The sequence below is a fragment of the Propionispira arboris genome (assembly GCF_900109225.1).
Taxonomy (GTDB): Bacteria; Bacillota; Negativicutes; order Selenomonadales; family Selenomonadaceae; genus Propionispira; species Propionispira arboris.
The window spans coordinates 57672-110221 of sequence record NZ_FNZK01000019.1 but is presented as its reverse complement, the minus strand read 5'-3'; the positions used below and the strand labels follow the sequence as shown (position 1 = coordinate 110221).

The window sequence follows — 52550 nt, the reverse complement described above, 5'->3', positions numbered from 1 at the left end:
CCGGACATGGAAGAAAATGCAAAACATATTTTTGATGCCTGTGAATTTTTAGAAGCACTCTACCAAAATGATCAATTAAATGAAAACTTTGGTGAAGTGAGTCATGAATTTATGTATCATGCACCCTGCCACTTGCGCGTACAGGGAATTGGACTTCCGGCCATGGAACTACTCAAACTCGTACCAGGTGTTAAAGTAACCGACGCCGATGCTGGCTGCTGTGGAATTTCAGGTAACTACGGTTATAAAGCGGAAAACTATAATCTTTCCATGAAAATAGGAAATACTCTCTTTGATACAGTAAAAGCGAGTGGTGTAGATACAGTTCTTACAGATTGTGGTACATGCCGGGCACAGATTGAGCATGGGGCAGAGGTTAAGACAATGCATCCAATTAGTATATTGGCGAAATCTTACCATAATACAGATTGAAGTGCATAAGAGCTATATCCAAACTATACTATATTTATAGTTATTAAGAAAAATTTTACAATTAAGTAGATTCATTTAAATAATATAAAAATAGCAGGTGCTTCAGAAAGTATACCTGCTATTTTTATATTATTTATTAAAAGTAGGAATCATAGATGTTGACTTTTTATCAATCAAAAACAATACAGTTTTTAATAACATTGCCGCTTTTATGTGACAATAAGGCATCCACAACTTTATCCAAGGGATATTCATTGCCAATAAATACATCAGCACTTATTACGCCGTTTTTAATCAGATCAAAAGCTTTGGCAACATATTTAGGCGTAGTGTGAAATACACCTTTTATTGTAATTTGTGAATAATGGAGCATCGTTGCATCTAACTGAATGGTGCTGCCGCCCTTCGTTCCGCCAAAAAGCAAAACCCGACCACCCTTTCTTGACATTGGGATGGTTGTTTCCCATGTTGCAGGCATGCCGACAGCTTCAATGGCTACATCTGCCCCACGACCTTCATCCGTGTATTCTTTAACGGTTTGTACAATATCTTCACATTTACTAACATTAATTGTAATAGCCGCACCTAATTGTTTAGCTGTTTTTAAGCGATTATCAGACAGATCTGTTGCAATGACTTTAGCACCTTTAAAGTAAGCCAGTCGAGTAAACATGAGACCGATTGGTCCGGCACCATTCACAACAACAGTATCTCCGGGTTCTATACCAATTTCGGCTATACCATATACTGCGCAAGCAAAAGGTTCAGTTAATGCTGCATCACGTAAGTTCATATGGGGAGGGATATGAAAAACATTTTGTGCAACTAAAGGTGCCGGTATTTTTTGGTATTGAGAAAAGGCTCCAAAATTTAAAATAAGATTTTCACACATAGAGTGCTGACCCTGTTTGCAGTAATAACAAGTGCCACACGGTGCTGAATCATGTGCCACAACACGATCGCCCACCTTGAATTTTGTTATGCCTGCACCGATAGCAGATATAATTCCAGCAGCTTCATGTCCAAAACCATGTGGAGGCGTCAGTAGAGGATATCCTCGCATATACATTTTTACATCGGTACCACAAGTCAAAGCTACCTTATTTTGAATAATAATTTCCCCAGCGTTGGGGGTGGGGATAGGAGCTTCTTCAATACGAACGTCTTCCGGTCCATAAAAATTAGCAATTTTCATCAAAAATCAACCTTTCTTTTGTCCATAAGTTTGGAATTTATCTAATACAAGATCCATTTCTTTTTTTGATAAAATAATGGGGTTGCCAGCAATTTTTGTTTTATAATAAATTTCGGCACAAAATTCTACTTCTTCAAGTGTATCAAAGGCTTTAGCAATATCTGCACCAACTGCTAAGAGACCATGGTTTCCTAAAATGACAGCATTACGATCTTTCATACCTTCGTAGGCACTTTTTGCCAGTTCCCATGTACCAAAAGTACAATACGGTGTACATCGGACATTTTCTCCTGCATAGCCAATCAAATAATGTACCGGTTCAAGATTCCAATTCAAACAAGCTAAAATAGCACCATATAAGGAATGGGCGTGAACCACGGCATTTACGGTGAGACGATTTATGAAAAAAATTCTGTGCATATCTATTTCACTGGACGGTTTACGATCCCCATCTACTACATTTCCATCGAAATCTATAACAACTACATCTTCTGGTTTTGTTTTAAAATAATCTAAACCACTGGGACTAATTGCTATTAAATTTTTTTCACGATTTACAATACTAATGTTTCCGCCTGTTCCTTTGGTTAAGCCATTTGTTACTAATTTTTGACAATATACTACAACAGATTCTCTTTCTTTTTGTAACAGCATATTTTTACACCTCATTTTGGTAATATTATGAATTTTTCTGTAGCGAATTAAAAAGGAGCTATCGCATTAGACATTCTTCGCAAATAAATATGCAAAACCATTCTCTGAAGCGCAAACTTTTGCATGTCAAAAAGATAGGGTTTGTATATTTATTAGGATTATGCGTTTAGTGCAACAGCCCCCTTTTAGTTTATTCTATTAAGAATCTTTTATTTCATAAATCGTCATGCCCATTATTTTTACTGCTTTTATTGGTTTGTTATTTTTATGATATTTGTTGCGATATATCAGCCATACAAGAGCACCACAGACTATAAGCGTGTTAAGAAGGTCTTGATGTTCAATATAAAGATCTGTGATACTGCATAAATAGGTACCTGCCATTGAACGCATCATTTCATAAATCATTTTTCCCTCACTTGCTTGTCTTTTTGATGATAATAATCAGAAAAGACAGAAAAATTTATTGATTTAGCACTGTTGAAAATTATGATTCTTAATAGAAAAGTTCAACAATCTTGTAGATAATATAAGGAACGATGTGAGAACCACCATCAAGTGATGAGATGGATAGTGTTCCTTCAGGGAAAGGAAAGTGGACTGCTTTTGCCATAGTGGTACTTACATTCGCAATATCTGTTGCGATATATAAGATACCTACCATTAAGATACAACTGATAATTAACCCTCTAAACACATTCCCTTTACTAGCACCAACTGCCCAGAGTAGGCAAAAAGGAAGCCCTGCTAAATCGGTAAATGGAAGAACTCTGTTTCCAGGCAATACTGCCGCAAGGAATAGGGTAATCGGAATCATAAGCAGGCAAACGGCCAAAACGGACGGATGACCAATTACGACAGCGGCATCCAAACCAATATATACTTCTTTACCAGGAAATTTTTTATTTAAAAAATCACGACCACTTTCGGAAAGGGGCATTAATCCTTCCATTAAAATACGAGACATTCTTGGCATTAAGAACATAACCGCTCCCATATTTACACCCAATTGAATAATGGCATTGAGCTTATAGCCGGCAAGTGCGCCAATGGCAGCCCCCAATACAACACCGATAAACATTGGTTCACCAATTACGCCAAATCTTTTTTGGATTTTTTCAGGATTGATATCAATTTTATTAATTATAGGAATATTATCAAGAATTTTATTTAAGAAGATACAAAGCGGTGCCCAGCCTACGGTTTCTGTATGGGGAAGTGAGATACCGGGCATTCCAAAAACTTTTTCCACATAGGGTTGCGTCCAGTCAGCTAGTTTAAGAACACAAATAATGGTAATACCAGAAGCAATAATTCCAAGCACTGCGCTTTGCGTCAAATACATAACAAGTGCACCGCCAAAAATGAAATGCCAATAGTTCCATAAATCTATATCCATTGTTTTTGTTAAATTAGTGGACAGCATAATAATGTTAATTACCAATCCTAAAAGGAATACTGCAGGGACAATCGGTGTACCGAAGCTGATTGCTGCATGGATTGGCCAGCCAACGTCCATTACATCCAAATGCAGTCCAAAATTTGTAACCATTGCTTTTGCAGCTGGTGAAAGGTTTGTTGTTAATAAGCCAATAACAAGAAATATACCGGCAAATCCCATGCCGACAGTCAAACCGGAACGTAAAGCTTTTGGAAAACTTTGTCCTAATATAACCCCAAGAATCAAAATAATAATTGGCATCATTACGGTGGGACCTAAATCTAATATAAATTGTATAATTTCCATAAATTTAAACCTCGCTTTTTTATTTTGTTATATTCAGTACTTTATTGTATATATTTATTCTTTAATAGATTTTAAATATTCAGCTATTTCATCAGCGGCTTTGTCCATGCCAATGCCTGTTATGAAAGGAAGACCAGGAAATTTTTTTATTCCACAAAGTTTATTATCAGATACTATTGTTGTAGGAACTATAACATGAGGCTGAAAAACCGAAATTTTCCCTTCGATTTCGGACACTTTACACTCTATAGCATTTATAGATAGACCTCTTTCTAATAATAATTGTTTACATTTTTCAGCGGCCACGGTGGATGTTGCAATTCCGGTTCCGCATACTGTTAATACTTTATATACCATAATTTTACATCCTCTCGATTGTGTTACATATTAAAATTTAATTTTACCATCGATTAATTTTATAACGGAATGAACATTTTTGGCTTCAGCTAAATTTTTAAGTAATTCTTGATCTTGTAAATTACCCATAAATGCAGATAAGAGCTTTACTTGATTTTCACTGTTATTCATTGCTAGCATAAAAATAATTTTTGTAGATACAGTATCTTCAATATTCCCCATATTTTTAAACTCTACAGGGTCTTTTAGAATACCAATTGCAATCATGGACGAGTTTACGTGACATATATCGGCATGGGGAATTGCTACACCATATTTACCGGTGGGAAGACCTGTTGGGAAAATTTTTTCTCTGGCGATAATGGCTTCTACATAACTTCTTTTTACATATCCTGCATTACAAAGCGTATTTGCCAACTGATCTAAGGCATCATAACAATCAACTGATTCAATTCCTACGCGTATGACGGTTTCGTCAAATTTAAAGATTTTTTCCATTGTTTTTCACCTACATATTTAGAATTAATGAGATTATATTTTTCATTGTGGTTTAATTTAGATTATTACACTCCTTAGATCGGATCTTTATTATGGTTTATATTGGATTATTACCTCCTTTTTTATTCTAAAGTAATTTTTAGAATTGCTATTGAATTCAAAACAGTATAATTTATATCTCGCTCAATTATATATAAGCAAGTTACATGCCAAATGCTGGGATGATATGTTTTCATAAGTATTGGAATCAATAAATTCAACTATTTTTGAAAAAAAAAGTATTTTTAGATATAGAGATGACAGACAAAGTTAACCAAAAAAAGAAGAATAACAACAAAAAGTACCATTTTTGTATAGTAAAAGATAACAAAAAATTATCCTTTACTATCTTTTGCTATTGAATTCGTTTTTATTTATGGTATAATGCAAATGAATTCAATAGAACAGTATCGTTTTTTATTTCGCCGTAAATATCTATAAATAAAATTTAAGGAGTGTATAGATTATGGCAAAGATCACTATTATTGGTGCAGGTGCAATGGGCAGTGCATTAGTTATGCCACTAACGAGAAATGGAAATGAAGTTAGACTATGGGGTTCTCCTTTGGACGATGAAATTATTGATGCTTTAAAAGCAGGGGAAAATCATCCTAAACATAAATTTCCTTTACTGAAAGATGTAAAAACTTTTTATAGTACTCAAATGAAAGAGGCTATTGATGGTGCTGATATTGTAATTATGGCGATCACGTCCGATGCGTTAGGTGATGTTTTTGAACAGGTTGTTTTATATCTGCAGCCAGGTATGATTGTCGGTAGTGTAACAAAGGGTTTTAATTCTGATCATAATGGCAATATTGTGCTTTTACCGGAAATCTTAAAGGAACGTGTACCCGAGGTTCTTAAGGATAAAATTCCTTTTGTGTTTGTTGCAGGTCCGTGCAAAGCAATTGAAGTATTATGGGAAGTACCAACGTCTGTCACCTATGCAAGTACCAATATTGAAGCGGCAAAAAGTATGCAAAAAGCAGCGATGACGAATGTATATAGAGTTGATGTGACAACTGATGTGATTAGTACAGAACTTTGTGCGGCCATGAAAAATGCTTATTGCGTTGGGTTGGGAATGGCAGAAGGCTTTTTTAAGAGAGAAAAAGGATATCTTCATAAAAATACAAAAGGTGCACTTTTTACTTTTGCATTATCTGAAATGGCAATATTGGCGACAGCATTAGGTGGAACTCTGGCTCCTGTTTATGGTCTGCCGGGCGCGGGAGATTTAGAGTTGACTGGTGAAGCTGGACGGAATCGTATGCTGGGGGAAGCCATTGGCAGCGGGTTGAGTGCCAGTCAGGCAATTGCAAAAATGAAAGATGAAGGTATCACAGTTGAAGGCTATCCAGCAATCAACTTTGGGTATTTAGTTGCAAAAGAATTAGCGAAGCAAGGTAAATTACAAATAGAACGCCTACCTTTACTGAAAGGATTATATGAAATTCTTTATGAAGATGCACCAGCATATAAAAGTGTTGAGTTGCTTCTGCAAGAATGTACGGGTGCATATAGTTGAGAATATAAAATTTATGAGCTTTTCCAATTTAGGAGCAGCCTTTTGGTGATGTTTCCATCATATTAGATTTATAAAAATAAGAAATCTGCATTGTTTTAATATAACAGAGCCGCCTGTTTTTGCAGGCGGTCTTGGTTTATTTTATGAGAAGATGGACTATACATAGTAGATTGGAAATGTTATATTACAGCTGTTATCTTTTGGCTATATTAAGATTCATTGGACGGTGAAATTAATGGAAGAGTTAATAAAAATAATTGCAAATGAAGATAAAAAAAATCCTTTTACGGATGAAGCACTTGCAAACATTTTACATGTTACACGTATAGATGTTATAAAAATTCGCAATTCGCTTGGTATTGAAAATTCTCGTAAAAGAATGCGCGATGAATTATTCATGACAATAGAAAAAATTTTACAAGAGACCCCCGAGTTATCAGAACGAGCATTGACAAAAAAAATAAATGACGAAGGATATAATATTTCTCGGCATGCAGTGGGTGAAATATTTAAGCAATTTAAAAATCAAATTATCAAAAAGCACGGGAAAGAGCCTGTTGTTTTAGAATCGGAAGTTATTCCTAAACAAAATGCATTCGAAGCTATTATTGGCAGTGATGGAAGTTTAAGGTCTCAGGTGGAACTGGCTAAGGCTTCCATTTTGTATCCTCCTAAAGGTTTGCATACATTAATTGTTGGAGCTACGGGTGTAGGAAAAAGCGAATTAGCACATTGCATGTATAAATTTGCGCTTGAATCTGGACACGATGAAAGAATCTTTCCGTTTGTTGTATTTAATTGTGCTGATTATGCTGAAACGCCACAACTTTTAATGTCACAGTTGTTTGGCTATGTAAAAGGGGCATTTACTGGTGCGGATACCGATCGGGCTGGTTTAGTTGAAAAAGCGAATAATGGAATACTTTTTTTGGATGAAATTCATCGTTTATCACCAGAAGGACAGGAAATGCTGTATTATTTAATTGATAAAGGAAAATTCAGAAGATTAGGTGAAAATGATAACTTTAGAAATATCTCGTTAATGTTAATTGCCGCAACAACAGAAAATGTGGAATCTTTTTTACTCTTACAGTTTCGACGTCGAATTCCTATGCTCATTGAGCTGCCATCTTTAGAACAGCGTCCAATGGAAGAACGTTTGCAAATCATTGGTGCATTTATGCGAGAAGAGGCTAATCGATTGCATTTGAAAGTGCAAGTGTCTTATAATGTTGTTGTTGCTCTGTTAATATATACTTGTCCGGGGAATATTGGTCAGCTGTATTCTGATATTCAAGTCGCCTGTGCACGGTCCTTCTTGCGGCATATGACAAAAAAAGAACCTGCTTTAAAAATAGAAATCAGTGATTTGCGTCAGCAGGTTGTTCGCGGGTTACTTAGTCTTGGCGAAAAAAGAACTTCAATAGAAAAAATTTTAATGTTGCAAGGAGATTTGGAATTTGCTCCAAATGATCAATCTAAATTAGATTTAATTCAGACTACCTATTTATATCCAACTGACATTTATCAAGAAATTGAAAATAGTTATATTAACATGGAAAATCAGGGCATAGAAAATGCGGTTATTAACCGTATTATAAGTGAAGAGTTAGAAGTGAAAATGCGGCAATTTATCAAACAAACACAACAACGAAAAAACAACTTAGCACGACAAGATTTAGAAAAAATTGTATCAGTAGAAATTATTTGTGTAGTTGAAAAAATGATTAATTTTGCAAAACGTAAAATGCCAGATATCGATGATAGTCTTTTATATTGTTTGGCAACGCATTTAGGTACGCTTTTTGAACGTCAAAGAATGCCAGCTTCTAACATTGTAAATTATCAGTTAACTACATTATGTGATGAAAACCCTATGGAATATGCACTTGCACAAGAAATGGTAAAAATAGCAAATTATAATTTAAAAATCTCTTTACCTGAGGATGAAACAATATTTATTGCAATGTATTTAAAAGCATATTCGAAAAAAGATTCGCTTGAAGAAGCTCATGTGGGTGTGCTTGTGCTGTCACATGGACATGTGGCAGAGGGAATGGTTCAGGTTGCCAATCGTTTATTGAATGTAGAATATGCGCGAGCTATGGAGATGCCTTTGGAAGAAAGTTGTGAAATGGCTTTACAACGGACGATCGACATAGTAAAACAAATTGATCGAGGTAAAGGTGTTTTATTGCTTGCCGATATGGGATCTTTGGTTGGATTTGGTAAATTAATTACCGATCAAACTGGAATTTTGGTGCGTACAGTAATAAAAGTACATACGCCAATGGTGATGGAAGCTATTCGTAAAGCACTTCTTCCTAATATGGATATTGACGAAATTGTAAATTCATTGAAATATGACTTCTCTAAAGTTGATGAAGAAATTTGTGGTACTGATAGGAAAATAGATGCTCCTTCTGCGATTGTAACAATGTGTCTTACTGGAATTGGAACTGCAAAATGGATCGAGGATAATATTCGCAAAGCAATCCCAGAAAAATTGGATGGTATAGATATTATTGCATTAGGAGTATTAGTCGAAGAGGATATTCAAGTTCGTTTGAGAAAATTACAAGAGATTTATCGAATTATTGCTATTGTTGGGACAATGGGACCGGTTATTTCAGGAATTCCATTTATATCTTCTACGGAAATGATACGTCATGATGGTATAGAAAAATTGAAAAAATTGATTGATTTTTCTTTGGTTTACAATAAACAGAATAAAATACAACAAATGACATTAGTGCGGCTCTTTTCATCTGATTTAATTTTTCTGCAACAGAAGTTTAATAATAAAAAAGACGTTTTAAATTTTTTAGGACAAGCCTTAGCCGCAAAAGGATATATCCGTGAACAATATATTTTATCGATTTATGAAAGAGAAAAACTGGCACAAAGTGTTTTTCAAAATGTTGGAATACCGCATGGCAATCCTGAATTTATAATTAAACCTGTTATTGCAGTGATGACCTTAAAAGACTCCATTGAATGGAACCCGGGATATAAGATAGATAGTGTTTTTATGCTTGCCTTAAATCAATACCAAAAAGAAGAATTTAAAACATTATATTTCTTGCTTAATAATGTGAATGTATTAAATGATATTAATAGTGCAAGAACTGTGGAGGAGTTTATGGCTAGTATTAAAAATAATTTAATTTGACGATTATATAATACGTAAACACAAAGTTTAGTGTAAGGAACGAACCAAGATTCTGGCAGAGACATATTTTAGGATGGTAACCGTCCGAATGTCATATATATAAGAGGAATTATTTTGAGAGAGAACAGAATATAAAAAGGAATGAATTTGCGCTGTCAATATAGAGAAATTTATCAAATTTGATTGGAATAATAGGTATATATTCTACTTTTTAGAAAAAATCATATATGGAGGAATTTCAGTTGAAACATAAATTTTTAAACTCAAGTGTGTTGCTTATTTGTCTGTTTTTTTTGTTGCAAAGTGCTGGCTGTGGTGCTGCTGGTTTTGAAAAAGTTGAAACAATAAGCATTGGATCAGGGGCATTTTCAATGTCGGAACCTACAGGTGCAACGAATGATGATCTGAGGGCTTTTTATTATCGCCCAGCCAATTGGACAGCAGATCGACCGATTGTTGTTGTAATGCATGGGTTTAAGCGTAATGCACAAGATTATCGTGATGATTGGATTCAGTATGCTGACCAATATAATCTATTGGTAGTATGCCCGGAGTTCTCTGAATCTAAGTATCCGGGTGTGCGTTACTATAATACAGGAAATGTTTCAGATACGGATGACGAAACAGGCAATTTGCAGCCGAAAGAAAATTGGATTTTTCCAGTGATTGACCGAATTTTTGACCAGGCAAAGATACGGTCAGGAGCTGCTGGTGAAAATTTTGCACTATATTCCCATTCGGCTGGATCGCAAATGGTTCATAGATATGTGCTTCTTAATAAAGAAACAAAAGCAAAAAAAATCATCGCTGCTAATTCTGGCTGGTATACAATGCCAGATTCCCAGGTCGCGTTCCCTTATGGAGTTAAAGGGCTGCCACTGAATGTAGCTGATTTGAAGGCAGCTTTTGCTAAGCCCGTTACAATTTTATTAGGTGAGGCTGATACGAAGTCAAATGCTAACCTTCGGCATACTCCGCTGGCAGATGCACAGGGGGCAAACCGCTTTGAACGTGGAAATGAATTTTTTGCACTAGCACAGAAAAAAGCAGCACAAATGGGTGTGCCGTTTCATTGGCAGCTAATTACGGTGCCTGGTGTTGGACACAATGAGGCTGAAATGGGTGCGGTAGCAGCAAAATTGATTGCTGAAGACCAATAATTAAAATACCTATTTTTGACTTATACTTAAAAGCTTCATGGGTTGTTATGTCATGCTTGATATAAGAAAACAGTAAGCGTCAAAAATGCCGTTACCAACTGACATGTTGTCAAGGTAACGGCATTTTTGACGTTTACGAAACAATAATAATTTTGAAGATGCATTTTTAGATTTTATAAGTTTGCCAGGAATTTAGTGAGTGAGGGATTGTTGTTGCTTTTGTCCCAGGCAGAAACTATTTCCACTCTTTCTTCATCTCCCAATATAGGAACCGAGATAATTCTTCCCGCAAAGTTCTGCAAGGGAAGGGCATATGAAGGTACTAAGGCAATTCCCATATTAGATGCTACCATAATTAGGATAGTTTCAACATCTTCTACATACTGTCTGTTGTTGGGGAGATAACCAGATTCAAGGAATCCCTTTAAGATACTATCTTTTTCTCCAAAATTGTTTTCTTCCGTACCTATCAATATAAATGCTTCTTCTTTTAAGTCACTTCTGGTGAGACTGATTTTATGTGCAAGAGGATGTGACGGTGGTAGAATCACAAGTAAAGGAGCTTTTTTTAATGTTCTGTATTGAATTTGTGAATATTTCTCTAAATTAAATTTAACATTGAATACAATATCCAAGTTGCCCTTTAAAAGACTATCATATAAATAGCCAACATTGTTTCGAACAAATGTAAATGCGATGTTAGGATATTCTTTGTAAAATAGTTTTATATAGTCAACAAGATCTACATCCATATAATCTTTGACAATTCCAATTTTAAGTGTACCAATGAATCCAGTAGAAACGGAGGTGGATTTTGCTATGGCAATAGTAATGTGTCTCACGACTTCCTTGGCATCCGTTAAAAATGCTTTCCCGGCGGGAGTTAATTCTACATGTCGTTTATTTCTAAGAAAAAGCATCACATTCATTTCTTTTTCCAATGCTTTAATTTGTTGCGTTACGGCTGTTTGTGAAATGAAAAAACGTTGTGATGCTTTTGTGAAATTAAGTGTTTCTGCTACTGCAATAAAATATTCTAACTGTCTAATATGCATGTTGTATGTATCCTCCCTCGCATTTATATTTTTAATTTATTATATAGGATTTGAGTTTGACATTCAAGACTAATAAATAAGTAATAGTTATTACTGAGGCTTAATTTAATATTAGACGTATCAAAAATACAGAAATATAATAAGTATAATCAATAATAACAGATAAAAGGAGTGTAAGTAATATGTCGAGCAGTAATTTTCAAAATTTATTTAAACCATTTCAGGTAAATAAAGTGATTTATAAAAATCGTATTGTTAGTGCACCCATGACATTTAGTTTATCTGCACTTGATCCGCAAGTAGCTGAAAAATCTTACAGAAAAGTTGAGTCGCGTGCAAAGGGCGGAGCAGCTGCTGTTATCGTTGGTGAAACAGATATTAATTTTACAGATGCGGACAGACTCCCATTTCCCAATGTTGATTTTACAGTTTGTGAAGGAAAAAGTTTTGACGCTTTTGCAGAATATGCTAATCGTATTCACAAATATGGTGCTGTAGCAATCTGTGAATTATCTCATGCAGGATCTGAAAAAATTCCGTTTAAAGGTCAAAAAAATCCTATTGGTCCAGTTGCGTTTACCACTAGCAAAGGAATTAGAGTTGAAGCAATGACACAAGACGATATGGATAGAGTAGCCAATGAATTTGCTATAGCCGCCAAATTTATGCAAAAAGCGGGATTTGATGGAATTTTGATTCATGGCGGGCATGGATTTCTGTTTACACAATTTTTATCACCAAGATTAAACACTAGAATAGATATGTATGGTGGTACCTTAGCGAATAGAGCGAAATTTCCGCTTGCAATCTTGAAGAAAATACGAGAAATAACAGGAAAAGGTTTTATTATTGATGTCAGACTAAGTGCAGCAGAAGGTGTTTCTGGAGGAGGTACGGTAGAAGAAACAGGAAAATTTTGTCATATGATGGAGGGGATTGTTGATTCTGTACACATTTCAACGGGATTGTATACGGATCCAATTGTAACACACCAATTTAGTTCTATGTTTGTTGAACACGGCTGTAATGCAGCTGATTCGGCAATTATTAAGCAATATACAAGCCTGCCAGTGGGCGTGGTCGGTGGAATTAATTCACCAGAAATGGCAGAAAAAATTATCGCTGAAGGGAAAGCAGATTATGTAATTTTAGGGCGTCAGATGATTGCAGATCCTGAATTTGTTAATAAAGCAGCATCGGGCAGAGAACATGAAATCAGACGCTGTGTTCGCTGTTTCAACTGTTTTCCAGGTTCACCAGAAGAAGGTTATACAGATATTCCTTATGACGGAGTGACGCTGTCTAAGAAAGTAGGAGTTTGTGCAATTAATCCTGAAACGGATACTGAGGTCATGTTTAGTGAAATTGGGAAGCCGGAAAAAAGTCGAAAGGTTCTGATTATTGGAGGTGGCCCAGCTGGAATGCAGGCCGCAATCACTGCTTGTAATCGCGGGCATAAAGTAACATTAGTAGATGAACATACTGCGTTAGGCGGGGTCTTGAATTTTACAGATATTGATGTGGATAAAGAGGATTTAAGAGCATTTAAAAACCTTTTGGCAGCAGAAGTACAAAAAAGAAACATTGAAGTAATTTATGGAAAAAAGGCCAATGGAGAGTTGATTAAGCAACAGCGTCCAGAGGCATTGATTTTAGCCATTGGAGCCACACAATCAATGCCACCAATAAAGGGATTGAATACGGCGGCACAGGCACTGGAGATATTTAATCAAAAAGAAATAAAAGAGAAACAAATTATTATGATTGGAGGTGGACTTGTTGGCTGTGAAGCGGGACTTCATTTAGCGAAAAGCGGGCATAAAGTAACTATAATTGAAATGTTAGAAAAAGTTGCAAAAGACTCTTTTGGAATGTATCGTGAAGCGTTAGTGCATGAAATGGACAAATACGAAATTTCAACCTTAACTGGTCATCATTGTATGGAAATTACATCAAATAGCGTACGGTGTGCAGATGAATTGGGAAATGAGAAGACATTAGCGGCGGATCGTATATTCTATGCGCTGGGTATGAAATCAAATAAAACAGATGAATTAAAGTCTGCTGCGGGTAACATTCCAGTATTCGAAATTGGTGATTGTATTCATCCGGGTAAAGTAGATGCTGCATTAAAAACAGCTTATCTTGCAGCAATGAATATTATGTAGGGTTAGAAACAAAACGGAGGGAAAAAATGGTTGAATTAACGGATATAGAAAAGAAGCTTCCTTATGTTAAATACTATTATCAGGAATTAGCCCAAATTCCTGTTGAAAAACAGAAAATAGCTATGGGGAAAGCAGCGGATAGTGCGAAAGCTCTTTCCATTGAAGAGAAAAATAAATTTCTGGTGGGACAGGCTACAGAATTAGAAATTGGATTCTGCGTTACAAGACTTGGAACGGGATTTGTAGCTAATAAGACATTTATGAAAAACGTAACAGTAGAAATGCTTGATTGGTGGTTTGGATGGCATAGTGTGTCCAGTGATTTAAGATATAAAATATGGGATTCTGAGGATCATTATTATGCTCGGGCGGATAAGCCAGAGTATGTGTTAGATCCTGGAGTACCGAATTATCAAAAAACATGGGGCGTTAACCATGAAATACTAGAAGATATTGGAATGGGACCGGATAAGTTGACATTGTGTTTTAAAAATCCGAAAGACTTTGGTTATGATATAAGTTTAATTAGAACGAAATACTGTAATTCGCTGGTATGTGCAATAGGCGTGGGTGCATGTCCCGCATTTATGACACATAAGTTTTATGCAGTAGACGGCGGGACAATGTTTGAATCAAGATTTTGGATTGGATATGCTTTTAATAACGGAGAAATCGTAAAGGTAATACCTGAGGGGAAATCTGTGCCAGAAGAAGTAGTACGTGCATTGTTTAGTCATAATATTAAAGAATTTAGCAATTTAGCTAAAATTTTACCACAAGTATATGTGGAAGAAAAAAATAATTGGGGATAATTTTCTTGATACAGCAGTAGAACTTTAATATGAAATTTATGGAGGCAAATATGAAAATATTGGCAGTTATTGCAGGCAGAAAAAATGGTAATGGTGAAATTTTAACAAAAGCCGCGCTGATGAGAGCCGAGGAACTCGGAGCAGAGGTAAAAATGATTAATCTGCATGATTACACGATAAAACCCTGTTCAGGCTGTGAATCTTGCACCGTAAAGTTTACGCAAAAGGGCGAAGCACCGGAATGTGTGTATAAAAATAAAGACGATATGGACTTGATTATGAAGGAATGGCTGGCAGCGGACGGAATTTTGGTGACCGTTCCGGCATATTCTTTTATGTCGGCTGGGATTTATCGTGTCTTTACGGATCGTTTTTTGGCTTATGAACCAAACTTTCATAAGCAAGTAGGCAATCAGGCATTTTTCCGTCATCGTGTTGGTGCGATTATAGGCAATGGGGGGTCAACTCATAGCTGGATGTCGCTGACTTTAGAAAGTGTGAATATAACCTTACTATCACAAGATATTAAAGTAGTGGATCAAGTAATGGTAAACCGTGCGCCAAGACCAGGGCAGGTTTTGCTTGATGAGGATCTACTTAATAGAGCTGCCCACGTGGGCGAGAACTTAGTAATAGGTATTAAAAATTATGAAAATGTGACTTTTCTTGGCGATGAAAAATTGGGCTGGTGTCCGAACTGTCATTCCAATGTTTTATCATTGGGGGAGCCGCTTTGGAATGAAGCAGGGTTTATCATTGAGTGTCCTATCTGTCATTGTGGTGGCGATTTAGAAAAAGACGAGAACGGAAAATGGAAATTTGTTATTGAACAGGACGGGCATAGAAAATCCATGCTAAATGGCAATGGTGCCAAGGATCACTTTTTTGAAATACAAGATACTATGAAAAAATATTTTGACAATATTGGTATTATAGAAAAGAAATGCAAAAAGTATACGGACTATAAACCAGCGACTATAAAGAAATAATAAAGGGAAGATGACAGGTATTCAAGCGTAACGCAAGGTACCATGGGTTCGAATCCCACTCTCTCTGCCAGTAAAATCCTAGGCTTCGCGTGGCTGGTGCGGAGCCTTTTTTACGTCTAAAAATAGAGGTTATTCGTATGAAAGGTTATCAGCCAAGGTCAGCTGATAATGCATTTATTTGTATATACTTTAACAGATTTGAGTCTATAGGTTGACAAAAAGAATCACATTATATCGTGTTAAATGAAATTTCAAATATTAACTTGAAATTAAAATTTGAATTTGATATAATGCAAGAAAGAAATATATTTTACAGAAGGTGAAGGTTGAAAATAATATTTAACGCCTTAAACAAGGAAGCAGGCAAAGCAAATAAGTCATTATATTATAAAAAAACAATGCGTTTAGGCACAAGTTTTTCATTGCGTTTTGTGCCTTGAACGAAGAGAAAGGCGTGAATATAAAGATGAGAAAACTACCTGAACAATTGGTTGGAGCTGCTTTGGTAATATTGGTTTCTGTACTTTTTAATAGTATAGGCTATGCCGCAGAAAGTACTGCTGACGCAAAATATGAAGGTTTGACCAAGGAATCTTGGACAGATTTAGCGTTGAAATATCCAGAACCTTATTTTGAGCAAGATGAAAAAGCTGCTTTGTCACCAGAAATTTTGGCGAATTGGTGGAGCGTCATGCAGGATGATACATTAACGCGGCTGATTACCTTGTCATTGCAACAAAACAAAGATCTGCTATCGGCCCGCGCACGTGTCAATGAGGCCCGAGCCGCTTTGGGAATCAGTAAAGCGACGCTGTTGCCCTGGTTGGATGCGAATGGAAGCTGGACGAGAACAGATACTTCAGAAAATTCACCATATACAGGGTTGCGAGGGTTTCACACAGATTATAAGCTGGGAATGGATGCCTCTTGGGAAATTGATGTTTTTGGCCGGCAAAGAGAGAATGTCCGTGCTGCATCAGCAAGCTTGCAGGCAGAACATGCATCGCTTTATGCTAATTGGGTCACGCTTTCTTCTGAGGTTGCTATGAATTATATTTCGCTTAGAGCGCTGCAGGAACGATTGGAGATTGTAAAAGAACAGGTTAAATCTCAGGAAAAATCCATAGAATTGCTGCAAGCAAAACGCGATGCAGGTTTGATAAGTGACTTGCCATCGACGCAGGCAAGCTATACCTTACAGCAGATGCAGGCAGAAATTCCCGAGTTGAAAACGAGTATTTCGGAAACGATGAACCGATTAGCTATTTTAACTGGTTCGTTGCCAGGAAGCTTGCAGGCAACGTTGCAGAAAAATTCAGGACTACCAGATATCAACCCGCAGCTTTATGCGGCTATACCCGCCGATTCGCTTAGGCAAAGGCCTGATATACATGCTGCGGAAAGAAAACTAGCAGCGCAGCTTGCTAAAACGAAAGCGGCAAAGGGAGATTTAAAACCGAAATTTTCCCTGTTTGGGTCATTGGGCTGGGAGTCGGAAAATAGCGGATCTTTGATTTCTATAGGAAGTAAAGGCTTTAGTATTGGCCCTCAAATTAGTTTGCCAATATTTCATGCGGGTGCTATTCATAGAAATATTGATGTACAGACAGAGAAGGAAAAAGAGTATTTTGCAGATTATGAAAATACAGTGTTACAAGCTGTTGCGGAAGTGCGAAATTCATTGACCGGGCTTTCACAGGAAAGAGAAAGAAAAGAGGCGTTGCAAAAAGGCACAAAATCTGCCAAAGATGCATTGGAACTTGCGCAAAACAGCTACGAAAATGGTTTAACTGATTACCATGATGTTTTAGATGCACAGCGTAATTTACTTAAACTGCAGAATGATTATGTAGTGAGTAAAGGGCAGGAACTCACGGATCTGGTGCAGCTTTTTAAAGCTATGGGAGGCGGTTGGTCGCCTTTGGAAAACGATGAGATTAACAATAGTAATATTAAAAATGCAGAAAAAGTGAGGAAACAGTAAAATGAAAGAAAATATAAATTTTATTAATTTGGTTCAAAGAAAAAAGAAAACTGTTTTTATCGTTTTTCTTGTTTTGCTTGTAAGTATAGGCACTTTTTTTTATTATCAAAAAGAAAAAAACCAAGCAGCAAAAGCGGCCAGTGAATTATGCTTATCTGGAAATGTAGATGTTCGTGAAGTGGCGCTTGCCTTCAGGGGAAGTGATCGGATTACCGATATTTTTGTCGAAGAGGGGGATTCTGTAAAAAAAGGTCAGCTATTAGCAAAGCTTGACCCAGAGGAAGTATCATTAAAAATACAGCAGGTGACTTCACAGATTGAAGCCCAAGAAAATGTTGTATTACGTTTGAAAAATGGAACACGACCGGAAGAAATTGCCCAATATGCGGCGAAATTAGAGGCGGCAAAGGCGGATCAGGCGTATGCTGCACAAGAGCTTTCGCGCAAGCAAAATGCATTTGAAAGTTCATCTGGACGTTCGGTGAGCCAGCAGGACCTGGAAGATGTACAAGCCAAGGCAAATGTAGCAGTTGCTAAAAAAAAGGAAGCTGGTGAGGCATATAATCTTGCTTTGGCTGGTGCGAGAGATGAAGATATTGCAGAGGCAGAAGCACAATTAAAAGCATTGAAAGAGGAGCTTTCCCGTCAGTCCTATATTCTGGCGCAAACTGAATTGCGGGCTCCATCGGATGGCGTGGTGCGTTCGCGTCTTTTAGAAGTTGGTGATATGGGTTCACCACAACAGCCTGTTTTTAAATTAGTGCTAAATAATAAAAAATGGGTCAGAGCATATATAAAAGAAACAGACTTGGGGAAAATATATGAAGGACAGAAAGCAGAAGTTTTTATCGATACTTATCATGACAAAGCAATTGACGGACAAATAGGCTATATTTCATCAACAGCAGAATTTACGCCTAAAACAGTGCAAACCGATGAACTTAGAACATCTCTTTTGTATGAGATTCGGGTTTATGTGGAAGATACGGAAAATTTATTGCGCATGGGGATGCCTGCAACAGTAAAAGTAAAACTTTAAAAAAATGAGGATGGGGTTTTATGACGGATGCAAAGATTATACTTGCGGAGCACCTGACAAAAGAGTTTCCAATACATCGATCTACACGAAAAATAACAGCTTTACATGAGGTGGATTTTTCTGTCCTGAAGGGAACACTTACGGCTTTGATTGGGCCGGATGGTGCTGGCAAAACTACACTTATGCGATTGATTGCAGGGCTGATGGAACCATCGGCAGGACAGCTGTTGGTGCTTGGAATGAAAACACAAGGAAATGAGCAAAACATACAGAATCGTATCAGCTATATGCCGCAAAGATTTGGTCTTTATGAAGATTTGACTATCCAGGAAAATATGAACCTTTATGCAGACTTGCATGGCATTGACAAAAATGTAAGAGAAGAGAGATTTTCACATCTTTTGGAAATGACAGGGTTGAAAAATTTTACGGAACGTCAGGCAGGAAAGCTGTCAGGTGGGATGAAGCAAAAACTAGGGCTGGCTTGCACACTCGTGCGATCACCGGAGCTTTTATTATTGGATGAACCAACTGTTGGTGTCGATCCTCTTTCGCGGCGAGAGCTTTGGGAAATTCTGCAGCAATTAGTAAAAGAAGAGGCACTGAGTGTTTTTGTTAGTACAGCTTATATGGAAGAGGCTGCTCTTTGCCAGGAAGTTCTGGTTATGAATGCTGGCCGTTTATTGAAACGAGGAACTCCAGCGGATTTGTGCTCTATTGCCAAAGGCCGCTGTTATAAAGCCTGGCCAAAAGCTAATATGCCAACCCGCATATTACAGACGATGCTGCTTGATGATAAAGAACATGTGGTGGATGCCGTTCCAGAAGGTGGAGCTGTGCGGTTTATCCAGCAGAACGAGAAAGAAAAACCGAGGCCTGAATTGAACGCAGAACCAGTGGAGGAACGACTGGAAGATGGGTTTATGATCTTACTTCATCAGGATAAAAGAAAGCATGAAAAAAATTCTTTATCGAAAAAAAATAAAATATTTTTTTCAGGAGAATATAGTCTGTCAGAAAAGGTGGATATTGAAGTTCGTGATTTAGTTCGTAAATTTGGTGATTTTACAGCGGTTGCTAATACTTCTTTTCAAGTACATGCGGGAGAGGTGTTTGGCCTCTTGGGTCCAAATGGAGCAGGAAAGACAACTACTTTTCGTATGCTTTGCGGTTTGCTGCCAATAACCAGTGGATTTCTGCGTGTTGCAGGAGTGGATTTGCGTACGGCAAGAACACAAGCAAGAGCAAATATTGGTTATGTTGCACAAAAATTTTCCTTATATGGGAACCTGAGTGTGCGGGAAAATTTGTTGTTTTATGGCGGAGCATATGGAATGGCTTCGAAAAGACTGAAACGAAGGATGGAAGAAGTTTTAGAAGAATTCCAGCTCAACGGGCAGGAAGATAAGGCTGCAGGTGAGCTTCCTGGCGGCTTTAAGCAAAGGCTTTCCATGGCGGTAGCACTTTTGCATGAACCCAAAATTTTATTTCTTGATGAGCCTACAAGTGGAATCGATCCACTTGCCAGACGAGATTTTTGGCGACAGATTACAGTTCTTGCCGCAAAAGGAACAACAATTATTATTACGACACATTTTATGGAAGAAGCTGAGTACTGTGATCGAATTATGATACAGGATCAGGGGAAGCTTTTAGCTATTGGAGCTCCGCAGGAAATCAGAGAAAAGGTTGGCACAAAAGAAGCCGGTATGAATGAAGTCTTTATAAAAATTATTGAAAATGCACGTGAACGAAAAAGGCTAGGTGAAAAGTATGATAGATAAAGTTGCTGATGGATTTTGCCGTCGATTAAAGGCCTTGATCTATAAAGAATTTTTGCAAATTTGTCGAGACAGCAGCAGCATTTTAATTGGAGCAATTTTGCCTGTCGTATTGATTTTACTCATTGGCTATGGTATCTCTTTGGATGTGAAGAAGGTGCCGATGGCTGTAGTGATGGAGGATACTTCCCCAACAGCGCAGCACGCATTGGATTTTCTTAATGGTTCAGAGTATTTTTCGCCATGGTATGTGTATTCAATGAATGAAGCAAAACAGTTGTTGAAAAAAAGAGAGGTTGATGCTATTTTACAGGTTCCACCTGATTTCTCAGAGAAACTGCAGAAAAGGCAAAGTTCCCTGCAATTGATTTTGTATGGTGTAGACTCTACAACGGCGATGGCTGTGCAAAGCTATATAGAAGGTAGTGTACGGCAAAAAAACATAGCTTTGTCGAAATCTGTTTTTCCGCAAAAAGGGCGAGTTGTTATTGAAAATCGTATGTGGTTTAATGATGCAAATACCAGTACATGGTATTTTGTTCCCGGGCTTATGATGCTCATTATGACAATTGTGGGTGTATTTCTTACGGCTCTTGTTATGGCACGTGAATGGGAACGGGGAACACTGGAATCGCTATTTGTAACGCCTGTAAAGTTACTGGAGCTTTTGCTTGCAAAGATAATACCCTATTTTTGTATTGCTATGCTGGGCTTTGGTCTTTGTTTGTTCACAGCAAAATTTTTGTATGAAGTTCCGATACATGGCTCCATATGGATTATTATTTTTGCCTCTGTATTGTATTTATTTACAGCACTAGGCTTGGGTCTCGTTATTTCTGCGATAACAAAAAGCCAGTTTTTGGCGTGTCAGGTATCCCTTATCGTAAGCTTTTTGCCCGCATTGATGCTCACAGGATTTTTATATGATTTGCGTTGTGTGCCGGAATGGATTGCCCGTATTGGGGGAGTTTTGCCCTCAACGTATTATTTGGACTTATTGAAATCGCTGTTTTTAGCAGGAAATAACTGGACAATGATTATAAAAAATTGTGGGGTACTGACATTGTATGCTATCTTTTTTTTGGGAATCGCATTAAAAGTAACGAAAAAGAAGGTTGGCTGATATGGAGTATATATATGCATTTTTATGGAGAATCAAATGGATGTGTCAAAAAGAAATGTTATCGACATTAAAAGACCCATCGACACGGGCCATTTTAATTGTACCTGTAATTGTTCAGAGTATTTTGTTTGGGTATGCAGCTACGTACAATTTAGAGCAAGTGCCTTATGCCTGCGTAGATCAAAGTCATAGTCGGGCGTCCGTGGATTTTTTAGCAAAATTGGATGGGACGAAGGTTTTTTACCGGGTTGAAACATTGCTAAATGCTAATGAGATTGCAAATGTCATTGACTCGGGAAAGGCTTTGATGGTGATCCATATTGAACCTGATTTTGCAAGTCATTTAGAAGAAGGCGAAAGGGGAAATATTCAGGTTATTACAGATGGCCGCAATACAATGACGGCATCGGTTGCCAGCGGATATTTAAATCGTATTGTGGATGATTTTAATCGAAGCTGGGGTGGAAATCTCGATGCGATACGACTGGAAACCGTTACTTGGTATAATCCAAATCTCATTACGCGTTGGAATTTTTTGCCGGGCTTAATGGGACTCTTGAGTCTGATTCAGGTTTTGCTTTTATCAGGCTTGTCTGTTGCCCGAGAAAGAGAACAAGGAACATTTGATCAATTGCTTGTTACGCCACTTTCTCCGGCAGAAATTCTCATTGGAAAAGCAGTGCCACCTCTTATCGTGGGATTGACACAAGCAACAATCGTCTTGCTGATTTGCCGGTTTTGGTTTAAAATACCGATGGCAGGGTCAATATTTCCTCTTTATTTAACATTGATTATATTTACCCTGAGTTGTACAGGTATAGGTCTTTCTATTTCGGCAATATCATCTAGTATGCAGCAGGTCATGGTTTATAGTTTTGTTTTATTGCTGCCTATGGTATTATTATCTGGGCTGGCAACTCCGGTGCACAATATGCCGTATATTCTACAAATACTGACCTATGCCGATCCGCTGCGTTTTGCGCTTGAGTCGATTCGCCGGATTTATTTGGAAGGCTGTACAACCGTGGAAATTGCGTTCAATTTCTTGCCGATGCTTGTAGTCGCTGTACTGACCTTGCCTTTGGCAGGATGGTTGTTCCGTAATAAATTAGTGTGAATAATGCAAGAAAAGGTGGATTTCATGAAGAAAATTAAACATGTAAAAAATAATATGCTGCGAGGGGATGGGAATGCAACAAAGGCACTCCTCATCGATGTAGCAGGAAAGTTGATCGCAGAACAAGGCTATGAAAAGACAACAAGTAAAAATATTTGTGAAAGGGCTAAAGCAAATAGTGCAGCCATTAACTATCATTTTGGAAGTCATGAGGGCCTCTATGTGGCTGTTTTGGAAGAGGTTCACCGATACCTGTTGAATATTAAGGATTTGCAGGAAATAGAAGAAAAAAACATATCGGCAAAAGAAAAGCTGGTGCAGTTTTTAGATACATTCATTTTGAATGTATGGAAAAAAGAATGTTGGCAAATCAAGGTTTGGGCCAGAGAATTGATGAATCCTTCTCCATTTATTGCGAAAATCTTATCGGAAAATGCGATTCCAAAATTCAATGTTGTGGTGAAAATTTTCAGTGAATACACAGGCTTATCTAAAAATAATCCGAAGCTTTACAGTTGTATTTTGAGTACAATGGCACCTTTTGCATTGACTTTTTTGGTACGTAGAAACAATACAGAAGTTATAAAATTACTGCCTGTCCGTTATAGTGAAGAAGACTTGATAGAAGATTTGAAAGCATTTGCACTTAAGGGAATTGAAGTGTTTTGCCAGAAATAAGAAAGTTGTTTCAAAAATAGAGGCTTTTTATTGAAGTGCAATATAGGAGATATTGCGAAGATAGTCCTTCTAGCGTAGCTTGATGAAAAATGGTTATATACTAAATGTTGGAATAAGCAAAAAACAAATTGCTTATTCCAACATATTTTTTTGCATAAAAAGAGAGCATAAAGTGAATAACTCATTTATAATTAAAGATACCCCACATTAACCGAAAGAGGTTATCACTCATGCTCGATTTTCAGTTTACTACATTCTTTTTCAACTTAGAAGATCTTTCTATCATCAATGTTATGAAAAATTTGTTCATCTATTTCTTGTTATAAAAAGTTTCCACGAGTCCGTTACTCAGATAGAATTAGGTTAACTGGTATTTGAAATTTTTGTACAAACCATCCTCGAAAGCGATTATGCGTGTCAAGTTGGAACAAAACAAAAACGTTCTATTCATAGATATAGAGTCGTTGAATTTACGGATTATGAAGGTAAGAGTATTCAGCTAGTTACTAATTTATATCATGTTTTTGCCAAAGTAATAGGCAATCTATATAAGGCTCGCCGTGGAGTTGTTTTGTCTAGTTTGTCTGGATATTATTGGTTAATCAATACACCTGCTAAAACAGTATACTTATAATCGTTTTAAAAAGAACTCAACAGGTTTCTGTCTAACATTTTAATGAATTTTTTATTGTCTAAAAAATTGTCAAAGAGAATATCAAATAAGGTTAAAATTGTAATTTCATTTGAAATACTATAGTTAGACTTTAAATCTGTTTTTTTAGGAAGAACAAATTCTTGATCCCAAGAAAATGGTTTATTCTCGTAAGGTGCATCAGTTATAGCAACCATATAAACATGGTTGCTTTTTAATTGTTTGAGCTTTTTATTTATTTTTGTTGACTGATTTGAAGCGTCAATGACTATACAAAGATCCTTTTGTGTACTTAAATTGGTATGTATTTCTAGAGCTTCAAAAGTTGTAATGGTTTGCAATAATATACCAATTGATAAAAATTTTTGAGCAATAATAGATACAAGATGTTGATGGGATTGGATACCTAAAATAAAAAGATGTTGGGATTCTAACATGTTGTTTTTCAAGCAGACGATGTCAATAGGGTTTATTTGTGCATATAGTCTTTCTAATAGTGTTTTGTTATCGTTAAAAAGCGATGATGATAAAATATTGGGATGCTCTGAGATATTTGGTTCTAATTCTTTTTGAATCATATAACGAAGTTCATAAAATCCGCTAAACCCTACTTTTTGTGAAAAACGAATAATACTAGCATCGGATATATCTATTTCTTTTGCAATCACAGAGGCAGTTAAAGAACTAAATTTTTTCAAATTATTTTTTATAAATTTGTATATTTTCCAATCTGTTTTTGTGAATTGGGAACTCATTTCATTAATTCGTGATAAGATGGAAAAAGTCTGTTTATCGTTGTTCATCTTACGCTCCTTATATATATTATAGTCATAGCATAGTACAAAATAAATGCATTGTCCAATTATCTCAGACTATTTACATTCGGGATTATTTCTATGATTTTGCGCAGTAAAAGAAAGTACTTGTTTAAAAAAAATCTAAAAATTGATGCGAAAATGAGTTTATTCTGACAGCTACGATGCTCTATGATTTTTATGGTATGAGTATTCGTTGTGTGTTTTTTTATCATTTAAGTATACTAAAAACGGAAGAATCATGCTATTTTTATATCAAGCATTATTTAATTTTCCAGGTGTATAGGTGATTTTAAAACGGTGAAGTTTAAAAAAATAATATATTTGCAATATTTGCAATTCTTTATTGACAACAAAATTGTAGCATGCTACAATTTTGTTGTCAATAAAGAATTATACTACAAAATGGAGGTAAAAAATGGAAAAAGCAAAAATCTTACTACTTACTCATGGCGGATGGGGAAAAGAACTAGTAGAAAGTTTAAAAATGATCATTGGAAATATTGATTGTGTAGAAGAAATACCATTATTACCACAGTATACTTTTTCTGAATATTTTAATCTTGTAAAAGAAAAATTAAAAATATTTCCGCAAAACACATTGATCATAACGGATTTATTTGGTGGAACAACAACGAATGTAGCTGCTAAATTAGGACAAGAGTTGGGAGTTCAAGTAATCTCAGGGCTAAATGCTCCACTTTTATTAGAAGCTTGCTCAGAAATCATGAATAATGGTACGTATTCGATTGAAGCGTTACTAAAAATAGGAAATCATTCTTGTAAAGATGTAGTTAGAGAAGTAATTGCAAATATAAATAAAAAGAAAAATGAGGATTAAAAATGGCGGAAATTGTATTATGCAGAGTAGACAGTAGATTGATTCATGGACAAGTCATGACAAAGTGGGTAAATCAATCAAGGGCAGAAAAAATTGTTGTTATAGATAATGAATTTGCCAGTGATGAGTTTTTAAAAGAAGTTTGCCTGATGTCAGCGCCGGTGGGGCTGGACGTTGTTTGTTATACGGAACAAGAGGGGATAACAGAATACAAAAAAGATAGTTTTGGGAGTAAAAGAGTATTGCTATTGACTTCGGGATTGGCAAATATGAAATCAGTATATGAAGCTGGTATAAAAACAGAAACAATCCAAATTGGTGGGCTTGGTGGGGCACCAAACCGAAAAGTAGTTTTTCAAAATATAACATTAGATGATAAGGATGTAGAGGTATTAAAATATTTTATACAAGTAGGTGTAAAAGTAATTTTTCAAACGATTCCTGAAGATTTGCCTCAGAGTGTAGAAAATATTTTAAAAAAATATAGACAATGATAATGAAAAGGGGATAAAATCATGAGCATTTTACTTATTTCAATTTCAATGGGTGTGTATTATTGGTTTTCTCGCTTAAGGTTTGGATATACTTTTTCAAGTATGCTGTTGCAGCCGGTGGTTATAGGGGTATTTGTGGGCATTATAACAGGGAACATGGTTTTATCAATGCAGATCGGTGCTGGTCTTCAATTGGTTTATTTAGGAGTAACCTCAACTCCGGGAGGAAATGTCCCAAGTGATCCGGCTTTGGCCGGATGTATTGCGATTCCTTTAGGTGTTTTGGCAAATATGTCACCAGAAGTTGCTATTGCTTTAGCAATACCATTTGGTGTTCTTGGTGTTTTTGTAGATCAATTAAGAAGAACTATTAATGCTGTTTTTGTGCATATGGCAGATCGTTATGCTGAAGATGCAAATACAGCAGGAATTATGAAAGCAGCTTTTTTATATCCGGCACTCCTGGGATTTTTAATTCGCTTTCCAATTGTTTTCGCAATTAATTATTTAGGTGAAAGTGTTATTCAAAATTTATTAATGTTATTACCACAGTGGGTCTTACATTCCTTTGAAATAATGGGCGGAATTTTACCAGCACTTGGCTTTGCAATTACCATAAAAGTAATTGGGAAAAAAGAATTGATTCCATTTTTTGTTGTAGGGTATTTTGCCGTTATTTATTTAAAAATAGATGTTATGGCAGCTGCAATATTTGGTACTTGTCTAGCGTTACTATTGAGAGTGTTTATGTTTGGAAAGGATAGTGAATCTAATGTCTGAAAAAATAAATGATCAAGAAGTTATTACGAAACATGATATTACAAAGTCAATGTTGATTTATTATATGGGGGCAGAACTATCAAATTCTTATGAACGTTTACAAAGCTTAGCGTTTTGTGCATCCATGATTCCTATTTTAAAAAAGCTTTATACAACAAAAAAAGATTTGAGTGAGGCCCTCAAGCGGCATTTGATTTTTTTTAATACAGAAGCAACATTGGGGTCGGTGATTCAAGGGATTACAATTGCCATGGAAGAAGAATATGCAAAAAAACCTTCTGACAGCGCTATTACCGGCATAAAAACCGGATTGATGGGCCCTATCGCTGGAATGGGAGACGCTATTATCTGGGCAGCGCTTATGCCGATTGTAATTGCTATATTTTTACCATTTGCAAAGCAGGGATCTTTTTTAGGCGGGATATTACCACTTATTGTATATCCGGCAGTTACAATCACGATTAGTTATGTGCTTATCCATAATGGTTATAATTTAGGAAAAAAATCTATATTAAGTATGCTAAAAGGCGGAAAAATGAAGTCAATTATTTTTACTGCGAATGTTATTGGGTTAATTATGATGGGAGCTCTATCCGCAAGCTATGTAAAAATTACAACTCCGTTTGTATTAACCATGGCTGAGGGAACAACGATTGTTTTTCAGGATATTTTAAATATGATTGTTCCTGGATTATTACCGTTATGTGCCGTTTATGGAATATATTGGTATCTTACAGAAAAAGGCCCTTATTATAGCAGAATTTTACTTACAGTAGTTATATTTTCAATAATTGCATCGTTGTTAGGGATTCTTTGAGTTTTGATTTATATAACAATCGTTTTGTTTAAAAGAAAATGAAAGGTAGCGGTATTTGTAAATGATGAATATTTTTCAAAAATTTGGATTAAAACAGGTGATCAACGGATGCGGTAAGATGACTGTGCTTGGTGCGAGTGCGGTGGATTATGAAGTCGCTGAGGCGATGGGGAAAGCAGCCAGGGACTATGTAGAAATTGCTGATTTGCTGGTAGTGGCGGGAAAATATATAGCGAAGGCAACGGGAGCAGAAGACGGCTGTCCAACCTGTGGTGCTTCAGCGGGAATTGCTATCAGCACGGCAGCTGTTATTGCCGGATGCAATTTGACCAAAATCGAAGCCTTACCTAATAGTGAAGGCATGAGAAATGAAATTATATTGCAAAAAGGTCATGCGGTGAACTTTGGTGCTTCTGTCACACAGATGATACGGATCGGCGGAGGAAAACCAATCGAAGTTGGCTGTGCCAATCTGGTCGAAGCAGCACATATTGAAGAAGCCATTACAGAAAAAACAGCAGCCTTGTTCTATATTAAATCACATCACGCTGTACAAAAGGGGATGCAGTCGATTAAAGTAATGATTGATATTGCCCACAAACACCATTTGCCGTTGTTGATTGATGCTGCAGCGGAAGAGGATATGAACAAGTATAGAAAGCTTGGTGCAGATTTAGTTATTTATAGCGGCGGTAAGGCTCTTGAAGGACCTACTTCTGGTTTGATCTGCGGTAGAGCTGATTTGTGTAAAGCCTGTCGCATGCAGTATGGTGGTATTGGGCGACCTATGAAAATTGGTAAGGAAGGTATTATAGGATTACTGACGGCATTGGAACGCTATGGAAAACAGATGGAAAATGGAGCTGAACAAAGAGAAAGAATGCAATTACTGCTAGATGATTTAAAGGGGATTTCGGGGTTGGAAGGACGTATTGTCCAAGATGAAGCTGGCAGGGAAATTTATCGTGCCGAATTGACTATCAACGAAAATCTTTTAGGACTGAATGCGACGCAAATTGCTCAAAATTTAAAAATAGGTGATCCTGTAATTTATACTAGAGATTATTTTCTTACTCAAGGAAAGATTTATATTGATCCCAGACCTCTTTTTGAGGGACAGGAAAAAATAATTGTTGAAAAAATTAAAAAAATAATTGCTGAAAAATGATGTGAGGAGACATTAAAAGATGAATAGGATAATAAAAATAAATGTACTGGCAGCCAATATTGAGAATGCAAAAGAACTTGTAGAAGCTGCAGAAGGGAATATATATATTGGTGTACTGGTAAAAAATTTTTCTAGTATAGATATAGCAGTGAATGAAGTAAATAAATTACAAAATCTAAAAATTCCTGTTTCAGTTGGACTGGGTGCAGGCGACCCGACGCAATGGGAAAAAGTAGTCGCAGTCGCAACCAAAACAAAACCGGCACATGTAAATCAAGTATTCCCAGCAGCCGGCTATACTATATCTGCATTAAAAGCAGTGCATAGTGAAGCTACACTTGTGAATGCTTTGGTGCAGCCTGGTGGAATACCCGGGAAAGTATCTATGCTGACAGGTCCGATCAGTAAAAACTTCAAGGAATTTATATCCTGCGAAGCTGTTGCGGCTTTATTTCAGGAAAGTCATATAAAGTCGGTTAAATTTTATCCGATAGGGGGAGACAAACATTTAGATGAAGTGGCAGCTATGGTAAAAGCGTCAGTGGCAGCGGGTATTAAAATCTTTGAACCAACTGGTGGAATTACGTTGGATTCAGTAGAATCGGTTGTAAAAACCTGTTTAGAAAATGGGGCAGAAATAGTTATTCCGCATATTTATACGGCAATGGTAGATAAAAAAACAGGCCTAACAGACCCGCAGGTCGTAAAAAAATTACTGACTCGGTTGCATGCAATCTGATTTGGGTTGTCGCACTAAGAAATTAGTATGGTACCTATTTTTTGTATAAAAATAATCCTAAAACTCGAAAAAATATGAGGGATTATGTAAAGTTTTTAATTATGAAAAAAACAAATCGATACAAAAAGATTATATAGTGTTTGGAAGCTTTTATTCATTAAAACTTGGAAATGCTTAATCTGGGGAGACTTTTACAGGATGATTGAACTGAGGTATAATATTAGTTCAATCATTCTTTTTTTGTTAAATTAAATGTTGTTATTTATTAAATACGAATAAAACAGAATGCGGCTGCAATGCATTTGTTAAATATGAAGAGTTAAAAAGGGATAAAGGAAATGGAACTAAATTTATGATGTTGACAGATATGATATCGTGGACAACTATTGTGTGCTATAGTCTTCTCTATATAGCAGTTTTATTATTATGGTTTCCGTGCAAACTTAGAATTCCAGCATGGAGTATTGTTTTTGGCATGGCATGTATTTTTGGTTTGATGAGTGGTCAAATTGAAGTGTATGCTATTTTTGTCATTATTTTATTCACTTATGCTGTGCAATATACAGAAAGCCAATATAGGTGTTCAAAACGTGCTTTTGCTGGACTTATAGTCTGTTTTCTGGCTTACGGTCTCGGTGCACATAAAATCCCTTATTTTTGTAATTTGAAAGTTTTATCTGATATATATATTAGTAAAGAAGCTGTTCCTTTTACACTCTATATTAATTTTGATAAAACGGTAGTTGGGTTACTTATTTTGGGCTTAACGCAACGGTTACTGTTTCATAAAAAAGAATGGCTTGCTATGTTAAAACAAACTCTTCCTAAAATAGGATTGCTTATTATACTTCTTGTATTTTTTGCCCTTATTGCCGATAAGATTCGTTTTGATCCGAAGCTGCCAGAGAGTTTACCTATTTGGCTGATAACAAATTTATTGCTTGTATGTACGGCTGAAGAGGGATTTTTCCGTGGGTTTATTCAGAAAAACCTTGTTGCTGTTTTTAAGGATTTTCGGTGGGGACATGTCATGGCTGTTATCATTGCGTCGCTGCTTTTTGGCTTTGCTCACTATGCAGGGGGAATTAGCTATAGTATATGGGGTACTTTTGCAGGCTTGGGATATGGATGGATTTATCAGAAAACCAATCGCATTGAGGCTAGTATATTGGCACATTTTTGTTTAAATTTAACCCATTTTTTGTTGTTTACCTATCCGGCACTTGCATAGGTGAAGAAAATTATTCTTGTGTAAAGTTAAAGTATTAATTTTGCTGAAGTTGCTGTATAAAGTGTCCTGGTTGAAGCGTTGTTGCTGTTGCAAACTTTACAATAAATAATTAATTCGCTATAATATGAGTATGAATAAAATTACATTACACAATCCAACTCTTAGAGTCCTGCAGATTTTTGACGCTGTATATAACAGTGTCGATGGAATTACATTTGCTGAAATTTCAAGGCGTACCGACATTGCCAAAGGTACATTGCATCCCATAGTTATGACGCTTTTACACGAAGGATTTCTCCAAAATTTTGGTTCACGAATTGCAATTGGCAAAAATTGTTTTAAACTAGGTTATGCTTATGTACATTCGTTGAATTATTTAAATATTCTTAAGCCGCATATGAGAGATATTATGGTGGCTTGTGATGAAATATGCCAGCTTGGCATATTAGACGGAGGAGACGTACTTTATGTAGAAAAGACGGAACCGAATCAGGCCATACGGATCGAGTCGTCTGCTGGCAAGACGATTGCTGCTTATGCAACCGCTCTCGGAAAATGTCTTCTCAGCGGATTAAGCAATGAGAAGATTATGGAACTTTATCCAAGTGAATTTATAAAATATACGGTAAGAACTACATCAGATTTAGAAACACTGTTTTTGCAGCTTGCGGCAGTAAGAAATGCTGGATATGCTCACGAAAGAGGTGAAACGAATATTGATATAGAGTGTCTGGCGGTTCCAATCAAAATAGCAGATCAGGTTCTGGCATCTATTAGTGTTAGTCTTCCTATATTTCGTTCTACGCCGGAAAAAATCCAGCAAATTTTGTCTGTTTTAAAACTTCATGCTGAACTGATTGAAAAAGAACTTTTGTTACTGCCGATGAAAGCAAATATGTTTTCTGATTAAATTAAAACGAAATATTTTAAAGTGTTTAGATAAAAATATCGCACAACAGCGGACTGTATTTATACAGCCAACTGTTGTGCGATATTTTTTACGTAAAGTATTAATTGAATTTTCATTAAATTCTTGACAACTCATATTTGATTTGCTACTATAATGGTAAAAGTAAGTATATACAAACTAAGTAAGTATATACGAACAAAAGAGAGGAGATAGTCAAATGAATGCAATTCACGTGAGTGAAATGGATAATGTGGCAACCGCATTAGAAATTCTCAAAAAAAATGATGTTGCTCTTGGCGTAACTGTTCTTCAAGATATTCGTAAAGGCCATAAGTTTGCAACGCTGGCGATAAAAAAAGGTGAGCCCATTATAAAATATGCTGCGCACATCGGCATTGCAAGCTGCGATATAAAAGCTGGGGAATGGGTACATATACATAATATTGAAAGTGAACGCGGTAGAGGTGATACGGACAGTAGTGTAAGAGATATTAAACAGAAGGTGTATGGACAATCCGCGATTGCACAAAATGATAAAATATACAAGCTTAGGGGATATAGACGAAGTGATGGAAGTTTTGGCTTTAGAAATCAAATTCTAGTGATTCCTAGTGTACATTGTGCCAATAAAGTGGTTGAAAGTATAGCCAATACTATAACCTATAGTGATGGAATCAAAAATGACGAAACGAACGTGGTTTATGTTACGCACCAGCATGGATGCAGTGAATTGAATTATGATGCAAGACAAACACAAGGTGTCCTGGTAGGAACGGGAGCTAACCCGAATGTATATAGTGTTTTAGTGGTCGGGCTTGGTTGCGAGGGGGTTCCGGCAAAGACTGTTGCAGAGAAAATCAAAGAAAGAGCACCTTATAAAAATGTAGAGTACTTTACGATTCAGGAAGTGGGCGGGGTTGGAAAAAGCATTGAAAAAGGAATACAAATTGTCAAAAAAATGCTGGCCGAAGCAATGAAAATGGAAAAAAGCGAAGGGGATTTGTCAGATGTAGTCTTGGGTACGGAGTGCGGCGGCAGTGATAGTTTTTCAGGTCTTAGTGCAAACCCAAGTCTTGGTAAAGCTTCCGATATGGTGATTCAGCACGGCGGCAGTGTAATTTTGGCTGAAACAACAGAACTAATCGGTGCGGAACACATTCTCGCGAGCAGAGCGGTAAATAGCACAGTAAAAGATGCGATTCTGCAAACGATTAAGGGTTTTGAAGACAGCATAATAAAATCGCATGCCGATATGCGTGGTGCCAATCCCAGCCCGGGAAATATTGAAGGCGGTCTGAGCAGCATAGAGGAAAAATCATTGGGTTGTATCTATAAAGCTGGTAATCAACCTGTTGTGGCAGTGAAAGGATACGCCAAACAGATAACCGATAAAGGTCTTACTTTTATGAATACACCGGGTAATGACATAGAGCAGCTAAGTGGTATGGTGGCTGGTGGTTGTAATATTTGCGTGTTCACCACAGGACTTGGAACCCCAACGGGAAGTGCCATTACACCGACAATAAAATTAGCATCAAATTCAGCGGTATTTCAGACGATGAATGATTCCATAGATTTGAATGCAGGGACTGTAATAGAAGGGACAAAGAACCTGCAAGAAGTGGGTGAAGAGATTTTAGATTTTATTGTGGCGGTAAGCAATGGCACCCTTACCAAAGCAGAGATCAACCGACAAAATGATTTTTCTATTTGGCGACTCGCTACAACGGTTTAATATATTTTAGATGGAGGTTAAATGATATGGATTTACAATTACAAGAAAAGGTCATTTTTGTAACAGGTGGTGGAAAAGGTATAGGGAGCGGTATTACACTTGCTCTGGCCAGAGAAGGAGCGATTCCTATTGTTCTTTCACGGTCGGAAATCTTACCGGAATTCAAAGAAAAGCTGGAAGCCCTGACAAAACATTATGAATTTATTCAAGTTGATTTGAATGAAACGGATAAAATTCAACCGATCGTCGAGGCAGTGGTAAAGCGCTGGGGGTCGATTTATGGTATCGTCAATAATGCTGGGGCGAACGACAATAAAGATTTAGAAACAACTTCTTGGCAGGAGTTCGAAAAGAGCCTTCATGGAAATTTGACACATTATTATGCACTTGTTCATTCGGCTGTGCGGCATCTTAAAGACAGCCGGGGAGCTATTTTAAATATTTCTTCCAAGACAGCTCTTACGGGACAGGGGAAAACCAGCGCCTATGCGGCAGCAAAAGGGGCGATTTTGGGACTGACACGGGAGTGGGCCGCTGCTTTGGCAAAAGATCATGTACGAAGCAATGCGATTGTAGTCAGTGAATGTTGGACTCCACTCTATACAAAATGGATTCAATCATTTGATGATCCTAATGCAAGAAAAAAGATTATTGCGGACAAAATTCCCTTTGAACATCGTTTTACATCGATTGAAGAAATTGCGGATATGGCAGTTTTTCTGCTGTCACCTCTTTCATCACATACCACGGCTCAGTGGGTATTTGTAGATGGTGGTTACGTTCATATTGATAGATCCTTAAGTTAAGGGAGGAGGGGAAATAATGAGTGATAATAGCAGCAACAAAAATATTAAGATAGCAGCTTGTTTGGTTACGGTACTGTTTTTTCTATGGGGTCTAAGTTATGGTTTGATTGATGTTATGAATAAAAACTTTCAAAATCAGTTGGGTATTACAAAAGCAACATCGGGTCTGTTGCAGGCAGCTTATTTTGGTGGGTATTTTGTCATTGCCACACCGGCATCAATGGTAGCAAAGCGATTTGGGTTTAAAGGCGGAATTATCATGGGGCTTTTCCTTTATGCATTAGGTGCTTTGCTTATAGTTCCGGCAAGTAATGCCCACAGTTTTCCTATCTTTTTATGTGCATTTTTTGTTATTGCCTGCGGTCTTGGCAGTTTGGAAACAAATGCGAATCCATATATCACCAAACTTGGTCGGGATGAAGGGGCCGCATGGCGTATTAATATTGCCCAAAGCTTTAATGGTGTTGGCCAGTTTATCGGGCCAATCATTGGGGGCACATTATTTTTCTCAATCGCCCAAAGTAATGATATAGCGCAGAATATGCATAATGTTCAGTTGGTTTATGTTGGTATTGCAGCAATTGTTTTATGTATGCTCTTTTTATTTCTTGTTACTAAAATGCCGGAAGGTGCTGAAATTTCAGGTGGCGAAAATTCTTCAGAAGGCACAGGATCCTATCATCAATTGTTTAGCTATAAGCATTTTAGACTTGGTGCATTGGCACAGTTTTTATATATTGCTGCTCAGGTCGGCGCCGGTGCATTTTTTATTAATTACAGTGTTGAACACTGGAATGGACTTTCCGATAGCAAAGCATCTTACTTCTTTGGTATTGCATTAATAGCATTCATGATCGGAAGAATTATAACGACTCCTTTAATGAAAAAATTCAGCCCTGGTAAAATTCTAGGGGTGTATTCACTGCTTAATGCGATTCTTATGGTTTGTTTGAATTTTGCCACGGGCAGTTTAAGTATATTCTTGTTGATCGCATCCTTCTTTTTTATGTCAATTAGTTTCCCAACGATTTTTGCTTTAAGTGTTGTGAGGATTCCTGATAATCTTGTCAAAACGGCTTCAAGTATAATTATTATGAGTATCGTTGGTGGAGCAATTATGCCATTTTTCATGGGGCATGTTGCCGATAATTTTGGCACAGCTGCTGGATATCTGCTTCTTTTACCTTGCTTTTTATTTGTTGCGTGGTATGGATTTAAAGGCTGCGAAGCTATATAAAAAGCCAAGACTTTTCGAAATAGAAATAATATAAGGAGATAATAGGATGCTAGAAGTTGTTGATAGTCACTTTCATATTTGGGATTTGAACGTATTGCACCTGCCATGGCTGGATTCATGTGCTGGTATAAAAAAAAGCTTCAGTGTTGATGATTTATGCAAAGCTTATGCTACACATGAAGTTGATTTTAAAGGCGGCGTTTTTGTCGAGGTTGACTGTGATCTTGCTATAAAGGAAGATGAATACATTTTTAATCTAAAGAGTTCTAAGATTTTAGCCAGAATTATGCGTGCGCCGCATTTATGTGCTCATATGCGGCTTCCTATGGGAATCGTTGGTGTTCGCGAACCGCTCCATATTGACACGTCACCGCGGGGGCGATGCTTAGAACAAAGTTTTCTTGATGGGCTTGAAGTTTTGGTGGATCGAAATATGATCTTTGAGAGTTGCAATCGAGTGGAGGAACTGGAAGATCTATATCAGGCAGCAGTGCAGGTTCCCAAGGCAAAAATTGTTATCAATCATTGCGGTAATGTCAAACAAATGACGTCGGATTATAAGCGAGTTATGATAAAGCTGGCGAAGCTGCCAAATGTGTATTGTAAGGTTTCTGGCTTTGTTACCAAGGATAAAGTTTTTGTGAAAAATCTATTGGATTTTTTGACGGGTGAATTTGATGCTTCTAAACTGTTGTATGCTTCAAACTTTCCCGTTGTTGAATTGTACTCGTCCTTTGATGAACATTTACGTACACTTAGAGAATATTTTGGTGATGATGCCGACTTCTTTAGTAAAAACACCAAAAAGCTTTATCAAATAAACAAACCGCAAATATTTGCCAGTGTAATCAGACTTCGTCCCGAAAAAGCAGAGTACTATAAAAAACTGCATGCGAATCCATTTGCTAGTGTAAATAAAAAGATAAAAGAATGTGGTATTACAAAATATCAGATTTTTAATCGTGAGGATTTACTCTTTTCTATTATGGAGTACTGCGGGGATGATTTCGAATACGATATGGCAAAGATGGCAAAGGATTCTGAAACACAGAGATGGTGGAAGGAAACTGACCCATGCCAAATGCGCATTGACGGCGCGCTTAAAAATGAGTGGTGGGCTGATATGAAGCTCGTATATGATCTTAACAAAGCAAGAATAGATAAGTAGATTTATATCATGTGTTTATGAAGGGGATACTAAAATGAATTGTAAATATATTTGTCCGATTTTAACATCGATCAATGAAGATGGAACTGTAAATTATAAAGAAATGCATGATTTATATGATCAAATTCTTGGGGCTGGTATTGATGGGGTATTGGTTGGCGGGAGTGCCGGTGAATTTTATGCTTTTACTTATGAGGAAATCAAGGCGATGATTGTCGATGCGGCGAAGCATATCAATCATAAAGGTTTTGTATTAGCTGGTACAGGTCGGATGGCTAAATCGGAAACGATTTCCTTGTCTAATATTGCGATTGAGGTCGGAGCAGATGCCGTTATTATTGTTGGTCCATATTATAGTGCCTGCAACCAAGAAGACGTATTTCATTATTATGATGAAGTTATAGGCCAAATTCATGGGGATGTTTTCTTATATAATTATGCGGATCGTACTGGCTATGATGTATCGGTTGATACGATTTTACGCCTGCTGCTTAAACATAAAAATTTTGTAGGTGTGAAAGATACACATCCTGTACTGCGTCATACACAGAAATATATCCAGGAAGTCAAGAGTAAATATCCTAATTTTCAAGTGTTTACGGGCTATGATAACAATTGTATTCCATCGGTTATTTCTGGCGGGAATGGTTGTATTGGAGCCTTATCCAATGTCTATCCAGAACTTTGTCATAATGTTGTTGAAGCTTTGCGCCAGGAAGATCTTCCGAAAATTAAAACCATGCAGCGAGAAATTGATAAACGCATGAAATTTTATGAAATATATACACCATTTAATCCGGTTATGAAATGGGCGATGAAGGAATTAAATAAACCGATGCAGGAAAACTGCAAGGAACCATTAACACCATTGACGGATGAAGTGAAACAGTCCTTAAATGAAATTGCCTGTGATCTATGGCGGAAATAAACTGATTTAGATTTTACAATTAAATTGTAAAATGTTTAGAAGCTATTATAAATCGTCTTCAAAAAGAAAATAATGCCTCATTCTTACAATATCCATAAGAAATATTCTTTGGATATTGTAAGAATGAGGCATTGTTCTGCTTAATAGGGGTGAAAAACATCATTTAAATATCTACTGATTAAGATTTTTTTCTATTTCGAGTGCAATGTGCTTTTCTTTACGGTAACGTAAAGGTGTATCACAGTAAAATTTCTTGAAATGCTTACAAAATGTCGGCGTATCTTTAAAACCGCAGGAATAAGAAATTTCAGTAATGTTTATATCCGTAGTTTCTAACATATTCACAGCAACTTGTAAACGGAATTGTAAAAGATATTGTTGAGGTGATATAGTATAACTATCTTTAAATAAACGATATAGATAGGTACGGTCAAGATTGACATGTTTTGCAATATCGGTGATTTTTATATTGTAACTATAATTGTGATAGATATAATCAATGGCAGCTTCAACATAGGCAGACTTTTCATTGATATGGGAGACTTGTTCAAGCATATAGGAAAAACATTGATATAGTTGACTCAGTGTGGAATATTCATTGTTATTGAAGTTTTCATAATGGTAAATTAAGTCAAGTAAGCTGTTTTGCAGTTTGCCATTGCTTTTATCATGAAAGATTAATGCACTTTTTGATAAACTGCAGCGTTTTAAAATATCGGCAGCTTCATAGCCGTCAAAACTAATCCAGCAGTATTTCCAGGGATCAGAGTCATCGGCCTTATAAAATGTGGATTCACCGGGACAAATCAAAAAGGCGTCATTTTGTTTTAGTTGATAGCATTTGTTGTGCACATAATAAGACCCTTTTCCCGATACGATGTAATGTAGAAGATAATGTTGGCGAATAGCTGGTCCAAAAGCATGTGAAGCGGAGCAGTGCTCCCATCCTCCATAATATAATGTTAGTGAACGGCTTAGATTTGATTGTGCAGTAAACTCTTGAAATTCACCTCGCATATGAAAAATCCTTTCATACTTATAATATAGATTTTAAACAGGATATACAACATAACGACAATTTCTTGAAACAATCAGCATAGAAATACATCTAGCATATATTATATACTAGATAGAGTATCATTCACAAGAAAAGAGAAGGTTTTGTCATGTGCCAGATAACTTCTTAAAGGTCTTAAAATGGGAAATTATTATTACCGTAACTGTAAATACCTAATTTGTTTTCAATACGGTTTGTGAGGAGAAGTTGAATTGATTATTTTTGATGAGAAAAGTAAAACCTTTCATTTAAAAAGCAACAAAAGTAGTTATATTATGAAAGTCTTAGATAGTGGGCATCTTTTGCATCTCTACTGGGGACATACGCTTAGGACTGATAATTTGGACTATATTGTTAGACTGAAGGAATGGGGTAGTTTTTTAGCTAATACAGATAATAGGGAGAGGTTTCATTTGGAATCTTTACCGCAGGAATATCCTGGATATGGGGCTACCGATATGCGTGTACCTGCTGTAGAACTTGAATATGCAGATGGTACGTCGGCTACTGATTTTCGTTATATTTCGCATAAAATTATTTTAGGTAAGCCGCCACTTATTGGGCTGCCTGCTACGTATGTAGAGAATGACAGTGAAGCACAGACTTTAGAAATTATTTTGTGCGATGCAGCTAAATCGGTAGAAGCAATACTATCTTTTTCTGTTTTTGATGGTTATGAAACGATTGCTCGTTCTGTCAAAATTGTTAATAAAAGTAGTAGCCCTGTCAAAATACAACGCGTGCTGAGTGCAAATGTTGATTTTAAGGAAAATAAATTTGAAATGATTCAACTTTCTGGGTCTTGGGCGAGAGAACGCCATATCATTCGTACGCATTTACGCAGCGGTGGACAATGCATTGAAAGTCGCAGAGGTGCTAGCAGCCATGCGCAAAATCCATTTTTGGCATTGATCAGACCAGAAACAACAGAACAGAGCGGCGATGTTTATGCTATGAGTCTGGTCTACAGTGGCAATTTTTTAGCGAATACAGAAGTTGACATGTACGGTAATAGTAGAATGCAGATTGGTATGAATCCATTTGATTTTACTTGGTTATTAGAATCAGGTGAAGAGTTCCAGTCTCCAGAAGCGATTCTTGTTTATTCGGACAAAGGTTTGACAGGAATGTCCCATGTTTTTCAAAACTTTTATAGCAAACGTTTGATGCGTGGTACCTGGCGAGATAAAGAACGGCCTATTCTAATCAACAATTGGGAAGCTACTTATTTTGATTTTAATGAAACCAAAATAAAAGCCATTGCGAAACAGGCGAGTACTTTCGGCATTGAATTATTTGTCTTAGATGATGGCTGGTTTGGTGAACGTGACAGCGATAATTGCTCGTTGGGGGATTGGTTTGTTAATGAAAATAAACTCAGCGGCGGGTTAAAGAAGCTTGTTGATGAGATTAATGACATGGGGCTCAAATTTGGTATTTGGTTTGAACCTGAAATGGTTTGTCCGATTAGTAATTTATATAAAATGCATCCAGATTGGTGTTTGCATATTGATGGACGTAACCGTTCACAAGCTCGCCGTCAGCTTATCTTAGACCTCACCCAGAAAGAAGTGTGTGATTATATAATTAAAGTTGTTAGTGATGTACTAAAAAGTGCCAATATTGAGTATGTGAAATGGGATATGAATCGTAATATGACAGAAATCGGTTCAACTAAACTTCCCCCACAGAGACAACGTGAAACGGCTCATCGATATATGCTCGGTCTTTACTATATTATGGATACAATTACGGCAAATTTCCCTGCTATCTTATTTGAAAGTTGCTCTGGTGGCGGCGGACGTTTTGATCCAGGTATTCTTGCTTACATGCCGCAAACCTGGACTAGTGATGATACAGATGCGATGGAACGGCTTAAAATACAGTATGGCACGTCCTTAGTTTATCCTAATATTGCTATGGGCTGTCACGTTTCTGCTGTTCCCAATCATCAGGTACAGCGTGTTACTCCATTTGCGACACGTGGTATTGCTGCTATGGGAGGCAATTATGGTTATGAGCTTGATCTAACGAAACTTAGTGCTGGAGAAAAGAGACAAATTAAAGCTCAAGTTGCATTTTATAAGGAAATTCGTAAAGTTATTCAATTTGGGGAATTTTATCGTTTGAAGAGTCCATTTGAAGGTAATGAAGTCGCTTGGACCTTTGTATCTAAAGATAAAAGCGAAGCAGTTGTCAGCTTTTTCCGCCAGAGTGCTGAGCCTAATCCTAATTTCACTAGCCTGCGTATTGTAGGGCTTGATCCAAACGGACAATACCAAGATAGGCTTACTGATACCATATATGGTGGTGACGAACTCATGTATGTAGGACTTAATGTACCAGATACAGTTTCTGGTAATGTGAATATTGATGGATCAGGTGGAAGAGACAAACTATTTGCCGGAATGGTTTCACCAATAATCAACGGAGATTATGCAGCATTTATTTGGCATCTGAAAAAAATACAATAAATAAAAGTATCTTCTGATAGTATAAATATAATAAAAGCACACAAATTTTGATGGAAATATTTTTCAACATTTGTGTGCTTTTTTTATATTTTTTATTATAAAAAAGTTAACATAATGAATAGAAACAACTGTTATGAATATATTCGTGCCAAACTATGTTTTTAATTACAATGTTATATTATGGAGGAATGGAAAAGGGCAAAGTATAATTTAACAGCAAAAATCGACGAAGCTACTGTCGTAACAGTAATTTGCGGCTTGCGGTCGATCCCTGTAAACTGTATTCTATAAATATATATATTTATAATAATGGAGGAATGAAAATGACAACTACAAAAATAACACAACGGGCAAGGCTGGCTTGGTTTAGAATTATTAGTGTTGATAAAGCTAAACGTTTGCAATCAATTATTTTCGCAACATTATTATTTGTATTTTCCAGTAGTACAATTACTGCGGCAAATGCAGTGTATAACTCAGATCCAAATGGTGAATACACGTATCAGACTGCTACCATTGTCGATATAGCGAAATCAAACCAAGTCAAAAACTATAAGCAAGATGACTATGCATTAGTTAAATTGAAGAAGGGGGATTTTGTTTATGCTCTTTATACTGCAGGCGGTGCTAGTGATTTTTATACGAATCAAGAAACGCTTCAGGCTGCACATTCTGCTAGAGAGCTTGCCGAAAAATTACAGGTATTTAAAAACAATGAATGGGGTGATCGGCAGATTATTGCCGCTTATCAAATCAAGTTACCGGAATCAGTCAATTTCATTGAAGTTGCTGGTGGACAGTGTAAGGCAAATATAACGTATGGAATTGGCGGGGGACAGCAGTACTTAATTCCTAAAGATTGTCTGTCTGGACCAGTTGGCTATTTTGTCTATGAAAACAATACATTGGTATGCGTTTATAAAAAACCAAACATTACTATTCCAAAAGTTGGATCAGGTGGAGAAATTCCGTTTGTCACGAATCAGATTTGATCTTGCAGACACTCAAACATTTAATTTATTAACATATGAAAAAAAGTGATTCCGGTATATGGTAGGAATCACTTTTTTAGCGTGCAATTTTTACAAGGTTTTAGGTTTCAGTCTCAACTGAGATCGTCAAAGAATTTTGCGTTGAAAGAAACAATATCCTCGTTTTTTAGATCAGGATAGGGTTTATGGCCTTTTTCGTATTGGTGACAGCATTCTTTGGCTTGCTGCATTTTTTTGTTGCGATACGTATCAAGTTTGTCAAAAATTTTTGGTACTATATTATATATTCTGACTGTATGAGTCATGATGGATACCCTCTTTCTGCTTATAGTTAAAAAGATTCTTTCTTTTATTATTAACAAAATTGATGGAAAAGGGAAATACAATTATAGCATATCTATATAGTTAAAAACTATATAGATATGCTATAATTAAACCGTTGGAATCTTTGTAGATGGAGGCGGAAATACGTTATGAATGTTATTCAAATGCGGTACTTTTATGAGGTCTGCCGTTGGCAAAATATCACAAAAGCTGCAGAAACTCTGCATGTATCACAGCCAACGGTTAGCGTAGCGATGCAGACACTTGAAGCAGAAACGGGGCTAAATCTCTTTCGACGTAATGGTAAAAAGATTCTTATTTCAAGAGATGGAAATATTTTGTTGGCGAGGATTCGTCCTATATTAGAAGAAATAGATCATTTGGAACATGAAATCAATGATATGACGCATAGGCGAAATCATATCCGTGTGGCAGTACCTCCACAAATTGGTATGCATATTACACCACTATTATTAGGGAAATTTCGAGAAAAATACCCGGAAATTGTAGTGGAAATTATTGAAACTGGGCCAGTGAATTCTCTGCGTATGTTAAAGGATGAGAAACTGGATTTAGCACTTATGAATTATACCGAGGATTGTGACGAAAGCTTTACTTATCGAAAACTTGGTGTGGCAGAATGCTGTTTTTGTACCTTCAAGAGTTCATATTTTGCTCAGAGACCGTTTATTACCATAGAGGATATAAAAGATGAAGTTTTGGTTCTGCTGGATGGTACATTCAATCTCACGCATTTAGTCCATCAGGTATTTACGAAGCAAGGTTTTAAACCGAATGTGATACATTATTCACCTTATTTGCATACAGTGAGAAATCTTGTAAGGCAAAAAATTGCCTCGTCTTTTTTGATGCGGCATGCAATTTTGCCAGATGATGATATTATATCGATATCAGTAAAAGAGCCGCTGTATCTTGAGGCGGGCATTGTAATGAAAAAAGGTCGGCAGATTTACACTGATGAACGAATTCTCATCAAATTTATCAAAGAAAATTTTATGTAAAAAAGATTCTCGTCAAAAACAAAATTCATTAGCTGAATAGCAGTATGTTGTTTTGCGTTGAAATTATAGAACGAAAGTTTTATAATTATAAGATTATTGATTATCTTTGTGTAAATTAAAAAAATGTAAATTTTCTTAATTTCTAAAGTAGAGAAAGGGTGGATTTTTGAATTTGCGATACCAAACAGCAAGTATAGATGATATTGATACACTCATAAAAACAAGAATTCAAGTATTACGTGCAGCTAACAAACTGAATGATGATGTTGATATGTCCATGATAGAACAAGAATCATATAAGTATTATAAACACAGCTTAGCAAATGGAACACATATTGCATATTTAGTTTATAAGAATGCCCTTTTTGTAGGAGCCGGTGGCGTGAGCTTTTATAGAGTCATGCCTACTTATGAAAATCCAAGTGGTGAAAAAGCTTATATTATGAATATGTATACTGTACCCCAATATCGTAAACAAGGCATTGCAATAAAAATGTTAGATTGCCTTGTTAAGGAAGCAAAATCGAGACATATTACATTTATTTCGCTTGAAGCAACAACTATGGGCAAACCATTGTATAAAAAATATGGTTTTGTGGAAATGGAACATGAGATGTGCTTACCAATTTTATAAGACGATAAAACGGCAGGTGTTGGTGTAAGTCACAGAGTGACTCACGTTTTCAAAAAAAGTGTGTTATTTCGTGAAACTTGATGGTTTGAAAAATGTCTTACCTGTGATCATCTTTCGGGACAAAAAAACAGGAACCGAATGGCTCCTGTTTTTACTGTTGATACATTTAGGCAATTTTAAAAATTACTAACGATTTTATCATATCCTGAATCCATAGCTTTATTCAATGCAGTGGTTATTGGTGCTTTATATCCAACATTTCCAACGAGTGTGGCGACATTTTCTGAATCTCCAGTTGTTTGGAAGGCAGTGAGTTTATCTTGGCTTGTATTATAAAACTTGTATTTTAGTTTAGCTTTTGTTTCTACCTTTGTGGAAAAGAAACTCATATGTCTAGTGCTTATTAAATTTGTTATTTCCATCGCAACAACATAATCAGCTTTTGTTTCTTTGGCTACTGCGGCAAATACATCTTTTTCTGGTAATTCCATATTAGAGGCATCATAACCAGCGGTATGTAAGGCTTTTTGTACATCTACGTCAGCGACAATATTGAAGCTCTTTGTTGTAAATTCTTCCGCATATTTGGATTGAACAACGTCTTTTACGAAATCTTTTGTTTCTTCGGTAGTATTTAGATATGGAATAATTGCAACAGTGTAGTTTTTCTGAGTTACTGTTGGTGTTGATTCTGCAAATACCGTTGTTGTTGATAGTAAGAATAATAGTAGGAATAATAAGATTTTTTTCATGACTACAGCTCCATTCATCGTTTTAAGTACATTCTTTTGGATTTTATCATGTAAAAGATCATATTGCAACTTGTTTGATGTTAAAAATGCAAATATTGTGAATACCTAAATATGGAAAAATAGTAGTACAGGTGATATGATATGAGAAGGCTTTTATCAAAAAGAGCTGTATAAGTACGTAAGGAAATCCTGAGAATATCGATGAATGATTCGTTGAAACTCTTATCGTATGGATTTGTTAGTCTTAAAACGCTCAGATTGAGGCTAGAAAATTATAGGGGATATTATATAAAATGTTATTTCATAAAGATGTTATGAATTTAGCTATTCCGGTTATGGTGGAGCAATTTTGTATATTAATCATGGGGTTTTTAAACTCAATTATAGCTAGTAGTTTAGGAAAAGAAGTTGTTTCTGCAATCGGCATGATTGATTCTTTTAATATAGTCATAATATATGCTTTTTCAGGACTCGCAATAGGTGGAACGGTCCTTGTTGCGCAATTTTATGGAAGAAAAGAACGTAATTTATCGAATGAAAGTGGAAAGCAGATATTGTATATAGGTACATTTATATCAATACTTATAACTATAATAATAGGATATTATGAACACACGATCTTATATTTTTTGTACAATGAGGCAGAGCCTTGTGTTATGGAAAATGCTATTTCTTTTTGGGAAATAACAATATTTACCTATCCATTTATTGCTATCGAATTAATTATTTGCGGGATATTTCGTGGTGTAGGAAATACGAAATTGCCGATGTTCATTAATATTATTATGAATATGTTGAATATTCTATTGAGTTATACTTTTATATATGGGGTACAATTTCATACACAAGAATATTCTTTTGAAATTACAGGGCTTGGAATCGTGGGGGCGGCATTAGGAATAGGAATTTCACGCATAATTGGTGGATTACTGGCAATTGCCTTTTATGCACATGGTATTGGTTTTTTAAAGATAGGAAATCCATTTTATTTTAGACCAAATTTGGATTTAATTAAAAAGATTTTTAGTGTAGGTATTCCTGCAGCAATAGAAGCATTGCTTTTTAACGGTGGTAAAATTATTACACAGATTTATATTGTTAGTTTGGGCACCGAAGCAATTGCCGCTAATTATATTGCAATCTATATTTCGGCAATGTTGAATATACCAGGTAATGCATTAGGTGTAGTTGCTACTACAATGGTTGCACAATCTATCGGGAAAAGAAATATTGCTAAAGCAAAGGAAAACGTAATATACATACTAAAGCTCGCCACAGCTTGTTTAACAATATTTGCCTTGACATGTATTCCATTTTATCCGGGGGTTGTACTCTGGTATACCAGAGACTTGGTTATTACAAAAATGGTTTTGGATTTATTGATTATGAATTCTGCTTTTATGGTAGTTTGGGCAATATCTTTTGTTTTGCCGGCTGGATTAAAAGGGGCTGGAGATGCCACGTATACAATGATTATTTCATTGCTAGGAATGTGGATCTTCAGAATCTTTGGCGGGTATTTATTGGGTATAAAATTAGGCTTTGGCATTGAAGGGGTATGGATGGGTATGTTTGTTGATTGGTTATTCCGTGGTAGTTTCTATATAAAACGACTGGCTGGAACAGCTTGGTACAAGCATAATATTTGTTAACGTGTTTCAAAATAAGGCAAACTTTTAGAGTGGATAACGGGTAAAGTAGTTTATAAAAAGAGACTGACAGAATTGGAGATGTAAGTAATGAAAGTTATTGGTATAAATGGAAGCCCTCGTAAAGAGGGGAACACAGCGATATTAATTCAAACCGTATTTAAAGAACTCAATCAGCAGGGGATTGAAACAGAATTGATTTCCTTATCTGGGAAAAACCTTAAAGGCTGCATAGCCTGTAAAGCCTGTATGAAAAATCAAAATCAGCAATGCGTTATCAAAAATGATGATTTTAATGATTGTTTGGGGAAAATGATTAAAGCAGATGGGATTATTCTTGGTTCTCCCGTGTACTCTGCCGGAGTGACTTCACAGATCAAAGCTCTTATTGATCGAGCTAGTATCGTGTTAGCAGCGAATAAAGGTTTATTAAAACATAAGGTTGGTGCTACCGTAATCGCTGCTCGTCGAGGCGGGGCAATAAGTGCGGCTGATACGTTAAATCATTTTTTGCATAGTAAAGAAATGTTTCTCGTTGGTTCAACCTATTGGAACATGGTCTACGGCAATGAGATTGGCGAAGTGGAACAAGATCAGGAAGGTATGAACAATATGAAAAATATCGGCGAAAATATGGCTTGGTTATTGAAAAAAATTCAAGGGTGTTAATTTTTTTTAGATGCTTTACTACACGGGTTGATGAAACGTAGTTTAGTATTATTTCTTGCTATCTTGATCTAGAGAATATTCATTGGCTGTGATTATTTTTAGCATAAGTTGCTATTGGTGTGCCGGAAGAAAATAAATAGAATATGTGTTAATTTAGTACGATGTATTATATAATAAGAAAAATGACGTGCATTACAATATAATTGAAAATAGGAGACCTATCTGATATGAAAGATCCGAAACTTATCCAGAGCTTTGAAGAATTAAATAGTATGTTGATGCATGTAGCAAAAGAGTCACCAACGTATCAAAAGATTGCAGTGTATATAGAAAAAAATTATCTTCGTATAATTTTTATGACAGCAAATGAATTGGCAGATCAGTTGGGGATTAGTCAGGGAAGTGTATCCAGGTTTTTTATTGCTTTAGGATATCGGGGCTATAATGATTTTTTGAGAACTTTGCAGAATATTGTAAGTGAGAAATTGACAGCTCCACAACGGTTGCAGTATAGCAAACAACATAAAAAGCAAGACAATCCATTGCGGGATATTCTTGACATTGAATTGGCGAATATGGATGAACTGATTAATATTATGCAAGGGAAAGCTTATGAAAATCTTATAAATATGATTATTTCCGATAAACAGTTGATTTTGCTTTCTGCAAGAATGTCAGCTACTATTTTGCCATATGTTGGTTATATTTTGAATAAAATGCGATCCAATGTTTTTCAGTTAATTCCTAATTCGCCAATGTGGGACACTCTTGAATTGTGTAATCCGGAGGATGTAAATATAGTTACGGTAATGTTTCCTCGTTATCCTAAAATACTTGTACAAAAATGCAGTTCATTAAAAGAAAAGGGTTTCCATATTGCGGGCGTTACGGATAATCATTTTTCACCTGCAATGAATTTTTGTGAATCTACGGTATTTGTACCAGCAACAACTTCGTCTATTTTTGATATTTATAGTACACCAATTGCTTTTTTTAATTTGTTATTACGTGATGCAGCCAAGCAAATGCCAGAACTAGATCAAAGGATGGAACAGATTGAACAAATCGAACGAGAAAATGAAGTTTATTTTAAATGAACATTTGTAACTTTGTAATTTTCTAGTTGACTTTTAATTTAGGGAAGATTATAATAAAAGAAATTGAAGACAGTTGAAGAAGCAAAGGCGCTTTATTTCCGAAAACAAGGAAGTAAAACGTCTTTTTTTTACATTTCTATGAATGATATCATCATTCGTAGAAATGTAAAAATGAGTTAATTAATAGAAATAGAGGTGCGCAAATGCAAAATATTATAGAAAAAGCAGAACCATCAGTTATGAAGATAAATGCTCCACGATTGATTGGACGCTTACAAGAACTTGCGAAAATAGGGATGAATACAAGGGGGGGATTGATCGGCAATTAGCTAGTCCCGCTGATGAAAAAACGAGAAAATGGTTGGTGAATTGCTGGACTAAAGAATTGGATTTAAATCTCTATATAGATCCGATTGCAAATATTTGGGCGAGGCAAAAAACAGTTTCAGAAAGATTGCCAATTGTAATTGGCTCACATCATGATACGGTACCAAATGGCGGCGGATTTGATGGGGCATTAGGGGTATTAATCGCAACTGAAATTATGCAGATTATCCAGGAAAATTTATTGGAATTGAAACATCCGCTAGAAATAGTTTCTTTTACCGGGGAGGAGCCAAATTCGTTTTCGGTTTCTACTTTAGGAAGCAAGGTATTATGCGGACGATTGACTTATAGAGATTTACAAAAACTTTATGATAAGAATACAGGCGAAACATTAGAACATGCTGTTAGTCGGCTCGGTGGGGATATAAGCAAAGTAGGAGATGCGGTTATTAAAAAAAATAGTTTAGCGGCATTTGTTGAATGTCATATTGAACAGGGACGCAGACTTTATGATAAAAACCAAGCTGTAGCTTCTGTGACTTGCATTACGGGAATTTATCGTGAAACCATTCGCATTGTTGGTGAGGCTAACCATGCGGGAACGACACAGATACAAAATCGCCGCGATGCTTTGGCTGCAGCCGCCGAAGTTTGTCTGGCAGTAGAAAATATTATGAAACAGCCTGATATGACGGAAGTGTCAGCTACTGTCGGAAGAGTAGAGGTTTTACCGAATTCATCGAATATCATTCCTGGAGAAGTTACTTTGACCTTGGATCTTCGTACAGCTGATCCGGTAAAAAGGGGCAAAGCTCTTCAAATATTGACAAAAGCAGTTGATGAAATTATGGTCGAACGAAAATTGCAGATTGTACGGAACCTTGATTTGGATCAACCGGAAATGCAAATGGACAAGATCGTCATAGATTCGCTCAATGAAGCGATTCTTTTTGCAGGAGAAACAAAACGGCAATTGGTCAGTATGGCAGGGCATGATGCGGCTAACATGGCCAGAGTCACAAAAGCAGGTATGCTTTTTGTTCAAAGTATTGATGGATACAGCCATTGCCCCAAGGAAATGACAGGAAATGATGAGATTGTAAAAGCGGCACAGATTTTATTGGATACAATTTTGATACTTGATAGGAGCTTAAAATAAATGACTGTAAAAATATTTAAACCAGAAGCTTGTCTATTAGATGAAAAATTAAAATATGGGTATGGAATTGCTGTAGAAAATGGTGAAATTATTTCTGTGGATGAAAGCAGTCGATTAATAGCTTCTTATCCGAATGCGTTGCTTGAAGAATGGCCTGGGCTCGTGCTGATTCCAGGAGCAGTGAATACGCATAATCATAGTTTTCAGAGTTTACTAAGAGGTATTGCGGTAGATCGTCCTTTTTTAGAATGGAGGGATGAGTCTTTATATAAATTTTCACCTAAAATGCGGACGGTGGATATATATGCTGGAGCTTTATTTGCGTTTACAGAGATGATGAAAAGCGGCGTTACGACGGTTTGCGATTTTTTCTATTTGCATAATGAGGGTATTGAAAGTGATGAAGCGGTAATTCAGGCGGCAACGGATGCTGGGATCAGGCTTGTACTGGCACGGACAATGTATGACTGGGACGGAGCTCCTGCGGGATATGTTGAGGATGTTTCAACAGCGATTTTTAATACAGAAACTTTGATGAAAAAATATACGGGGGGAATGGTTCGTGTTTTGCCAGCGCCACATAGTTTACATGCAGCTTCTCCCGCAATGATCAAAGCAGGGTACAATCTCGCGCGAAAATATGGGACAACCTATCATATTCATGTAGCGGAAGAACCTTTTGAAGTGGAGCAAGTTATAAAAGAGCATAAAATGACGCCATTAACTTATCTTGATAGTATTGGTGTTGTAGATGAAAGTATGGTCATTATTCATGGTGTATGGTTGAATGACTTGGAAATAAAGCTATTAGGTGATAAGGGCGGACAACTGGCATATTGTCCGTCAAGTAATATGTTTTTGGCAGATGGTGTAACGAATATACCAGCATTTTTAAAGTATGGTGTTTCTATTGGATTGGGGAGTGATGGAGCTTGCAGCAATAATAGAATTAGTATATTTGAAGAAATGCGCATGGTGTCTATTTTGCAGAAAGTTCATACGTTGGATGCCTTGTGTGTAAATTATAAAGATGCATTTCGTATGGGCACTATAGGCGGAGGAAAAGCATTGGGTTTAAAAATTGGGAAGCTGGAGGTGGGCTGTAAAGCTGACTTTACGGGGATTGATTTGCGAAATCTTTCGATGCAGCCAATTACGGCGGCAGGAAATCAATTTTTGCCTAACCTGGTATATTCGATGCAGCCAACAGCTATAAAAAATGTTGCAGTAAATGGGCGGACGACAGTTCGCAACGGTGAATTGCAAAGCATATCAGAAAAAAGAGTTCTAGAAAAAATTGGACAGACAATGCAGCATTTAGAAGAAAATTTATAAGGAGAAAAGAGGGATATGAAATGCTTTTAACAGATGAAGAACAGAAAATGCTCAATGGATTTTATGGTGAAGGTACAAAGTTGGCAATGAAAATTTTAGTAGCGGTGGGAGAAGCCTATGATGCACCTAAAATGGTTCCAGTCACGCGAACGCATGTAGCTTTAAGTAATCAGGAGGCTGATTTATGGTTTGCTGAAAAATTAGTAGCTGGTGGAGCGACCTGCCGCATTCGACCAACGGTAAATCCGAGTTTCCACTTGAAGCAGTTTCAAAAAATAACGCGAATTGAAGCGGAAGATGAAGCGATCGTGAAACGTACCCATGCTGCATATAATCGTTTAGAAGCAATAATGACATATGACTGTACGCCTTATCTTGAAAAAAACGTTCCTCGTTTTGGTGAAGTGATTGCATTTTCTGAATCGAGTGCTACACCTTTTGTGAATTCTGTTTGCGGGGCTCGTTCTAATCGCGAATCCGCACAAAGTGCATTATGTTCTGCGATAACAGGTGTTACACCACTTTATGGATATTTATTGGATGAAAATAGAGCCGGTGAAATTTTGGTTCATGTAGAAGCAGATATGACCGATGATTTTTCATATCAAATGCTAGGCTATTTTGTTCCTAAGAAAACCGGTTTTTCAATTCCAGTTTTTGAGGGCTTGAAAAATCCAAGCAAAGAAGCGCTGATGAATTTAGGTGCACAACTAAATACGGGTGGTAATGTAGCAATGTATCATATTTTGGGATTCACACCGGAAGCGAGAGATATGAAATCTGCATTTCAAGGTAAAAAGCCAAAAGGTGAGGTGACAATAACGGAAGCTGATTTAAAAGCAATGCAACAAGAAATATCAGATGCTGGTGGTGAGATTGACTTTGCTTTATTTGGCTGTCCACATTTTACGATTGATCAAATAGCCAGAGTGGTTGATTTGTTAAAAGGAAAAAAATTAAAGGTGCCACTTTTCATAATGTCCTCTGCTTTGTCGAGAAATTTATCCGAAAAAATGGGATATATGGATATCATTCGTGAAGCGGGTGGAGAGCTTGTTGAAGATACTTGTATGGATCAACCTTGTTGGAAATTTTTATATGGGAAAAAAGGCATTACGGATTCACCAAAATGTGCGTACTATACGAAAAGAAGAGATATGCGCTTTGTAATTGCTTCACTTGAAGACAGCGTGGAAGCTGCATTGAA

The 52550-nt window shown here is 36.5% G+C and carries 47 protein-coding genes (1 of these 47 only partly in view); 37 read left to right on the top strand and 10 right to left on the bottom strand.

Going from position 1 to position 52550, the window contains the following annotated elements; all coding sequences use genetic code 11:
* Positions 1 to 432 (top strand): heterodisulfide reductase-related iron-sulfur binding cluster (locus BMY14_RS16605; RefSeq protein ID WP_245741459.1); only part of this gene is annotated, 432 nt, incomplete at its 5' end.
* 169 nt (positions 433 to 601) lie between these two features.
* Here the strand turns inward: BMY14_RS16605 and BMY14_RS16600 are convergent.
* From BMY14_RS16600 to BMY14_RS16575, 6 genes are all read right to left on the bottom strand, one after another.
* Positions 602 to 1627 (bottom strand): zinc-binding dehydrogenase, encoded by a 1026-nt coding sequence (locus tag BMY14_RS16600; protein WP_091834300.1) that lies wholly within the window; start codon positions 1625 to 1627, stop codon positions 602 to 604.
* Between the two features lie 6 nt (positions 1628 to 1633).
* The gene (locus tag BMY14_RS16595) at positions 1634 to 2281 is read right to left on the bottom strand and encodes an L-fuculose-phosphate aldolase (protein WP_091834297.1); all 648 of its coding nucleotides are present in this window, start codon (positions 2279 to 2281) and stop codon (positions 1634 to 1636) included.
* Positions 2282 to 2479: 198 nt separating this feature from the next.
* The gene (locus BMY14_RS16590; protein ID WP_245741458.1) at positions 2480 to 2677 is read right to left on the bottom strand and encodes a hypothetical protein; all 198 of its coding nucleotides are present in this window, start codon (positions 2675 to 2677) and stop codon (positions 2480 to 2482) included.
* A 100-nt stretch (positions 2678 to 2777) separates the two neighbouring features.
* Complete coding sequence (locus BMY14_RS16585) at positions 2778 to 4028, bottom strand: PTS galactitol transporter subunit IIC (protein WP_091834292.1); 1251 nt, start codon at positions 4026 to 4028, stop codon at positions 2778 to 2780.
* Between the two features lie 54 nt (positions 4029 to 4082).
* On the bottom strand, positions 4083 to 4385 hold the full coding sequence (locus tag BMY14_RS16580; RefSeq protein WP_019554653.1) for a PTS sugar transporter subunit IIB: 303 nt from the start codon (positions 4383 to 4385) through the stop codon (positions 4083 to 4085).
* Positions 4386 to 4415: 30 nt separating this feature from the next.
* On the bottom strand, positions 4416 to 4883 hold the full coding sequence (locus BMY14_RS16575) for a PTS sugar transporter subunit IIA (RefSeq protein ID WP_091834286.1): 468 nt from the start codon (positions 4881 to 4883) through the stop codon (positions 4416 to 4418).
* 505 nt (positions 4884 to 5388) lie between these two features.
* On the opposite strand from BMY14_RS16575, the gene BMY14_RS16570 reads away from it, so the two are divergent.
* The 3 genes from BMY14_RS16570 (at position 5389) to BMY14_RS16560 (ending at position 10785) form a co-directional block, all read left to right on the top strand.
* Positions 5389 to 6453 (top strand): NAD(P)H-dependent glycerol-3-phosphate dehydrogenase, encoded by a 1065-nt coding sequence (locus tag BMY14_RS16570; protein ID WP_091834283.1) that lies wholly within the window; start codon positions 5389 to 5391, stop codon positions 6451 to 6453.
* A 235-nt stretch (positions 6454 to 6688) separates the two neighbouring features.
* Positions 6689 to 9625 (top strand): sigma 54-interacting transcriptional regulator, encoded by a 2937-nt coding sequence (locus BMY14_RS16565; protein WP_091834280.1) that lies wholly within the window; start codon positions 6689 to 6691, stop codon positions 9623 to 9625.
* Positions 9626 to 9867: 242 nt separating this feature from the next.
* Positions 9868 to 10785, top strand: a complete 918-nt coding sequence (locus BMY14_RS16560; RefSeq protein ID WP_091834277.1) for an alpha/beta hydrolase family protein — start codon at positions 9868 to 9870, stop codon at positions 10783 to 10785.
* A 173-nt stretch (positions 10786 to 10958) separates the two neighbouring features.
* On the opposite strand, the gene BMY14_RS16555 is transcribed toward BMY14_RS16560, so the two are convergent.
* Positions 10959 to 11840, bottom strand: a complete 882-nt coding sequence (locus tag BMY14_RS16555) for a LysR family transcriptional regulator (protein ID WP_091834274.1) — start codon at positions 11838 to 11840, stop codon at positions 10959 to 10961.
* A gap of 182 nt (positions 11841 to 12022) precedes the next feature.
* On the opposite strand from BMY14_RS16555, the gene BMY14_RS16550 reads away from it, so the two are divergent.
* From BMY14_RS16550 to BMY14_RS16510, 9 genes are all read left to right on the top strand, one after another.
* A complete protein-coding gene (locus BMY14_RS16550; RefSeq protein ID WP_091834271.1) occupies positions 12023 to 14008 on the top strand; it encodes an oxidoreductase in 1986 nt (661 codons plus the stop codon).
* A gap of 26 nt (positions 14009 to 14034) precedes the next feature.
* Entirely contained in the window at positions 14035 to 14820 is a 786-nt protein-coding gene (locus BMY14_RS16545) for a DAPG hydrolase family protein (protein WP_091834268.1), read from the top strand.
* A gap of 50 nt (positions 14821 to 14870) precedes the next feature.
* Positions 14871 to 15809 (top strand): flavodoxin family protein, encoded by a 939-nt coding sequence (locus tag BMY14_RS16540; RefSeq protein WP_177177635.1) that lies wholly within the window; start codon positions 14871 to 14873, stop codon positions 15807 to 15809.
* Positions 15810 to 16275: 466 nt separating this feature from the next.
* Positions 16276 to 17793 carry an efflux transporter outer membrane subunit gene (locus BMY14_RS16535; protein WP_091834261.1) on the top strand — a complete coding sequence of 506 codons (1518 nt, stop codon included), beginning with the start codon at positions 16276 to 16278 and terminating at the stop codon, positions 17791 to 17793.
* Position 17794: 1 nt separating this feature from the next.
* The gene (locus tag BMY14_RS16530) at positions 17795 to 18832 is read left to right on the top strand and encodes an HlyD family secretion protein (RefSeq protein WP_091834259.1); all 1038 of its coding nucleotides are present in this window, start codon (positions 17795 to 17797) and stop codon (positions 18830 to 18832) included.
* A gap of 20 nt (positions 18833 to 18852) precedes the next feature.
* The gene (locus tag BMY14_RS16525) at positions 18853 to 20616 is read left to right on the top strand and encodes an ATP-binding cassette domain-containing protein (RefSeq protein ID WP_091834256.1); all 1764 of its coding nucleotides are present in this window, start codon (positions 18853 to 18855) and stop codon (positions 20614 to 20616) included.
* A complete protein-coding gene (locus tag BMY14_RS16520; protein WP_091834253.1) occupies positions 20606 to 21736 on the top strand; it encodes an ABC transporter permease in 1131 nt (376 codons plus the stop codon). Before BMY14_RS16525 ends, BMY14_RS16520 begins: the two co-directional genes overlap by 11 nt.
* 40 nt (positions 21737 to 21776) lie before the next feature.
* Positions 21777 to 22853, top strand: coding sequence for an ABC transporter permease (locus BMY14_RS16515; RefSeq protein WP_245741457.1), 1077 nt, complete (start codon positions 21777 to 21779; stop codon positions 22851 to 22853).
* 24 nt (positions 22854 to 22877) lie between these two features.
* Positions 22878 to 23531, top strand: coding sequence for a TetR/AcrR family transcriptional regulator (locus tag BMY14_RS16510; protein WP_091834247.1), 654 nt, complete (start codon positions 22878 to 22880; stop codon positions 23529 to 23531).
* A 639-nt stretch (positions 23532 to 24170) separates the two neighbouring features.
* Here the strand turns inward: BMY14_RS16510 and BMY14_RS16505 are convergent.
* The gene (locus BMY14_RS16505; protein WP_091834245.1) at positions 24171 to 24986 is read right to left on the bottom strand and encodes a MurR/RpiR family transcriptional regulator; all 816 of its coding nucleotides are present in this window, start codon (positions 24984 to 24986) and stop codon (positions 24171 to 24173) included.
* A gap of 430 nt (positions 24987 to 25416) precedes the next feature.
* Between BMY14_RS16505 and BMY14_RS16500 the strand changes: the two genes are divergently transcribed.
* The 13 genes from BMY14_RS16500 (at position 25417) to BMY14_RS16440 (ending at position 37852) form a co-directional block, all read left to right on the top strand.
* Positions 25417 to 25839, top strand: a complete 423-nt coding sequence (locus tag BMY14_RS16500) for a PTS sugar transporter subunit IIA (protein WP_091834242.1) — start codon at positions 25417 to 25419, stop codon at positions 25837 to 25839.
* A gap of 2 nt (positions 25840 to 25841) precedes the next feature.
* Entirely contained in the window at positions 25842 to 26333 is a 492-nt protein-coding gene (locus BMY14_RS16495) for a PTS sugar transporter subunit IIB (RefSeq protein WP_091834239.1), read from the top strand.
* A gap of 21 nt (positions 26334 to 26354) precedes the next feature.
* A complete protein-coding gene (locus tag BMY14_RS16490; protein WP_091834236.1) occupies positions 26355 to 27113 on the top strand; it encodes a PTS mannose/fructose/sorbose/N-acetylgalactosamine transporter subunit IIC in 759 nt (252 codons plus the stop codon).
* Positions 27106 to 27930, top strand: coding sequence for a PTS system mannose/fructose/sorbose family transporter subunit IID (locus BMY14_RS16485; RefSeq protein WP_091834233.1), 825 nt, complete (start codon positions 27106 to 27108; stop codon positions 27928 to 27930). The genes BMY14_RS16490 and BMY14_RS16485 overlap by 8 nt, the downstream gene beginning before the upstream one ends.
* A gap of 61 nt (positions 27931 to 27991) precedes the next feature.
* Positions 27992 to 29098 (top strand): DgaE family pyridoxal phosphate-dependent ammonia lyase, encoded by a 1107-nt coding sequence (locus BMY14_RS16480; RefSeq protein ID WP_245741456.1) that lies wholly within the window; start codon positions 27992 to 27994, stop codon positions 29096 to 29098.
* 19 nt (positions 29099 to 29117) lie between these two features.
* A complete protein-coding gene (locus BMY14_RS16475) occupies positions 29118 to 29837 on the top strand; it encodes a KDGP aldolase (protein ID WP_091834230.1) in 720 nt (239 codons plus the stop codon).
* A gap of 475 nt (positions 29838 to 30312) precedes the next feature.
* On the top strand, positions 30313 to 31068 hold the full coding sequence (locus BMY14_RS16470) for a CPBP family intramembrane glutamic endopeptidase (RefSeq protein WP_177177634.1): 756 nt from the start codon (positions 30313 to 30315) through the stop codon (positions 31066 to 31068).
* A 124-nt stretch (positions 31069 to 31192) separates the two neighbouring features.
* Entirely contained in the window at positions 31193 to 31978 is a 786-nt protein-coding gene (locus BMY14_RS16465) for an IclR family transcriptional regulator (RefSeq protein WP_218144924.1), read from the top strand.
* 217 nt (positions 31979 to 32195) lie between these two features.
* Positions 32196 to 33713: a UxaA family hydrolase gene (locus BMY14_RS16460; RefSeq protein WP_091834221.1), complete on the top strand. Its 1518-nt coding sequence runs from the start codon at positions 32196 to 32198 to the stop codon at positions 33711 to 33713.
* 26 nt (positions 33714 to 33739) lie between these two features.
* On the top strand, positions 33740 to 34519 hold the full coding sequence (locus tag BMY14_RS16455; RefSeq protein ID WP_091834219.1) for an SDR family oxidoreductase: 780 nt from the start codon (positions 33740 to 33742) through the stop codon (positions 34517 to 34519).
* A gap of 16 nt (positions 34520 to 34535) precedes the next feature.
* Positions 34536 to 35756 carry a sugar MFS transporter gene (locus BMY14_RS16450; RefSeq protein ID WP_091834216.1) on the top strand — a complete coding sequence of 407 codons (1221 nt, stop codon included), beginning with the start codon at positions 34536 to 34538 and terminating at the stop codon, positions 35754 to 35756.
* A gap of 46 nt (positions 35757 to 35802) precedes the next feature.
* A complete protein-coding gene (locus BMY14_RS16445) occupies positions 35803 to 36924 on the top strand; it encodes an L-rhamnose mutarotase (protein WP_091834214.1) in 1122 nt (373 codons plus the stop codon).
* Between the two features lie 34 nt (positions 36925 to 36958).
* Positions 36959 to 37852, top strand: a complete 894-nt coding sequence (locus BMY14_RS16440) for a dihydrodipicolinate synthase family protein (RefSeq protein ID WP_091834211.1) — start codon at positions 36959 to 36961, stop codon at positions 37850 to 37852.
* 171 nt (positions 37853 to 38023) lie between these two features.
* On the opposite strand, the gene BMY14_RS16435 is transcribed toward BMY14_RS16440, so the two are convergent.
* On the bottom strand, positions 38024 to 38869 hold the full coding sequence (locus tag BMY14_RS16435) for an AraC family transcriptional regulator (protein WP_091834208.1): 846 nt from the start codon (positions 38867 to 38869) through the stop codon (positions 38024 to 38026).
* 252 nt (positions 38870 to 39121) lie between these two features.
* Between BMY14_RS16435 and BMY14_RS16430 the strand changes: the two genes are divergently transcribed.
* From BMY14_RS16430 to BMY14_RS16410, 4 genes are all read left to right on the top strand, one after another.
* Positions 39122 to 41383 (top strand): alpha-galactosidase, encoded by a 2262-nt coding sequence (locus tag BMY14_RS16430; protein ID WP_091834205.1) that lies wholly within the window; start codon positions 39122 to 39124, stop codon positions 41381 to 41383.
* Positions 41384 to 41706: 323 nt separating this feature from the next.
* Positions 41707 to 42375: a hypothetical protein gene (locus tag BMY14_RS16425; RefSeq protein ID WP_019554623.1), complete on the top strand. Its 669-nt coding sequence runs from the start codon at positions 41707 to 41709 to the stop codon at positions 42373 to 42375.
* Positions 42376 to 42848: 473 nt separating this feature from the next.
* Positions 42849 to 43721, top strand: a complete 873-nt coding sequence (locus BMY14_RS16415) for a LysR family transcriptional regulator (RefSeq protein WP_019554621.1) — start codon at positions 42849 to 42851, stop codon at positions 43719 to 43721.
* A 172-nt stretch (positions 43722 to 43893) separates the two neighbouring features.
* Positions 43894 to 44355, top strand: coding sequence for a GNAT family N-acetyltransferase (locus tag BMY14_RS16410; protein ID WP_019554620.1), 462 nt, complete (start codon positions 43894 to 43896; stop codon positions 44353 to 44355).
* A gap of 176 nt (positions 44356 to 44531) precedes the next feature.
* Here BMY14_RS16410 and BMY14_RS16405 read toward each other — a convergent pair whose 3' ends face one another.
* Positions 44532 to 45107 carry a hypothetical protein gene (locus tag BMY14_RS16405; protein WP_019554619.1) on the bottom strand — a complete coding sequence of 192 codons (576 nt, stop codon included), beginning with the start codon at positions 45105 to 45107 and terminating at the stop codon, positions 44532 to 44534.
* Between the two features lie 293 nt (positions 45108 to 45400).
* Between BMY14_RS16405 and BMY14_RS16400 the strand changes: the two genes are divergently transcribed.
* The 7 genes from BMY14_RS16400 to BMY14_RS16375 form a co-directional block, all read left to right on the top strand.
* Positions 45401 to 46759, top strand: a complete 1359-nt coding sequence (locus BMY14_RS16400; protein ID WP_091834202.1) for an MATE family efflux transporter — start codon at positions 45401 to 45403, stop codon at positions 46757 to 46759.
* An 87-nt stretch (positions 46760 to 46846) separates the two neighbouring features.
* A complete protein-coding gene (locus BMY14_RS16395; protein ID WP_019554617.1) occupies positions 46847 to 47425 on the top strand; it encodes a flavodoxin family protein in 579 nt (192 codons plus the stop codon).
* A 227-nt stretch (positions 47426 to 47652) separates the two neighbouring features.
* Positions 47653 to 48522 carry a MurR/RpiR family transcriptional regulator gene (locus BMY14_RS16390; RefSeq protein WP_091834199.1) on the top strand — a complete coding sequence of 290 codons (870 nt, stop codon included), beginning with the start codon at positions 47653 to 47655 and terminating at the stop codon, positions 48520 to 48522.
* Positions 48523 to 48725: 203 nt separating this feature from the next.
* On the top strand, positions 48726 to 48851 hold the full coding sequence (locus BMY14_RS21075; protein ID WP_281246464.1) for a hypothetical protein: 126 nt from the start codon (positions 48726 to 48728) through the stop codon (positions 48849 to 48851).
* Entirely contained in the window at positions 48836 to 50008 is a 1173-nt protein-coding gene (locus BMY14_RS16385; RefSeq protein ID WP_245741460.1) for a M20 family metallo-hydrolase, read from the top strand. The genes BMY14_RS21075 and BMY14_RS16385 overlap by 16 nt, the downstream gene beginning before the upstream one ends.
* Entirely contained in the window at positions 50009 to 51343 is a 1335-nt protein-coding gene (locus BMY14_RS16380; protein ID WP_019554614.1) for an amidohydrolase family protein, read from the top strand.
* 20 nt (positions 51344 to 51363) lie between these two features.
* Positions 51364 to 52550, top strand: partial view of an aconitase X catalytic domain-containing protein gene (locus BMY14_RS16375; protein WP_019554613.1) — the 5' portion only. It continues 13 nt past the right edge of the window; the window shows 1187 of its 1200 coding nt (coding positions 1-1187); the start codon lies at positions 51364 to 51366; the stop codon falls past the right edge of the window.

Excerpts from the sequence above, each read along its gene's own strand:
- BMY14_RS16495 (WP_091834239.1), top strand. The coding sequence starts at position 25,842 with ATGGCGGAAATTGTATTATGCAGAGTAGACAGTAGATTGATTCATGGA.
- BMY14_RS16535 (WP_091834261.1), top strand. The coding sequence starts at position 16,276 with ATGAGAAAACTACCTGAACAATTGGTTGGAGCTGCTTTGGTAATATTG.
- BMY14_RS16480 (WP_245741456.1), top strand. The coding sequence starts at position 27,992 with ATGATGAATATTTTTCAAAAATTTGGATTAAAACAGGTGATCAACGGA.
- BMY14_RS16445 (WP_091834214.1), top strand. The coding sequence starts at position 35,803 with ATGCTAGAAGTTGTTGATAGTCACTTTCATATTTGGGATTTGAACGTA.
- BMY14_RS16455 (WP_091834219.1), top strand. The coding sequence starts at position 33,740 with ATGGATTTACAATTACAAGAAAAGGTCATTTTTGTAACAGGTGGTGGA.
- BMY14_RS16525 (WP_091834256.1), top strand. The coding sequence starts at position 18,853 with ATGACGGATGCAAAGATTATACTTGCGGAGCACCTGACAAAAGAGTTT.
- BMY14_RS16575 (WP_091834286.1), bottom strand. The coding sequence starts at position 4,883 with ATGGAAAAAATCTTTAAATTTGACGAAACCGTCATACGCGTAGGAATT.
- BMY14_RS16435 (WP_091834208.1), bottom strand. The coding sequence starts at position 38,869 with ATGCGAGGTGAATTTCAAGAGTTTACTGCACAATCAAATCTAAGCCGT.
- BMY14_RS21075 (WP_281246464.1), top strand. The coding sequence starts at position 48,726 with ATGCAAAATATTATAGAAAAAGCAGAACCATCAGTTATGAAGATAAAT.
- BMY14_RS16490 (WP_091834236.1), top strand. The coding sequence starts at position 26,355 with ATGAGCATTTTACTTATTTCAATTTCAATGGGTGTGTATTATTGGTTT.
- BMY14_RS16400 (WP_091834202.1), top strand. The coding sequence starts at position 45,401 with ATGTTATTTCATAAAGATGTTATGAATTTAGCTATTCCGGTTATGGTG.
- BMY14_RS16585 (WP_091834292.1), bottom strand. The coding sequence starts at position 4,028 with ATGGAAATTATACAATTTATATTAGATTTAGGTCCCACCGTAATGATG.
- BMY14_RS16500 (WP_091834242.1), top strand. The coding sequence starts at position 25,417 with ATGGAAAAAGCAAAAATCTTACTACTTACTCATGGCGGATGGGGAAAA.
- BMY14_RS16425 (WP_019554623.1), top strand. The coding sequence starts at position 41,707 with ATGACAACTACAAAAATAACACAACGGGCAAGGCTGGCTTGGTTTAGA.
- BMY14_RS16390 (WP_091834199.1), top strand. The coding sequence starts at position 47,653 with ATGAAAGATCCGAAACTTATCCAGAGCTTTGAAGAATTAAATAGTATG.
- BMY14_RS16595 (WP_091834297.1), bottom strand. The coding sequence starts at position 2,281 with ATGCTGTTACAAAAAGAAAGAGAATCTGTTGTAGTATATTGTCAAAAA.
- BMY14_RS16505 (WP_091834245.1), bottom strand. The coding sequence starts at position 24,986 with ATGAACAACGATAAACAGACTTTTTCCATCTTATCACGAATTAATGAA.
- BMY14_RS16565 (WP_091834280.1), top strand. The coding sequence starts at position 6,689 with ATGGAAGAGTTAATAAAAATAATTGCAAATGAAGATAAAAAAAATCCT.
- BMY14_RS16580 (WP_019554653.1), bottom strand. The coding sequence starts at position 4,385 with ATGGTATATAAAGTATTAACAGTATGCGGAACCGGAATTGCAACATCC.
- BMY14_RS16475 (WP_091834230.1), top strand. The coding sequence starts at position 29,118 with ATGAATAGGATAATAAAAATAAATGTACTGGCAGCCAATATTGAGAAT.
- BMY14_RS16485 (WP_091834233.1), top strand. The coding sequence starts at position 27,106 with ATGTCTGAAAAAATAAATGATCAAGAAGTTATTACGAAACATGATATT.
- BMY14_RS16570 (WP_091834283.1), top strand. The coding sequence starts at position 5,389 with ATGGCAAAGATCACTATTATTGGTGCAGGTGCAATGGGCAGTGCATTA.
- BMY14_RS16380 (WP_019554614.1), top strand. The coding sequence starts at position 50,009 with ATGACTGTAAAAATATTTAAACCAGAAGCTTGTCTATTAGATGAAAAA.
- BMY14_RS16465 (WP_218144924.1), top strand. The coding sequence starts at position 31,193 with ATGAGTATGAATAAAATTACATTACACAATCCAACTCTTAGAGTCCTG.
- BMY14_RS16550 (WP_091834271.1), top strand. The coding sequence starts at position 12,023 with ATGTCGAGCAGTAATTTTCAAAATTTATTTAAACCATTTCAGGTAAAT.
- BMY14_RS16460 (WP_091834221.1), top strand. The coding sequence starts at position 32,196 with ATGAATGCAATTCACGTGAGTGAAATGGATAATGTGGCAACCGCATTA.
- BMY14_RS16395 (WP_019554617.1), top strand. The coding sequence starts at position 46,847 with ATGAAAGTTATTGGTATAAATGGAAGCCCTCGTAAAGAGGGGAACACA.
- BMY14_RS16590 (WP_245741458.1), bottom strand. The coding sequence starts at position 2,677 with ATGATGCGTTCAATGGCAGGTACCTATTTATGCAGTATCACAGATCTT.
- BMY14_RS16405 (WP_019554619.1), bottom strand. The coding sequence starts at position 45,107 with ATGAAAAAAATCTTATTATTCCTACTATTATTCTTACTATCAACAACA.
- BMY14_RS16450 (WP_091834216.1), top strand. The coding sequence starts at position 34,536 with ATGAGTGATAATAGCAGCAACAAAAATATTAAGATAGCAGCTTGTTTG.
- BMY14_RS16470 (WP_177177634.1), top strand. The coding sequence starts at position 30,313 with ATGGCATGTATTTTTGGTTTGATGAGTGGTCAAATTGAAGTGTATGCT.
- BMY14_RS16415 (WP_019554621.1), top strand. The coding sequence starts at position 42,849 with ATGAATGTTATTCAAATGCGGTACTTTTATGAGGTCTGCCGTTGGCAA.
- BMY14_RS16510 (WP_091834247.1), top strand. The coding sequence starts at position 22,878 with ATGAAGAAAATTAAACATGTAAAAAATAATATGCTGCGAGGGGATGGG.
- BMY14_RS16555 (WP_091834274.1), bottom strand. The coding sequence starts at position 11,840 with ATGCATATTAGACAGTTAGAATATTTTATTGCAGTAGCAGAAACACTT.
- BMY14_RS16540 (WP_177177635.1), top strand. The coding sequence starts at position 14,871 with ATGAAAATATTGGCAGTTATTGCAGGCAGAAAAAATGGTAATGGTGAA.
- BMY14_RS16530 (WP_091834259.1), top strand. The coding sequence starts at position 17,795 with ATGAAAGAAAATATAAATTTTATTAATTTGGTTCAAAGAAAAAAGAAA.
- BMY14_RS16520 (WP_091834253.1), top strand. The coding sequence starts at position 20,606 with ATGATAGATAAAGTTGCTGATGGATTTTGCCGTCGATTAAAGGCCTTG.
- BMY14_RS16600 (WP_091834300.1), bottom strand. The coding sequence starts at position 1,627 with ATGAAAATTGCTAATTTTTATGGACCGGAAGACGTTCGTATTGAAGAA.
- BMY14_RS16440 (WP_091834211.1), top strand. The coding sequence starts at position 36,959 with ATGAATTGTAAATATATTTGTCCGATTTTAACATCGATCAATGAAGAT.
- BMY14_RS16545 (WP_091834268.1), top strand. The coding sequence starts at position 14,035 with ATGGTTGAATTAACGGATATAGAAAAGAAGCTTCCTTATGTTAAATAC.
- BMY14_RS16515 (WP_245741457.1), top strand. The coding sequence starts at position 21,777 with ATGTGTCAAAAAGAAATGTTATCGACATTAAAAGACCCATCGACACGG.